Source organism: Commensalibacter sp. M0268 (genome assembly GCF_016101925.1).
In the GTDB taxonomy this organism is placed as follows: Bacteria; Pseudomonadota; Alphaproteobacteria; order Acetobacterales; family Acetobacteraceae; genus Commensalibacter; species Commensalibacter melissae.
Genome location: NZ_JACFPQ010000003.1, coordinates 115,344 through 173,014 on the forward strand (window position 1 = coordinate 115,344; position 57,671 = coordinate 173,014).

Annotated in this window: 55 protein-coding genes and 1 tRNA gene (2 of these 56 cut by a window edge); 37 read left to right on the forward strand and 19 right to left on the reverse strand. The window is 39.0% G+C overall.

Features of this window, described 5'->3' with window-relative positions; genetic code table 11:
* The 3 genes from H3R28_RS06060 to H3R28_RS09075 form a co-directional block, all read left to right on the forward strand.
* On the forward strand, window positions 1-134 hold the end of the coding sequence (locus tag H3R28_RS06060) for an alcohol dehydrogenase catalytic domain-containing protein (protein ID WP_408869245.1). It extends 583 nt beyond the left edge of the window; 134 of the gene's 717 nt are visible here — the last part of the coding sequence; its start codon lies beyond the left edge, outside the window; the stop codon is at window positions 132-134.
* 57 nt (window positions 135-191) lie between these two features.
* Window positions 192-971: an SDR family NAD(P)-dependent oxidoreductase gene (locus H3R28_RS06065; RefSeq protein ID WP_198210195.1), complete on the forward strand. Its 780-nt coding sequence runs from the start codon at window positions 192-194 to the stop codon at window positions 969-971.
* Between the two features lie 131 nt (window positions 972-1,102).
* The gene (locus H3R28_RS09075; protein WP_370552899.1) at window positions 1,103-1,273 is read left to right on the forward strand and encodes an SDR family NAD(P)-dependent oxidoreductase; all 171 of its coding nucleotides are present in this window, start codon (window positions 1,103-1,105) and stop codon (window positions 1,271-1,273) included.
* 225 nt (window positions 1,274-1,498) lie between these two features.
* Here the strand turns inward: H3R28_RS09075 and H3R28_RS06075 are convergent, their stop codons facing one another.
* From H3R28_RS06075 to H3R28_RS06085, 3 genes are all read right to left on the reverse strand, one after another.
* Window positions 1,499-2,542: an MFS transporter gene (locus tag H3R28_RS06075; protein WP_198210197.1), complete on the reverse strand. Its 1,044-nt coding sequence runs from the start codon at window positions 2,540-2,542 to the stop codon at window positions 1,499-1,501.
* Window positions 2,543-2,755: 213 nt separating this feature from the next.
* Window positions 2,756-3,028, reverse strand: coding sequence for a hypothetical protein (locus H3R28_RS06080; protein ID WP_110439221.1), 273 nt, complete (start codon window positions 3,026-3,028; stop codon window positions 2,756-2,758).
* A gap of 64 nt (window positions 3,029-3,092) precedes the next feature.
* Window positions 3,093-3,365: a hypothetical protein gene (locus tag H3R28_RS06085; protein ID WP_110439220.1), complete on the reverse strand. Its 273-nt coding sequence runs from the start codon at window positions 3,363-3,365 to the stop codon at window positions 3,093-3,095.
* Window positions 3,366-3,590: 225 nt separating this feature from the next.
* Between H3R28_RS06085 and H3R28_RS06090 the strand changes: the two genes are divergently transcribed.
* A complete protein-coding gene (locus H3R28_RS06090) occupies window positions 3,591-4,370 on the forward strand; it encodes a hypothetical protein (protein ID WP_198210199.1) in 780 nt (259 codons plus the stop codon).
* A gap of 78 nt (window positions 4,371-4,448) precedes the next feature.
* On the opposite strand, the gene hemJ is transcribed toward H3R28_RS06090, so the two are convergent.
* Genes hemJ through hemE form a run of 3 tightly spaced genes read right to left on the reverse strand, consistent with a single transcriptional unit; the run spans window position 4,449 to window position 6,714 of the window.
* Window positions 4,449-4,898, reverse strand: coding sequence for a protoporphyrinogen oxidase HemJ (gene hemJ, locus H3R28_RS06095; protein ID WP_110439218.1), 450 nt, complete (start codon window positions 4,896-4,898; stop codon window positions 4,449-4,451).
* A gap of 2 nt (window positions 4,899-4,900) precedes the next feature.
* Window positions 4,901-5,635 carry an HAD family phosphatase gene (locus H3R28_RS06100; protein ID WP_198210201.1) on the reverse strand — a complete coding sequence of 245 codons (735 nt, stop codon included), beginning with the start codon at window positions 5,633-5,635 and terminating at the stop codon, window positions 4,901-4,903.
* Window positions 5,636-5,649: 14 nt separating this feature from the next.
* Window positions 5,650-6,714 (reverse strand): uroporphyrinogen decarboxylase, encoded by a 1,065-nt coding sequence (gene hemE, locus H3R28_RS06105; protein WP_198210203.1) that lies wholly within the window; start codon window positions 6,712-6,714, stop codon window positions 5,650-5,652.
* Window positions 6,715-7,182: 468 nt separating this feature from the next.
* Between hemE and H3R28_RS06110 the strand changes: the two genes are divergently transcribed.
* Both H3R28_RS06110 and H3R28_RS06115 read left to right on the forward strand, forming a co-directional pair.
* Entirely contained in the window at window positions 7,183-7,623 is a 441-nt protein-coding gene (locus H3R28_RS06110; protein WP_198210205.1) for a carboxymuconolactone decarboxylase family protein, read from the forward strand.
* 216 nt (window positions 7,624-7,839) lie between these two features.
* Window positions 7,840-7,915, forward strand: a tRNA-Ala gene (locus tag H3R28_RS06115).
* Between the two features lie 245 nt (window positions 7,916-8,160).
* Here the strand turns inward: H3R28_RS06115 and H3R28_RS06120 are convergent.
* The gene (locus tag H3R28_RS06120) at window positions 8,161-13,140 is read right to left on the reverse strand and encodes a type ISP restriction/modification enzyme (protein WP_198210207.1); all 4,980 of its coding nucleotides are present in this window, start codon (window positions 13,138-13,140) and stop codon (window positions 8,161-8,163) included.
* Window positions 13,141-13,420: 280 nt separating this feature from the next.
* Here H3R28_RS06120 and dalD point away from each other — a divergent pair, with 280 nt between their 5' ends.
* From dalD to H3R28_RS06160, 8 genes are all read left to right on the forward strand, one after another.
* Window positions 13,421-14,797, forward strand: coding sequence for a D-arabinitol 4-dehydrogenase (gene dalD / locus H3R28_RS06125; protein WP_232351247.1), 1,377 nt, complete (start codon window positions 13,421-13,423; stop codon window positions 14,795-14,797).
* Between the two features lie 99 nt (window positions 14,798-14,896).
* A complete protein-coding gene (locus H3R28_RS06130; protein ID WP_110439213.1) occupies window positions 14,897-15,799 on the forward strand; it encodes a glycosyltransferase family 2 protein in 903 nt (300 codons plus the stop codon).
* Window positions 15,800-15,941: 142 nt separating this feature from the next.
* Entirely contained in the window at window positions 15,942-16,835 is an 894-nt protein-coding gene (locus tag H3R28_RS06135) for a BadF/BadG/BcrA/BcrD ATPase family protein (RefSeq protein ID WP_122124207.1), read from the forward strand.
* Window positions 16,835-17,623, forward strand: coding sequence for a glucosamine-6-phosphate deaminase (gene nagB, locus H3R28_RS06140; RefSeq protein WP_198197850.1), 789 nt, complete (start codon window positions 16,835-16,837; stop codon window positions 17,621-17,623). Before H3R28_RS06135 ends, nagB begins: the two co-directional genes overlap by 1 nt.
* 36 nt (window positions 17,624-17,659) lie before the next feature.
* The gene (locus tag H3R28_RS06145; protein ID WP_198210209.1) at window positions 17,660-18,961 is read left to right on the forward strand and encodes a sugar MFS transporter; all 1,302 of its coding nucleotides are present in this window, start codon (window positions 17,660-17,662) and stop codon (window positions 18,959-18,961) included.
* Between the two features lie 2 nt (window positions 18,962-18,963).
* Window positions 18,964-20,079 (forward strand): N-acetylglucosamine-6-phosphate deacetylase, encoded by a 1,116-nt coding sequence (nagA, locus tag H3R28_RS06150; protein ID WP_155579851.1) that lies wholly within the window; start codon window positions 18,964-18,966, stop codon window positions 20,077-20,079.
* Between the two features lie 159 nt (window positions 20,080-20,238).
* Window positions 20,239-20,508 carry a DUF333 domain-containing protein gene (locus H3R28_RS06155; RefSeq protein ID WP_198210211.1) on the forward strand — a complete coding sequence of 90 codons (270 nt, stop codon included), beginning with the start codon at window positions 20,239-20,241 and terminating at the stop codon, window positions 20,506-20,508.
* A gap of 74 nt (window positions 20,509-20,582) precedes the next feature.
* A complete protein-coding gene (locus H3R28_RS06160) occupies window positions 20,583-21,275 on the forward strand; it encodes a pirin family protein (protein WP_198210213.1) in 693 nt (230 codons plus the stop codon).
* A 49-nt stretch (window positions 21,276-21,324) separates the two neighbouring features.
* Here the strand turns inward: H3R28_RS06160 and H3R28_RS06165 are convergent, their stop codons facing one another.
* Entirely contained in the window at window positions 21,325-23,256 is a 1,932-nt protein-coding gene (locus H3R28_RS06165; protein ID WP_198210215.1) for a S9 family peptidase, read from the reverse strand.
* Between the two features lie 168 nt (window positions 23,257-23,424).
* On the opposite strand from H3R28_RS06165, the gene H3R28_RS06170 reads away from it, so the two are divergent.
* Entirely contained in the window at window positions 23,425-24,003 is a 579-nt protein-coding gene (locus H3R28_RS06170) for a DedA family protein (protein ID WP_198210217.1), read from the forward strand.
* Here H3R28_RS06170 and H3R28_RS06175 read toward each other — a convergent pair.
* The 6 genes from H3R28_RS06175 to H3R28_RS06200 all read right to left on the reverse strand — a co-directional run bounded on the left by H3R28_RS06175 (window position 23,998) and on the right by H3R28_RS06200 (window position 30,935).
* A complete protein-coding gene (locus tag H3R28_RS06175; protein ID WP_198210219.1) occupies window positions 23,998-24,750 on the reverse strand; it encodes a tRNA (guanosine(46)-N(7))-methyltransferase TrmB in 753 nt (250 codons plus the stop codon). The genes H3R28_RS06170 and H3R28_RS06175 overlap by 6 nt on opposite strands.
* An 11-nt stretch (window positions 24,751-24,761) precedes the next feature.
* Window positions 24,762-25,949 (reverse strand): methionine adenosyltransferase, encoded by a 1,188-nt coding sequence (gene metK / locus H3R28_RS06180; RefSeq protein ID WP_198197840.1) that lies wholly within the window; start codon window positions 25,947-25,949, stop codon window positions 24,762-24,764.
* Window positions 25,950-26,046: 97 nt separating this feature from the next.
* Window positions 26,047-26,844 (reverse strand): 4-hydroxy-tetrahydrodipicolinate reductase, encoded by a 798-nt coding sequence (gene dapB, locus H3R28_RS06185; protein WP_155564736.1) that lies wholly within the window; start codon window positions 26,842-26,844, stop codon window positions 26,047-26,049.
* A gap of 35 nt (window positions 26,845-26,879) precedes the next feature.
* The gene (gene dnaJ / locus H3R28_RS06190) at window positions 26,880-28,016 is read right to left on the reverse strand and encodes a molecular chaperone DnaJ (RefSeq protein ID WP_110439202.1); all 1,137 of its coding nucleotides are present in this window, start codon (window positions 28,014-28,016) and stop codon (window positions 26,880-26,882) included.
* Window positions 28,017-28,145: 129 nt separating this feature from the next.
* Window positions 28,146-30,083, reverse strand: coding sequence for a molecular chaperone DnaK (gene dnaK, locus H3R28_RS06195; protein ID WP_122124196.1), 1,938 nt, complete (start codon window positions 30,081-30,083; stop codon window positions 28,146-28,148).
* Between the two features lie 234 nt (window positions 30,084-30,317).
* Complete coding sequence (locus tag H3R28_RS06200; RefSeq protein ID WP_198210220.1) at window positions 30,318-30,935, reverse strand: nucleotide exchange factor GrpE; 618 nt, start codon at window positions 30,933-30,935, stop codon at window positions 30,318-30,320.
* 256 nt (window positions 30,936-31,191) lie between these two features.
* Between H3R28_RS06200 and H3R28_RS06205 the strand changes: the two genes are divergently transcribed.
* From H3R28_RS06205 to H3R28_RS06270, 15 genes are all read left to right on the forward strand, one after another.
* A complete protein-coding gene (locus H3R28_RS06205) occupies window positions 31,192-31,902 on the forward strand; it encodes a response regulator transcription factor (protein ID WP_110439199.1) in 711 nt (236 codons plus the stop codon).
* A gap of 43 nt (window positions 31,903-31,945) precedes the next feature.
* The gene (locus H3R28_RS06210; RefSeq protein ID WP_370552835.1) at window positions 31,946-33,706 is read left to right on the forward strand and encodes an ATP-binding protein; all 1,761 of its coding nucleotides are present in this window, start codon (window positions 31,946-31,948) and stop codon (window positions 33,704-33,706) included.
* A 367-nt stretch (window positions 33,707-34,073) separates the two neighbouring features.
* On the forward strand, window positions 34,074-34,940 hold the full coding sequence (locus tag H3R28_RS06215) for an OmpW family protein (protein WP_198210224.1): 867 nt from the start codon (window positions 34,074-34,076) through the stop codon (window positions 34,938-34,940).
* An 18-nt stretch (window positions 34,941-34,958) separates the two neighbouring features.
* Complete coding sequence (gene hemN, locus H3R28_RS06220; protein ID WP_198210226.1) at window positions 34,959-36,323, forward strand: oxygen-independent coproporphyrinogen III oxidase; 1,365 nt, start codon at window positions 34,959-34,961, stop codon at window positions 36,321-36,323.
* A gap of 14 nt (window positions 36,324-36,337) precedes the next feature.
* Window positions 36,338-36,994, forward strand: a complete 657-nt coding sequence (locus tag H3R28_RS06225) for a 2OG-Fe(II) oxygenase (protein WP_198210228.1) — start codon at window positions 36,338-36,340, stop codon at window positions 36,992-36,994.
* Between the two features lie 84 nt (window positions 36,995-37,078).
* On the forward strand, window positions 37,079-38,725 hold the full coding sequence (locus tag H3R28_RS06230; protein ID WP_198210230.1) for an electron transfer flavoprotein-ubiquinone oxidoreductase: 1,647 nt from the start codon (window positions 37,079-37,081) through the stop codon (window positions 38,723-38,725).
* 39 nt (window positions 38,726-38,764) lie between these two features.
* Window positions 38,765-39,514: an electron transfer flavoprotein subunit beta/FixA family protein gene (locus tag H3R28_RS06235; RefSeq protein ID WP_198210232.1), complete on the forward strand. Its 750-nt coding sequence runs from the start codon at window positions 38,765-38,767 to the stop codon at window positions 39,512-39,514.
* Between the two features lie 2 nt (window positions 39,515-39,516).
* Entirely contained in the window at window positions 39,517-40,464 is a 948-nt protein-coding gene (locus tag H3R28_RS06240; protein WP_198210233.1) for an electron transfer flavoprotein subunit alpha/FixB family protein, read from the forward strand.
* A 91-nt stretch (window positions 40,465-40,555) separates the two neighbouring features.
* Window positions 40,556-40,687 carry a hypothetical protein gene (locus H3R28_RS08995; protein ID WP_255412377.1) on the forward strand — a complete coding sequence of 44 codons (132 nt, stop codon included), beginning with the start codon at window positions 40,556-40,558 and terminating at the stop codon, window positions 40,685-40,687.
* A 48-nt stretch (window positions 40,688-40,735) separates the two neighbouring features.
* Window positions 40,736-41,638, forward strand: a complete 903-nt coding sequence (locus H3R28_RS06245; protein ID WP_198210241.1) for a metal ABC transporter solute-binding protein, Zn/Mn family — start codon at window positions 40,736-40,738, stop codon at window positions 41,636-41,638.
* Entirely contained in the window at window positions 41,638-42,396 is a 759-nt protein-coding gene (locus H3R28_RS06250; RefSeq protein ID WP_155567441.1) for a metal ABC transporter ATP-binding protein, read from the forward strand. Before H3R28_RS06245 ends, H3R28_RS06250 begins: the two co-directional genes overlap by 1 nt.
* Window positions 42,397-42,419: 23 nt before the next feature.
* Window positions 42,420-43,229: a metal ABC transporter permease gene (locus H3R28_RS06255; protein WP_232351249.1), complete on the forward strand. Its 810-nt coding sequence runs from the start codon at window positions 42,420-42,422 to the stop codon at window positions 43,227-43,229.
* A 90-nt stretch (window positions 43,230-43,319) separates the two neighbouring features.
* A complete protein-coding gene (rapZ, locus tag H3R28_RS06260; RefSeq protein ID WP_198210242.1) occupies window positions 43,320-44,246 on the forward strand; it encodes an RNase adapter RapZ in 927 nt (308 codons plus the stop codon).
* A gap of 49 nt (window positions 44,247-44,295) precedes the next feature.
* Window positions 44,296-45,870, forward strand: coding sequence for a bifunctional phosphoribosylaminoimidazolecarboxamide formyltransferase/IMP cyclohydrolase (gene purH / locus H3R28_RS06265; protein ID WP_198193584.1), 1,575 nt, complete (start codon window positions 44,296-44,298; stop codon window positions 45,868-45,870).
* A gap of 14 nt (window positions 45,871-45,884) precedes the next feature.
* Window positions 45,885-46,430 (forward strand): hypothetical protein, encoded by a 546-nt coding sequence (locus H3R28_RS06270; RefSeq protein WP_155581015.1) that lies wholly within the window; start codon window positions 45,885-45,887, stop codon window positions 46,428-46,430.
* Between the two features lie 32 nt (window positions 46,431-46,462).
* Here H3R28_RS06270 and H3R28_RS06275 read toward each other — a convergent pair whose 3' ends face one another.
* From H3R28_RS06275 to gmk, 4 genes are read right to left on the reverse strand one after another with little or no spacing between them, the layout of a single operon-like run.
* On the reverse strand, window positions 46,463-47,968 hold the full coding sequence (locus tag H3R28_RS06275; protein ID WP_347400856.1) for a replicative DNA helicase: 1,506 nt from the start codon (window positions 47,966-47,968) through the stop codon (window positions 46,463-46,465).
* A 4-nt stretch (window positions 47,969-47,972) separates the two neighbouring features.
* On the reverse strand, window positions 47,973-49,184 hold the full coding sequence (locus tag H3R28_RS06280) for an AGE family epimerase/isomerase (protein WP_198210244.1): 1,212 nt from the start codon (window positions 49,182-49,184) through the stop codon (window positions 47,973-47,975).
* Between the two features lie 35 nt (window positions 49,185-49,219).
* Window positions 49,220-50,665 carry a D-glycero-beta-D-manno-heptose-7-phosphate kinase gene (rfaE1, locus tag H3R28_RS06285; RefSeq protein WP_198210465.1) on the reverse strand — a complete coding sequence of 482 codons (1,446 nt, stop codon included), beginning with the start codon at window positions 50,663-50,665 and terminating at the stop codon, window positions 49,220-49,222.
* A 7-nt stretch (window positions 50,666-50,672) separates the two neighbouring features.
* Entirely contained in the window at window positions 50,673-51,329 is a 657-nt protein-coding gene (gene gmk / locus H3R28_RS06290) for a guanylate kinase (RefSeq protein ID WP_155567436.1), read from the reverse strand.
* Between the two features lie 67 nt (window positions 51,330-51,396).
* Between gmk and H3R28_RS06295 the strand changes: the two genes are divergently transcribed.
* Window positions 51,397-52,197, forward strand: a complete 801-nt coding sequence (locus tag H3R28_RS06295; RefSeq protein WP_232351250.1) for an SDR family oxidoreductase — start codon at window positions 51,397-51,399, stop codon at window positions 52,195-52,197.
* Between the two features lie 131 nt (window positions 52,198-52,328).
* The gene (locus tag H3R28_RS06300; protein WP_198210253.1) at window positions 52,329-53,630 is read left to right on the forward strand and encodes an MATE family efflux transporter; all 1,302 of its coding nucleotides are present in this window, start codon (window positions 52,329-52,331) and stop codon (window positions 53,628-53,630) included.
* A gap of 9 nt (window positions 53,631-53,639) precedes the next feature.
* Here H3R28_RS06300 and H3R28_RS06305 read toward each other — a convergent pair whose 3' ends face one another.
* On the reverse strand, window positions 53,640-55,133 hold the full coding sequence (locus H3R28_RS06305; RefSeq protein ID WP_198210255.1) for an oligopeptide:H+ symporter: 1,494 nt from the start codon (window positions 55,131-55,133) through the stop codon (window positions 53,640-53,642).
* Between the two features lie 145 nt (window positions 55,134-55,278).
* Between H3R28_RS06305 and H3R28_RS06310 the strand changes: the two genes are divergently transcribed.
* The 5 genes in view from H3R28_RS06310 to H3R28_RS06330 are tightly spaced (at most 45 nt apart) and all read left to right on the forward strand, a layout consistent with a single transcriptional unit that may run on beyond the window.
* The gene (locus tag H3R28_RS06310; RefSeq protein ID WP_198210257.1) at window positions 55,279-56,043 is read left to right on the forward strand and encodes a hypothetical protein; all 765 of its coding nucleotides are present in this window, start codon (window positions 55,279-55,281) and stop codon (window positions 56,041-56,043) included.
* Between the two features lie 43 nt (window positions 56,044-56,086).
* Window positions 56,087-56,431 carry an AtpZ/AtpI family protein gene (locus H3R28_RS06315; protein WP_198210258.1) on the forward strand — a complete coding sequence of 115 codons (345 nt, stop codon included), beginning with the start codon at window positions 56,087-56,089 and terminating at the stop codon, window positions 56,429-56,431.
* Window positions 56,432-56,459: 28 nt separating this feature from the next.
* Window positions 56,460-57,227: a F0F1 ATP synthase subunit A gene (locus H3R28_RS06320; protein WP_110439177.1), complete on the forward strand. Its 768-nt coding sequence runs from the start codon at window positions 56,460-56,462 to the stop codon at window positions 57,225-57,227.
* Between the two features lie 45 nt (window positions 57,228-57,272).
* Window positions 57,273-57,506, forward strand: a complete 234-nt coding sequence (locus tag H3R28_RS06325; protein WP_110439176.1) for an ATP synthase subunit C family protein — start codon at window positions 57,273-57,275, stop codon at window positions 57,504-57,506.
* A gap of 13 nt (window positions 57,507-57,519) precedes the next feature.
* Window positions 57,520-57,671: the start of a hypothetical protein gene (locus H3R28_RS06330; protein WP_198210260.1), read on the forward strand. 460 nt of this gene lie beyond the right edge of the window; the window shows 152 of its 612 coding nt (coding positions 1-152); it begins with the start codon at window positions 57,520-57,522; its stop codon lies beyond the right edge, outside the window.

Genomic DNA, 57,671 nt, shown 5'->3' on the forward strand with positions numbered 1-57,671 from the left:
AGTTTTTTGATATTGTTTCGAATAATATTGTAAAAATTCAATCACCTTTTCAGTTATCTTTGGCACACGCTGCTGAAGCCCATCAGCAACTTGAGTTACGCAAACTCACAAAAGCCACTGTACTGATTCCCTAAACAAAAGAATAAATAATAATTTTCATTAAATTGCTACTAGGAAAAAGGAATTAAAAAATGACTATAAATCAAAATAAACGTTTTACTGATAAAGTTGCCTTTATTACAGGTGCAGCAAGAGGTATTGGTAAGGCCACAGCCCTTGCTTTTGCAAGAGAAGGAGCAAATATAATTTTAGTGGATCTGGACGAAATTAGGTTGGAGGAAACCGTAAACCTTATTGAAAAAATTGGGCAACATGCCTTGGCTATTACTGCTGATGTAAGAAATAGCCAACAGATAAAAAATACTGTCGATCGTGCAGTTGCCACGTTTGGTCATATTGATCTAGCATTTAATAATGCTGGTGTTGAACAACCTGTTGGACCGATTGGTGAAGTTACAGAAGACGATTGGTACCATTATATTAATATAAACCTAAATGGTGTTTTCTTATGTATGAAATATCTTATTCCTGTTATGCTTAGGAATGATGGGGGATCAATCGTTAATACTTCTTCCAGTGCAGGCATTATTGGTATTAAAGGGCAAGCTGCTTATGCCGCGACTAAATTTGGTATTATCGGTCTTACCAAATGTGCCGCACTTGATTATGCAAAATCAAACATTCGGATCAATGCCATTTGTCCTGGTATTATTGACACGCCAATGATTGAGCGATTCAGTGGTGGTACGCCTGAAGGAAAAGCTCGTGTAATTGCTCAAGAACCTATTGGCCGTCTTGGTAGACCTGAGGAAATCGCTGCTGCTGTATTATGGCTTAGTTCCAAAGAAGCTGCCTTTACTACTGGTCATGCCATGATTGTGGATGGTGGTCAGACTATTGGTATCAATTAAATATAATTGATTTTGTAAATCCTTATTTATAAAATCAAATAAAAATAAACTAAAACACTATTATATTACCTATAAATAAAATATTTATTTCAAAAAAAGGTAGTTTTACGAAACTCAAAGGCAAAACGGTTATTGTTACGGGAGCAGATAGCGGTATAAGTAAAGCAATCGCACTTAAATATTTAGAAGAAGATATCAAGTGTGTTCTTGTCGATTTAAAAAACCTTCATGAATTGCACTTATTACTTGAAGATCAATTTATTACTCTCACTGCTGATATCAGTAAAAAAGAGGATATATAACAAATTCTGTCAACCACTCTCCAAAACTTTAATAAAGTTGACATTTTATTTAATAGCGCAGGAATTTTTGACATGCAACCTTTATGGGAGCGGCCTTGTTTCTGGCATTTTCTGACTCAAATTATATATCTGGCCAGACATTAAATATTGATAACGAGAATTATATAAATTAATTACAAAAAACTGTCAGAATAAATATTACTGACAGTTTTGTTTTATCATAATCTAATTTTCCAAAATAATCTGATCGTATTCTGGTTCAATACCATTTTCTCGAAATTTGATCCTGTCCTCTTTTGAAGGCTGTTTCACTTTAATCAATAACGTTAATAAGGCGGCAAAAACACCACCAATACAACCAACCCAGCGTACTTGCCGTAACCAACCAATATAATCTGCCAAAATACCCCATAAAATATTTGTAAAAATCGTAACAAACAAAAATAGTGTCCAGATATTTTGCCATTCAGTTTTAGAAAATCCCAATCCATGATCCTGGGATGTTTTTCCAACTAAAAACCAAGGCATTACAACAGCAAATCCAAATAAAGGTGTCGTATTAATGATACGAACCAGCGCAGCCATAAATATATTCTTGTTTCTGAATAAGATGGTAATTGCCTGACCTAATTCAGCTGTTTTCTCTTTAAAAGTCAGATTGGCTTTTTCCCTGTTGGTCCTTGCATTATGCAACGTAATTAATGCAATCAGTCCACCGACAATAACCCAACCCAGAGACATCCATAAAGTATTGTATTCCCCAATCACCGGATTTATAAATCCTGGCAAAAAACCACCTATAACACCAAACCCAACAGAATATGCCGCCCAAAACCATCCCATTGCATTAGAAATTTGCAATTTATCAACATTGTAAATAACAAGCACAACAAAAGAATATAAAAACAAAGGATAACCAAGTCCTCGAATGCCATAAAAAATCACCATCATCCAATAATTGTGATAGGTGAGGCCAAATATCATGAAGAATATATGCATGACTGCCCAAATGGCAAATCCTGCAAACATCGCTTTTTGTGGAGTAATAATTTCCGCAACAACCCCAGAACACCATGCGGACAAGGCAACCATTAACCCATAGACAGTAAAGACAAAACCTGACTGTGCTTCAGAAAATCCTATATCAGTTATATATTTCGATAAAAAAGCGGCCTCAAATCCATCACCGGCCATAAATATCGCAATTGCAATATATCCCCAAATCAAAGGAACCGTCATAAAACCAAATAAAGGCTTTTCTGTATTCATAAAAATAATCCTTTATCCATAAAGTTAAAGAATTATTATCTTTAATATTTATAATTATTATCAATTCAATTTATTGTTATTATATATTTACTTTCTTAATTTTCCACATATATTTGCCAATACTTTTTTATAATAATTTTATTATTTAAACGTTATATTGCTTTGCTGTTTAATAGATATACAAAGCAATATAATCAAGAATTCATGTGATAATCAGAATTGTATTGCAGTTATACAAGCAATCGCACCAAAAACAATACCTGGAGCGTTTGAGATTGCCACGGGCCAGTCTTTGATTTTAACAGCGTACCAAACCCATAATGCACCATTTACAGCAGCCACAGCCGGTTGATAGGGAGGTGTAATTTGACCATGAAGATTATCAATAATCTGAAAAACATATGAAACATACATACAACATGCTGTTATGGTGGCTATCCAACCCACAATATGAATGTATTTGGGAATTTGATCTTTTTCTAACATTTTTGTTCTTTACCTTAGAATTATTGCAAGTTTTCTATTACGAAAATTAGTTCGAAAAATTATTTTATTGATAAAACAATGCAGTAATCGCAGCGATAATTCCAAATAAAATTCCAGGAGCATTCGCGATCGCTACGGGCCAGTTTTTGACACGTACAGCATACCATACCCACAGTATACAGTTTACGGCAGCCACAGCGGGCTGATAAGGTGGAGTTGGATGACCATTAAGATTATTGATAATTTGAGGAATATAAGATACATACATAAAACATGCCGTAAGAATTCCGATTGTGCTTACAATATGTAAATATGTGGGAATTCGTGTATTGGTCATTTTGCAACTTTCTCAATAATAAGTTTAGAATTGTATCGTAGTATTCACCTTTATATATTTACGAAGGAAAGAAAAAACAATTAATAACATTAATTTATATTACAATAATAACTTTAATTAACAAATATTTTTTAAAATATAAAGATTAATTACTCTATATTTTTTTTAATATTATTAAAATCCTGATATATTTCATTCTTTTTGTTATTTTTTAAAGGAAATTCTATGTTAAAAAAATTTTTATACATTTTTATATTTCTTATGATTATTTGCAATAGCTTCATTGCAAAAACCAATGCAAAAGATCCTTTTTTTATTCAAGAAGATCATTATGAAAACTGGTCGCTAACCAAAAATTACACTCGAACCTGGTTAACTTATACCGGACAGAATAATGATCTTGCAATAAAATTGCATCCTTACAGCTATTCATTAAGAATTTCCATTACCCTTAACAAATTACAGAGCAATCAACCCGTTATTGAACTAGATGTTGGTGATTTTACCTGTGAACTAAAGAAAGAGGAAACAGGCACTTACAAAACTGTCCTGGAACCTATTAGTACCGTTCAATTTATCAATAATCTGAAACAACAAAAAATATTCACATTAATTGTTGATGAACAAAAAAATTACACTATTCCCCTGGCGGGAATCAATAAGGCAATAAATGAAATGGAGAATTTCGCCAAAGATCATTACATTATTCTTCCCCCTCCATTTTCCTCAAAAATTGATGAATTCACGACAATGGATATACCCAATATCGTTCCTCCAGATCTATATCCCTTATTCAGACAACAGGCTGCACTGGCTAGAAAATGCAAAGAGGAAAAAAATAATAGGGAAACCTGCGAGAAAGAATATTCAACTGTTCTTGGTTTGCTAAAACAAAACAATATCTGTCAAAAAGAAAAAAATCAGTTCATGTTATCCTATAACAAATCCTCTCCAAAATCCTATCAATGGGTCAGTTGTAACGCTTCCCAGAAAGATAATGATTAAGGACTGATCCTGTATAAACAGCAATTGTTACAATTTATATTTGTAACAATTACTGTAATTAAAAATGTTTTTAAAATATTAAAAAGGCTGCACAATAACCATGATAACAATAATAATCATTAATATTGTAGGAATCTCATTCATCCAGCGATAAAATTTTTCAGAATGATGATTGTTATTTGCAGCAAATTGCCGACGCCAACGTGAACAAAACCCATGATATCCTGTTAAGATCAATAAAGCCACCAGCTTAACCACCCACCATTTTGCATGCCAATCAATGATCCCAGGAGTCAAGGCCAATAAAATTCCAAATAAAAAAGCCGCCATCATTGCAGGATTAATAATATAACGAAGCAATTTATACTCCATTATTTTAAATCTTTCATTTTCATCTGTTTCTTTGTTTACCTGACAATGATAGACAAATAACCGGGGCAAGTAAAACTGACCTGCCATCCAGGCAATAACTGAAATGACATGCAAAGCTTTTATCCACAGAACATAAGGCAATAGAGAGGACATCATTACTAATGTTCCCTGTTATGCTGAGATTGAACAATTTCCTTTATGATATCGGTAGCTTTCTGAAGAGAATCAACACGGATGACCCCTTTATAATTTGGTGCTGCTTTATTTAAATCCCTCAATAACATACAGGCCATCCCCGCATCATAGGCAGCTTTTAAACCTGTATCAGAATCCTCGATAACCAGACATTCATCAGGGTTAACCCCCTCTTTTTCAGCAGCATACAAATAAAGGTCAGGAAAAGGCTTTGAATTTCTAACCTCATAAGCAGAATGAATACGATCCTTGGGAAACCACTTCATCAATCCGGTTTTCTCAAATTTTGTTTTCATTTCCTCCTGTGAGGAATTCGAGCCGACACGATAAGGTATTTTCAAATCATGTAGGGTTTGCAGAATTGATTCAACGCCAGGAATTTTTTCCACATTGCCGAACATGCCCTCGACAACCTTTTTATGTGCTTCCTCAGCCCAGTTATCCGGTAAATTCCTTTTTGCATGCTTGGCTATCTTTTTTCCGATATCCACCATTTGCACCCCGGTAAATTCTTCACGGGCCTGTTTATCGGTTATGTTCCATCCATATTGACGAGCTTCATTTCCCATAATTTCTGCGACAATATGCTCACTTTCAACCAGAACACCATCGCAATCAAAAATAACCAGTTTTAAAGATCCATTAGTATGAACTGCCTGCGGTGCCTGTTGAATGACCTGTTTTATTCTATCGTCCATTCCCAATCTCCCAATTATTTCAAATTATGTACAGTGTTAACCAATTCTTCGACATGTTCAATAGGGGTTGCAGGTAATATTCCATGACCTAGATTAAAAATATGCGGCCTGTTTTTCAATTCATGACATAAGCGATGAATTTCCTTCTGAAGCATGTTCCCGCCATATAACAGACACAAGGGATCAAGATTACCCTGGAATCCAATTGTGGGGGATACCTGACGGTTTAAGAAGGATATATCGTTATATTGATCAACTCCAACCGTATTTAAACCGGTCCGTTCAATATAGGTTAGCAGTTGTGTCCCAGCCAACCGCGGGAAACCGATAATCGGGACCAGAGGATAGACCTGTCTGATTCTGTCAATGATTTGTCGGGTGGGATCAATGACATAACGCTGAAACAGGGTTGAAGGGAGCAGACCTGCCCAACTGTCAAAAAGCATAATGGTTTCGGCACCGGCCCTTACTTGATGACAAAGATAGGTTGCTGTTGTTTCTGCAAGAAGATCAATGATCTTATCAAACAAGTCGGGATTTTGATAAATCATTTTAAACACAGTTGAAAAATCTTTCGAGGATTTACCTTCAACCATGTAACAGGCAACTGTAAAAGGCGATCCTGTAAATCCCATCAGGGTTACCGATCCAGGTGAGGCTTTTCCAATCGATTCACCATTATTAAGCAATTTATTCAGATTTTGCAGGGTGATCAGGACCGGTTCAATTTTTTTATCAATCTGTTCCGGATGAAGTTTTTTAAGATCCTCCTCCGAATGAATAGGGTGTAAAATGGGGCCTTTTCCTTCAACAAACTGTAATTTTTGTCCCATCGCCCATGGCAGGATTAAAATATCTGAAAAAAGGATGGCGGTGTCAAAAGCAAAACGTCTTATGGGTTGCAATGTTATTTCAACGGCAAGATCAGGTGTCAGACAACGTGTAAGAAAATCTGCCTGTTCCCTTAATTTTCGAAATTCAGGTAAAAATCTTCCTGCCTGTCGCATCATCCATAAAGGGGGTGGCCATATTTTTTCCCCTTTCAGAACTTTCATCAATTTTTTTTCAGATTTTAACATTCATATTCTTTCTTTTTCGTCTTGATAAAACAGTATCAAATTTTTTTTTCTTTTTCATGTCCTTTAAAATAAAAAGAAAATTTAAATTTTTTGATGTTTGTTTATAAATCCTGTTAGTACTGTGGTACCCGTTATTTAAAAAATGTACCCCATTTTTCCAACAGAGTGTACAGTTTTTAATAGGTTGAATTCATTAAATAAATTTAGGTTATCCAGATATTGTTAAACCAAACCTGTGTACAACTCACTGAAAAATAAAAAAGGGTACAATCCCCGGTACTCAGTACCTGACTGTTTTTCTTGAAATTTAATCCCCATGTACCTCATTGTACCCCAATCATAAAATCAGATGAAAAATTGTCGGAATCGATTTGGAAAAACCGAGAATAAAATTTATTGTAAATACACCTTATAATAGGTATTTTTTATTATGGGAAACCAAAATTTATTTTAGAAAGGGAATTTGAGATGGTAGAAAAACGACTGAATTATTTTAAGGCCGCTCCTGAAATGATGAAGGCCATGTGGAATTTGGAAGAGGTTTCAAAAAAGTCAATCCTTCCCGTTTCATTGAGGGAATTGGTAAAGATAAGGGCTTCCCAGATTAATGGCTGCGCTTTCTGTATTGATATGCATACCAGGGATGCCCTGGCTGCGGGCGAGGATTTGAAACGGATCTTGACCCTCAGTGCCTGGCGGGAGACATCCTATTTCAATGAGCGGGAACAGGCAGCCTTATTATGGACGGAAACACTGACGCTTGTATCGGAAAAACATGCCCCTGATGAAATTTACAGTCAGGTCAGAAAACATTTTGATGATCAGGAAATTGTCGAGTTGACGGTTACCATTAATGTTATCAATGCCTGGAACCGTTTTGCGATCGCTTTTGCGACTAAACCTGAATAATTGATGAAATCCGGGATGTTTGTTGTTGGTTCAATCAATAATTGCTGTTCGGATGATAGATATTTTCGGATTTTGTTTTGAATATCTTTCCTGAAGTGGGGATTGATCAAAGAAAGCCGGAATATTGTCTGAATTTTTCATCATTTGATAAAAATTAAAAGTTACCATTTTTAACTTGCCATCTACAGGTTTAACCGTTATATATTTTTTTCAAAAGGGGCCATAGCTCAGTTGGGAGAGCGTCTGAATGGCATTCAGAAGGTCAGGGGTTCGATTCCCCTTGGCTCCACCATTTAAACGGGTTGGATATTGCCAATTCCTGACAGATACCTTGTTTTTCCTAAAAAAATCCATATTTACCTATCATATTCTTGCCAGTTCATGACAGACTATGTGATAAAAAGTGGGTACAATATTTTGAATTATTAAATTCGCTTTCTTAAGAAACAAGTTTCAACGATAACATTCTATCCGCATTACAATTGGTTTCGGAATGATATATGAGGATAGTTCCTTGAATATCATTTCTGTTGACTGTTACAGTTTCAGTTTAGGCAAGGCATTGACAATTTTGCTTGTTGCCAGACTGACAGTGATGACACGAAGAAAGAGTTCAAGCGGATATTTCGGATTATGCATGGTTTCAATGGCCCAGTCGTTGGCATCATTGGTAATGCCTGTTTTTTTGTCTGTCGTAACGGATTGGCGTTCCATAACCCATTCCAGGGCCGATTTTCCATTTACGATATAGTCATAGGCCTCTTCAGGTATGTTTCTGATGGTGAAACAGTCATTGTAAATGACTTCCGTTTTTTGGTTCTTTTGGGGAAATCTCATTTTGGTAACGTGAAATTCATGGTCTTTCCCCCCGACAATTCCTGATGGGGTAAGGGTTAACCCATCAATTTCAACCCCGGTGTAACAGTCAGCAGTTTCATAATTCAGGTGCAGGTCGGCAAGCATGCGTCCCGCCTGTGTGAAGGCGGTAAAATCATCAAACGACTTGACACGGGGAATACGGGGAAGATCCTTGGTCAGATTGTCCTCATAACGGTTGCGGTAATCTTCACTGTGAAGCAGGCCGTAAATGTAATAGAAAATATCCTCCCTGGTAATGGCCTGATCGGGATAGGCGGCCTGAAAATGTTTTAGGGCATCATTGGTGATGGCGTCCCGTCTTTTGGGTGTTTCCTTTTCCAACAAATCATTTTCACGGGGGGAAATGTCATAGAGATATAGGGGAAAACACTGGCCGTTGGCTTGTAATTGTACATCTGGAATAACATTACATATTATACAGCTGAATTTTTTTGTAACTCCCAAACCTGTAATACTGATAACTCGATTATCAGTCTGTGCAGTTGGAAAAATTCGCGGCATTTGATAAGTCATGTTATTTAAATCTTTGTTAAAATACAAGTAAGATTTCGTGAAAGGACGATATAGGGATTTATACAGGGAGGAAGAATCAAATTTATATTTTTTTCCTTTTTCTAAATCTTTTTTATTTTGACGATCCCATGAAAACCTGGTTGAATCAAAAATGACGAAATCTTCAGCCTTTATAATTTTGGTGGATTGGGGTTGGGCAAGATAACGATCAACCTCGTCATTGTAGAACTGAATGGTTTTGTGAATATTGGCAATCAATTTTTCAAGAGAGGCATTATAAACAAAGCCATATCGATTAGTAGCAACACCAAGAGAATAATTTTCAAAGATACTTATTGTTTGCCTATTATCTTTATCTCCTATGGAAATATAGGCATTGAAATCGGGATTACGCTGATTGATCCAGTCATTGAACCGGTCAGGAACAATATTGATCCAGCCATTGTGTAGGGTAATCCCATTGATATTGCCGAATTTCCGTATTGTTTCCAGTTTTTGCCGACGGGTGAGGTAATCGCCAATATCATGGAAATATATTTGTCCCCTCTGGTTTTGATCGGGGTTTTTAACCAGAATTGAAATGGCAATGGGGGCACGACTTCCTGCATCAAAAATTTTACCACCTTCCATACGGGATCGTTCACCAGAAGTTCTTTGATTGCCACGTAAATGAAAAATATAAAGGCTGGTGAATTCTTCAGCCAGACATTTTCTCAAGCCATCACAAGTGTTGCTGTCGATAAAGCTGGCATTGCTGACAAAACCGAGAACACCGCATTCCCTGATTCTATCCGATGCCCAGCGGATGGCCCTGACGTAACTATCCATAAGATTTTTTGTCAATGTTGCCGTTGAATATTTGGCATAGGTTTCACGAATTCTTTCATCCAGGACTGGATAGGAAAGATTGGCATTATTGTCATTGATGGATTTCTGCCCAGCGGAATAGGGCGGATTGCTCATGATAACCTGAATGTCAAGGGCCTGCTGACGGGAAAGCCGTTCATTGTTTTCCTTTAGCAGGATATCCTTACCGATATCCTTTTGCCTGCCTTTCGCCATTTCGAACGTGTCGGTCAGACAGATTCCGGCAAAGGATGTATATCCCCCTTCCTCCTTTTCTGTTTTGCCAGTATCGTTTTGTTGCGTCATTATACTGTGATAGGTTGATTCAATATTGATCGTGGCAATATAATAGGCCAGCAGGACAATCTCATTGGCATGGATTTCATTTTCATATTTGTGGGGTAGTTTGTCCTTTGTGATAATGCCGCTTTGCAGCATTCTTGTGATGAAGGTTCCGGTACCTGTGAATGGGTCAAGAATATGGACATTGGGTTCGGCGAGACTGCTGCCAAATTCGGTTTTCAGTACATGCTCGATGCTGTGGATGATGAAATCCACCACCTCAACCGGTGTGTAGACAATTCCCAATCTTTCGGTCATGCGTGGAAAGGCATTGCGAAAGAATTTGTCATATAGCTCGATGATGATGCGCTGTCTGCCCTGTGCGCTGTCAATGCCCGTGGCACGCATTTTTACGGATTCGTAAAAGGCCTGCAGGGTTGCACGTTCCTTGTTCAGTTTTTCCCTGTCCAGCTGTTCAAGGATTTTCTGCATTCCCTTTGAAATGGGATTGTGCTCGGTAAACCGGTAATGTCCGAACAGGGCGTCAAAGACAGGTTTTGTGACCATATGCTGGGCCAGCATTTCAATGATTTCATGATCATCGAGATTTGGGTTGATATCGTCCCGCAACTCGTTGGCAAATTCGTTGAAAAGATGAATGGCCTGATGATTTTTCGGGTTGTCCAGAATGTGCTGGATGCGATCGATATGGGTTTGGGCAATTTTGGCGACATCATTTGCCCAGTCCTCCCAGTGATGCCGGTTTCCACATTTTTTAACGATTTTGGCATAGAGAGCCCGTTCAATTTCCCCAACCTCGAAGACCAGGTCTCCCTGCCGGTTCGATGCGGGTTGGGAAGCCTGGCCAATAATATGGCTTTTTCTCGCCCTTGCCGCTATTTCCTGAGATCTGGTTTGCTTTTGTCTTTTGGGGCCGATCTTGTCGGCAACAGCGATCACCTCTATTCTTGAGGGGGCCTTTCCATTGAATTCCAGCTTGTTGATGGTTGCGTCAAAACGGTCATCATGGGAACGGAGGGCATTTAGAACCTGCCATACAACACGATAGGTCTGATTGTCATCCAGTGCCTTTTCAGGCTCAATGCCTGCCGGTATGACAATGGGCAGTATGACATATCCCAACTTTTTTCCGGGTGCCTTGCGCATAACCCGGCCAACGGATTGAACCACGTCCACCTGGGATGAACGGGCTGTCAGGAAAAGAACGGCATCCAGTGCCGGAACATCTACCCCTTCGGACAGGCACCGGACATTTGACAGTATGCGACAGGTATTTTCTGGTATTTCGGATTTCAGCCATTCCAGTTTCGTTTCCTTTTCCCCCGCGTTCATTCCCCCATCAATATGTTCTGCCTCACAAGTCATGCTCAAGGCCCTGTCCGGAAATGCGTCAGGATTTTCTTTTGAACGTTCTTCGGTTTCGTGATGTTGATATTGTTCAACAACCTTGCCAAACATCTCGGCAATTAGTTTGGAACTGACTTTGTGTGTCCTGCCTTTATATGTTGCCTCAATGACCTGGCAAAAGGCAACGGCGCGTTGCATGGGATCTGCCGAATTATCGGGATTTTCATACAGACCCTGTTTAGACAGGGCTTTCCAGCAACCAACGATTTTTGCCGCATCATCAACCTTCAAGGCATTATCCTGATCCTTCAGCAATTCTTGCAGGCGTCTGTTGATGTGGCTTTCCTCCACGGCCAGAACGATGACTTTGTAATCAACCAGCAAGTTCCGTGATACGGCCTGGGAAAATGTGATGACATATAAATCCTCACCATAGATAGCCGGATCATCCATTGAATAGACGACAATAGATTCATCCCTGGCCTTTTTCTTGCTGGCTTCGGCATAAATCCGGGGGGTTGCGGTCATGTATAAACGTTTTTTTCCAAGAATATATTCATTGTCATGAATTCTGACAAATGCGGATTCATCATCTCCCTCATAGGTTGCACCCGTCGTACGGTGCGCTTCATCACAGATGACCAGATCGAATGCCGGAATGGCGTTTTCACCCTGTTGCGCCTGGTTAAGAACCTCGATGGAATGATAGGTTGAAAAAATGACCGTCATGGCTTCGGGATTATTATCAAGGGCCACGTGAAACGCTTTTTTCAGACTTTCGGCATGGGTTGTTGCCGGATATTGCAAATCACTGATTCCCGCAATGACACGGTCATCCTCCCTGGCATGTTTCTTGCCTACATCACTGTCTGAACAGACCGCGAAACTGTTTATTTCAATGGCACTCTCTTGCGTCCATTCTGTAAGGCTCTGACTGAGCAGGGAAAGGCTTGGAACCAGAAATAATACGGTTTTCCCCTTTCCTGCCATGGTTTCGGCAATTTTTAGCGAGGTAAATGTTTTTCCTGTACCACATGCCATGATCAGTTTGCCGCGATCCGCGGTTTTCAGGCCGTGTTGCACGGCTTCCAGGGCGGACGCCTGATGATCAAGCAGCTTTTTCTTGGGTTTTAAAACCGGTTTTTCTTCATGCAAGTATTTTGACCAGTCAATAACACTCTGTTCCAAGTGATGCAGATCGATCTTGCTGACCGGGGGATTCTGGTTTTCCAGGGCATTTTCAGCATTTTCTGTCCATTTGTCAGTCGTGGATATGATATAGCGATAGGTAAAATATTTCTTGCCCGAAGCGGTAAAGAAGCTGTCTATGTCATTTTTGCTGATTGTCCTGTCCGGATCATAGTTTTTGCATTGAAAGGCATGAAGTTCATTATTCAAAGTGACCCCGACCAAATCAATACCCGTGTCCTTTTTATCCGTGATGTTCAGGACCTTTCCATAACAGGATACCCAGTCAGAATAGGGTAAAATATCCTTGTATTTATTTTTATAAGCTGGTTCAGTTTTGAAATACTTGATCATCAGGTTTTCAAAACTGGTTCCCTTATCCCGTTCCGTTTGCGTTGTATGACGGAATTGTTCCAGTAAATTCTGTAATGCCGAGGTCATTTTAAATGATGAATACTAAAAAGAAATTAACAAATAATTCAAATTATTAAATATGCTTACCTTTTTGAAATAACATTGTTGGTAAATATCGTTCCATTCCATCAAATTATTTTGATAAATCAATTAATTTATTAATAATCGGTCAATTGATTATGATTCGCATTGTCTAAAATATTTATTAATTATTTCAATTGGTTATATAATATGTTTTAATACAGAACATAATCTCATTCACAATGATCCTGCAATATTAGGTACAATCATCTCAAGGGGTTCAGTCATGACAAATATATGGATGCATATTGGTATTGGTTCTTTTCAGCGTGCCCATCAGGCATGGTATCTTCATCGTTTGTTACAGGAAAATACCAGGGAAAAATGGATTGTGGCGGCTGGGGGGATACGCAAGGATACGGCTCCGTTGTTGGACGCCCTGTCAAAACAGGATGGTCAGTATATATTGGAAACCGTCACCCCAAAAGGTGAACGGGATTATGAAAAAATCACATCTATTCAAAAAATCCTGCCCTATGATGATAAAATGCAAGGCCTTGTTGAACAGGGGATCAGGCCTGAAACAAAAATTATTGCTTTTACCGTTACAGAAGGTGGATATTATCTGGATACCAATCATCAGCTTGATAAGAGCAGCAGGGATATCCAGTCTGAACTCAAGGGTGAAATCTGCACGATTTATGGTGCCTTAAAGGCAATTCTAAAGGAAAGAATTAAAAAGGGTGGCCAACCTGTCACCCTGTTAAGTTGTGATAATTTACGTCACAATGGGGAACGTTTCAGAAACGGGTTTATCGAATTCCTGAAACTGTCTCGGGAAGACCAGTTGCTGGAATGGGTAAGGAAAAACACTTCCTCTCCAAATACTATGGTGGATCGTATCACCCCCCGTCCCTCAGCCGATTTACCGGAACGGGTATATGGGGCCACGCATTTCAGGGATGCCGCCCCCGTTATGGCGGAATCATTCATTCAATGGGTTATCGAGGATCATTTTATCGATGGTCGCCCCGAACTTGAGAAAGTCGGGGTTGAAATGGTAAAATCGGTTGATCCATGGGAAGAGGCAAAAATTCGTATCCTGAATTCAAGTCACAGTTGTGTCGCTTGGGCGGGAACCTTGGCAGGGCTCTCCTTTATTCATGAGGATGTGGCCAATGCTGAGATCAGGAAAATGGCATGGAATTATGTTACAGAGGACGTTATCCCTTGTCTGACACCAAGTCCCCTTGATTTGGCCAGATACAGGGATGTTGTATTGGATCGTTTTAGTAATCCGTATATAAAAGATACGAATCAACGCGTGGCTGCAGACAGTTTTTCCAAAATCCCGGGGTTTATTACACCCACCTTAACCGAATGTTACGATCGGGGTAAAACACCTGATGCAACTGCCGTTTTACCGGCATTATTTTTTGTTTTCCTGGAAAATTATGTAAAGGATCTAATTCCCTATCAATATCAGGATGGTATTATGGATCAGCAAGCTGTTCACGAAATGTTCAAGGCAGGGGACCCCGTTGCGGAATATGCGGGAGACAAAATGCTGTTCGGGAAATTGGCAGGCAAACCAGAATTTGTAAAATTATTACACAACAAAATTAATTATTTGAGAGGTTGGCAGAAAAAAGTTAATAATTAGTTATGAAACCCTTAACCAGCATTAAAGCCTGTTGAGTGTCAATTACACCAGAATTGAGGGTTATTTTAATGAATTTAATTTTGTGAAGTTGATAATTTTATGAAAATTGGTATTGCAATAACTACATTTAACCGGATTGAATATTTAATAGAACAAATACGCCTGATCCAAAAGTTTTCCTTGAATGAATATGAACTGATTGTATGTGACGATGGTTCAACAGATGAAACGGTTGATGTTTTAAACAGGGAAAAAATAAATTACATTACGGGAAAGAACAAGGGTATCGCCTGGAATAAAAACAGGGGGATTTACTACTTGGCCAACTATACGCAAGCCGATATGTTTATTTTACTGGATGATGATATTTTCCCAACGATGTATGGATGGGATGTGGAATGGGCAAAGGCAGCCCAAATTCATGGACATGTCACCTTTGTCGTTCCAGAATGGAAGGACAAATTGCTTTATGGTGATTGTAATGCGCAGAATCCGGGCATATCCCCACTAATTGCGGGTTCATGTATCACGGTCAGCAGGGAGGCTTTTCCCCTGGTTGGTTATATGGATAACCGTTTTGGGCGTTATGGACATGAACATACGGATTATTCAACAAGATATGTTAAATCTGGATTTGGGGGAATTGTCAGGGAAGATAATTCCATCGTTTATGCGGTTATGGATAGTGGATTAAAATTGATGCCCATTCCCTCAACAGGTTCCCCAGAAGAAGCAAGAAATAATGAAAAAACGCTAAATGACCTAAAAGAGGAGCCGCTTTTCCGGTACCCCTGGTTTTCACGAAATCAAAAACAGGAATTCCTGAATGATTTAAAAGATAAAAGTCAAATAGTTCATTTAAAAGAATGGGACATTATTCGTGAATTTGATCAGGATTTTTATCTGGAAACCTATCCTGATGTAAAAGCGGCAGGTATTAACCCTGTTCAGCATTATATTCTTTATGGATGTAAAGAAAATCGGAAAATTAAACCAGAATAATGAAACGTATTTATTATCTTCTATTGGAATTTTAAAAGTTAATAATTAATTAATAAATGAGGGGCTTATAAAGTAAATAAATTTTTTTTATTTGTTAAATTTTTTATTTGCTTAATCGACGAATAATCTAGATTGGGTGACTATGAAAAAAAAACAAGATTTATTAATCAGTATTGATGGTGGAGCCACTAAATCCATCATACAAATTTTTACAGCTGATGGAAAATTTTTATTAGAAAATAAAGGGGGGCCAGCGAATATTGCGAGTAACACGCAAGAAAGCTGGTTTTCTATTAAAGAAACTCTGGATAACAGTTTAAAACAATTGGATATTACACCAGAGGATGTTAATTTATATGGAGGTGCTGGTCTGGCCGGTGCAGAGGTTCCTGTTGCCCGTGAAAATTTTAGGAAATTATGCACAGGTTTTGAAAAATTTATTTTTGAAACAGATGCTCATACATCATGTCTAGGTGCGCATAAAGGTAAAAATGGCGCGGTTATTGCCATTGGAACAGGGACAGTGGCCTATGCCATTTTCAATGATAAACATAAAAAATTAAGCGGCTGGGGTTTTCCGCAGGATGATCAGGGAGGTGGAGCCTGGCTGGGATTGCAATTGATATCTGACATGTTGCAACGTATAGAGGGACGTAAGCCGGAAACCGATTTAAGCAGAAAATTATATAACCATTTAAAGCGGCAGGGAGAGGATCCAATGTTGTGGGCAGTAAGAGCGCAACCACAAAAATTTGGTTCTTTGGTTCCATGGCTGATTGAGCAAGCGGAAACTGGATGTTCTGACGCAAGTTTATTCTTGGATAAAGCAGCGGAAATTATATCTGATTTGGCTTTGGCATTACTAAAAGACGAATATGCGGATCTTCCTTTGTGTTTATTAGGAGGACTGGCAAATATTTTCTTATCTCGATTATCTCCAAAAGTGCGTGAACATATTATTCCTGCTCAAGGTCAATCTTTAGATGGTGCCTATTACCTGGCGCTTCAAGCATATAAAAATAAGGAAGTACATTAATGGAAGTCATTATTCGCCCAGATGCAGAGAAAACAGCACAGTTGGCGGCAACTTTTATTGCCCAGAAAATCAAAGAAAAACAAAAGATTGTTTTAGGACTGGCAACGGGTCGAACCATGGAACGGATTTATGCAATTTTGGTCCAGATGCATAAAAATGAAGGGCTGGACTTTTCCGGATGTCATTCTTTCAATCTAGATGAATATATTGGTTTGTCCGCAGAAGACCCCAATTCTTATCGTAGCTATATGGATTATCATTTATTCAGGCATGTGAATATTGATTTGAAAAATACACATGTTCCAAATGGTATGGCACAGGATGTGCATTCCGAAGGTAAACGCTATGAAGAAGAAATTCGTAAAGTGGGCGGAATAGATCTTCAATTGTTAGGTATTGGTGAAACCGGTCATATTGGTTTTAATGAACCCTTGTCCGCGTTAATGTCACGAACCAGGGATAAAAGCTTAACCCCTCATACACGTCAACAAAATGCAGAAATGTTTGGAGGAGATCCGGAAAAGGTTCCCAGTCGTGCAATGACCATGGGTGTTGGTACGATTTTGGAAGCGCGGTCAATCCTATTGGTTGCCTTAGGAGAAAGCAAAGCATCAATTTTGGCAAAGGCAGTTGAGGGACCTATCACTTCGATGATTAGTGCGTCTGCACTACAACTTCATTCTGCATGTAAGATTCTGGTTGATGAAGCGGCAGCCTCTCAATTGTCAGGTCGCCAATATTATGATTGGGTTTTCCAAAACGAACCTGAATATGCCCAATATCGTTAAAAATAACAATTCAAGGTGTGGATAAAAGGAAAATATATGTCTGATCAGATATCGCCTAATGTTCCTCAGAATACGACAAAACCTCTTATTATTGTAGGTGTTCTTTTTTTTGTTATTGGATTTTTTACTTGGATTAATAGCCCTCTAATCCCTTTTGTAAAAGTTGCTTTTTCGCTTGATGATTTCAATGCTTTTTTTGTTTTATCTGCTTTTTACATATCCTTTTTTGTTTTTTCACTTCCCGCCTCATGGGTGTTAAAAAAGACAGGCATGAAAAATGGCTTGTGTATTGCATTGATTGTCATGGCAATAGGTGCATTAATTTTTGGCCAGTTTATAAAATCTCATTGGTATACTGGGGTTTTAATAGGTTTATTTATTATTGGGGTTGGATTGTCGTGTCTACAAACCGCTGTAAATCCTTATGTTAGTATTTTGGGGCCTATTGAAAAAGGTGCCCAAAGGCAGGCAATAATGGGTATTTGCAATAAGGGTGCTGGTATTCTTGCCCCTGTAATCTTTGGAATGTTTGTTACAAATATCAGTGGCATCCAGGAACGTATTGATGCCGCCAAATCCATTAGTGAGAAAACGCAAATTATATCTGTTTTTGCTGATAAAGTTTATTATCCATATATGGGAATGGCATTGATTTTGCTTTTGGTTGCTTTTGGAATTTATCGTTCGACTTTACCAGAAATCAACAATGAAGATGATGGACAGCAAAAAGGAAATAGTGGTGGAATTCCTACCTCTCCTCGTTTATGGTTTGGTGTTTTGTGTATATTTACCTATGTAGGTATGGAAGTTTTGGCTGGAAGTGCCATCGGTACTTATGGATCAGATTTTCATATTTCTCTCGATATTACCAAGTTTTTTTCTTCTTTTACCCTTTCTGCAATGTTGGCCGGTTATTTTGCAGGAATTATTATTACCCCTAAAATTCTTTCTCAAGAAAGTTATCTGGTTGTATCCAATGTTTTAGGCATTATTTTTGCTATTGGTGCATGGTTGACCACCGGATATATTTCAATTACTTTTACCGCTCTATTGGGATTTGCCAATTCAATGATGTGGCCCGCTATTTTTCCAATTGCCATACGTGGTTTGGGTGAACGAACAGCTAGTGGTGCAGCTTTAATGGTAATGGGGATTTGTGGAGGTGCTGTTATTCCGCAAATTTACAGTTATTATACGAAATTTATTGATTTCCAAACGGTTTTTGCAAGTATAGCCATTATTTGTTACACGATTATGGGTTTATATGGCATTTATGGTTATTTTGACCTGAAAAGAAGCAAAGCATCTCGACCTGTCATTATTAATGAGGGTGCATAGGGATGACCAATTTACAAGGACGTATTGTATTACGTGATCGGGTTGTTACAGGTAATATATCTTTTGGTGAGATAATTTCTGATATAGAGGCTGGAAATTTATCCAATAAAGATCCACAATATTATATTCTGCCGGGTTTTATTGATGGTCATGTTCATGGTGGAGATGGCGCGGATACAATGGATGGTGCGGAGGCAATTGAAAGGCTTTCAAGATTTCATATGCATCATGGCACGACAACCATTCTACCAACAACCATAACACGGCCATGGAAAGAAATTCTTGATTCACTTCGGGCAGTTAAAGAGGTGCGACAAAAGGGATTAGCGGATCTTCCCGATATTCGAGGTGCCCATTTGGAAGGTCCTTTTATCAGTAGTAAAAAACTGGGTGCCCAGCCTCCATTTAATATCATGCCAAAGGCAGAAGTGCTTCAGGAAATGATAGAACTGGATATTGTCAGAGTCATTACCATTGCCCCTGAAGTTGAATATATTGAACAGGCTGTTCCTTTATTAACCAAGGCTGGAATTCGTGTCAGTTTGGGACATACGGCATGCAGCTATAGCCAAGCCCAACATGCTTTGCAAATAACTCATACGCATCATGGTGTTGTGGGGGGAACCCATTTATTTAATGCAATGGGTGGGATTGAAGGACGCGCTCCAGGTCTTGCCGGGGCCATATTAGATGATGATAAGGCATACGCTGAGATGATTTTTGATACCCATCATGTTCATCCTGTCAATTTTCGATTGGCACATCGTCAAAAACCCGATCATTTGCTGTTTGTGACAGATGCGATGCGTGGAGCTGGAATGCTTGAGGGTGAAAGTGAATTGGGTGGACAGAAAGTGATCATTAAAAATGGTTGTGTGATGGGAATGAATGGACATCTTGCAGGAAGCGTTCTAACGCTTGATCAAGCCTTTCGTAACGCTTTGGTTCATGGGGCAACACTACCGGAAGCGACACGCTTGGTAAGTACAAATGCAGCCCAATATCAGGGATTGACTGATCGTGGTGAGATCACACCTGGAAAAAGGGCAGATTTTGTTGTGATGAATGCCAATATGCAGGTTGAACAGGTTTGGATTGCAGGCAAAAGAAGAGTTTAGCTACAAATTGGGTTTAAATTCTGATATGGAGCCTAACCTTGTTTGAGGTTAGGTTTTTTTATTTGATATTTGATGAGAGAATGGAGGTAAATAATTTGTTCTGAAATTATCTGAAACATAGTATTATAAAACAGTAAATACATTCAAAAGGGGTAAAACTTGAATAAATATTTTGTTAATATTGGAATATTATTATCGGTTTTTATCCTGTCCAATTGCCAGGCGGCCAATAAAAGTAATCATAAAATCTCATTTCCCGCCCAAAAAATAGGGATGCCCAATCCCGCCTCTGTTTATTGTCTAAAGTTGAAGGGAAAGCTGATCAAAAGACAAAATAATCTTGGAGAATATAATGATTGTCTTTTACCTGGTGGACAGGTTATTGAGGAATGGACATTATTTCGCAGAGACCATTCCGTTAAGAATTAGGAAACCAATGGTATTTATGAAACATTCTTGATTAATATCGATTCCATTATCTTGAATATTTGAAAGTCTATAGAATGATTTATGTACGTGAGGCAAATGCAAGAGGGCATGCCAACCATGGCTGGCTTGAAACCTATCACAGTTTTTCGTTTGCAAATTACTATGATCCGGATTTTATGGGGTTTTCAGATTTAAGGGTAATTAATGAAGATCGGGTACAGGTGGGTAAAGGGTTTGGTCAGCACCCACACAAGAATATGGAAATTCTTTCCTATGTATTGGAAGGAACCATTGAACATCAAGATAGTATGGGTTTTAGGGAACGGGTAAAAGCCGGCGAGTTTCAGATCATGAGTGCCGGTACCGGAATTCATCATTCAGAATATAATCCCTCTGATCAGGAAACGTTACATTTTTATCAGATATGGATTAAACCAAATGAAATAAATATTAAGCCACGGTATGAAACAAGATATTTTCCTGAGGTTGAGGGTATGCAACTCATTTTATCATCAGACGCACGTGAAAATTCCCTAAAGATTTACCAAGACATGAATCTTTGGCGTTGGCGATTTAAGGCACAAGAAGATCATGAATATACAATTTTAAAAAGATACGGAAATGTATGGATTCAAGTTGTTACTGGTGAATTGAGAGTAAATGGACAATTGATTCAAACAAGTGATGGCGTTGCTGTGTTTGATGAGGAAAATATTCAGATCACAACAGTTAAAGCTGCTGAAATATTGCTTTTTGAATTATTGTAAATGTTTGTAACCCATTAAAACAAATCCAAAAAAGGATTTGCTTTTTTATCTAAGTGTGTAATGTTACCTTTTCAGAAATACTATCCGGTTTAAACCCAAGAATTTTACCAAAAAAAGCCAGCTCCAGCTCAAGAACTTTTTTTACGGTTGCCTCTTGTTTAAATCCATGTCCTTCTTCTTTAAATGTATAATATGCATGGGGAATATGGTTGTTTTTTAAAACTTTAATAATATTTTCTGCCTGTGATGGAGGGACCACCATATCTTTAAGGCCTTGAAAAAGAATAAGGGGACATGCAATTTGATGAATATGGGTCAAAGGGGAGCGTTCATGATAAAGCTCTTTTTCTTCTGGATAAGATCCGATAAGACCATTTAAATAGTTGGATTCAAATTTATGTGTTTCCTCAGCCAGGGCTGTTAAATCCCCCACACCATATAAACATGATCCTGCAGCAAAAATCTTGGATTTGACTAGGGCTGATAATACGGTAAAGCCTCCTGCGCTACTGCCTTTTATGACGATTTTTTTTGGGTCAACCTTTTGTTGCTTGATTAGATAGTTACAGGCATCAATACAATCCTGGACATCCAGGATTCCCCATTTTTTTTGTAATGCATTCCGGTAGGTTTTTCCAAAACCCGTAGATCCTCGATAATTAACATCAACAACCGCGAAACCTCGACTGGTCCAGAATTGTATCTTTGGATTGTAACTGTTAACAGTTTGACCTGTTGGTCCACCATGAGCAATGACCATCAAGGGAGGTAATTCATTTTTATTTGGTTGAAAATACCGATTGGTTGGTGGATAGAAAAAACCATAAGCATGTTGATGGTCCTGTGTTGGGAAACATATAGTATGTCCAATGGAAATGTCTTCCTTATGTATATGAACTAGACTTGATATTTGAATAACCTGTCTATTGTGATGATTATCCTGGTAAATGATTTCCGTTGGTCGGGAAGTTGAGCAATTTATCCAGGCAAATTCATTATTTTTTATGGGAACAGGACAATATTCAGGTTGATCTAGGGAGATTTTTTTGATTTTATTATGACTTATGACAAATGTTTCAGGAAATCCCTGATGAATAGCCTGGACAACAAAATTATTATTTGAAGCCGGATACCAGTTTTTTTGGCCAAAAATCCAATGTGGTTTACCAATTTCGGCATTCATCTGGGTAATGGCTCTTAAGTTATCAGCTTCGTCAGTGTGTAAATTTACATGGTAAAGATTCCACCAATTTTCACGGTCACTGCAAACATAGAGCTGATTATTTTCTGTCCAGGCTGGTTCAATCAGAGATTCAATTTGTTTATTACCGGCCAAGATTCTTTTATTTTTAATCGCTTTATCATTAATATCAAAATCGGCACAGCATAAATACGTTGATTCCCATGGCATGAAAGGATGATACCATTCAATCCAGGCGAGCTTCGCTTGATTCTTTGATAATGTTGGTGTGCTATAAAAATCAGCTTTTTCATCCAGTGTTATCATTATATTTGGATTATCCAATGAAAATAGAACAAGACTGTTTTTAACATTATTTGTTGAATGATCTTCACAAACACAGAAAACATGTTTATCAATCAAGTTAAAGCTGGCAAAACGCAAGGCTTTGTCCTGATACAGACAAGTAGCCTGCCGATCTTGTGAAACAGTCCAAATCCCACCTGTATAAAGATCGCTAAAAACAATACTGTTTTTATGAACGCTATAGGATCCTCCACCATATTCATGTACCTTATTTCCAACAGAAAATGATGGTGTGGTTATATCCTTTATACCCTTGTTTTTATTCCATTGGACAAGAACGGTTCTATTTTGTTCCTGTGGACGTCTTTCAAGCCAATATATATTTTCCTCATCTATTTGTAATTCGGAAAAAATAACGTTCTTCCCTGCAACAGTTTCCGTTGTGAAAGGGGAGGGCCAACTTCCACAAGGGCCATTTTTTTTGAATATATTCATAACAAACTCGATAAAAATTAAATCTTTCTTAATTGGTTAGAATCGGTCATAAAGATAGTAAGATTTTTAGAAATGAAACAATATGGATTTTAAACACTGTTAGATTATATTTTACAATTTGTTCATCATTATGAATCCCATGCCTATTATATTGTTGGTCTTATCATTATGTTGGAAAGTATGGGATTAATCCTACCAGCTGAAAGCTTGCTGATTACCATATCCATTTACTGTGCCTCTCATTACAGTAGCCTCAATATTAATTATATTGCCTTATCTGCGATTGTCGGTGCGATTATGGGGGATAATTTTGGATATCTTATTGGTCGTATTGTTGGATATCCAGTATTGAAAAAATATGGTCCTAAATTCAAATTGACCCCAGATCGTCTATTATTAGGACAATATTTGTTTAAGCATCATGGGGGTAAAGCTGTTTTTTTTGGACGTTTTGTTGCCATTTTAAGGTTTTTTACGGCTTTATTGGCGGGTGCAACACATATGCATTGGAAGGATTTTTTAGTCTATAACGCTTTGGGGGGTATGTGTTGGGCAGGTGCCTTTACATATACCGCATATTTCCTAGGTCAGGAATTTCTTAGACTAAAAGGGACTATAGGCCTTGTTATAGGGATTATCTTTGTTGTAGTTGCTGTTCTGGTGTTTATATTTTTACGTAATAACGAGCATAGGCTTGTCAAATGTGCAGAACAGGAACTAAAAGTTGATAATAATAAAAAATCATGATTTTTCAAATATCCAGAAAATTGGTGATCTTCCAGCCTTGTAGGCTTTTTGTTCGTAACGGGTTGATGGCCAGTTTTCAGGACGTTTGTTCGTTTGCATGATTTTCTTGAAATAGGGTTGATTCTCCATGGTTTCTTCAACCCATGCCTGATAGGTTGGATCATCACTTGCAATATACCATTGTCCTTTGGGAGTTAGAATACGATGAAGCAAAGGCAGACGTTCTGGATGGACAAACCGTCTTTTTGCATGTTTCGTTTTTGGCCAAGGGTCAGGAAAAAGCAGAAAAACCTTTTCAATTGAATTTTCCGGTAATGCACGGATCAAGATACGTGCATCTTCATTCCATATCCGAAGCATATTTGGAACAGTTGCTTCTGTTTCCTTAACATCTTTTCGAACAAGATTGGATAATAGGGAACAAATTCCGTTTTCGAATACCTCACATGCAATATAACCAATATCAGAATGTATTTGGTGCTGGGCAAGGCTGTGCTCACCTCCCCCAAATCCAATTTCCAGCCATAATGCCCTGGGTTGACTTTCAAAAGCCTCAAAGGGGTGTTTGATATTTCTGGTTGGGAATTTGATTCGGGGAAGATAGTCTGAAAGAAGCCGTTTTTGTCTGTCGCGTAAAGGATGACCACGACGACGTCCGTACAAACGGTCTTTGGGTAGGGATGAATCTGTTTTGGAAAAAGGCTCTTGAGCACTTTCTCCACAAGAACCTTTTTGAATTATGGTCATATACTTAAGTTTTAACGATTAAAAGCATTTCGCAAAGCATCAACAAGATCAGTTTTTTCCCATGTAAAATCATCTTTTACCGGGTCTGGATGGCGTCCAAAATGACCGTAGGCTGAAGTTTGTTTGTATATAGGACGATTTAATCGTAAATGTTTACGGATGCCTCTTGGAGAAAGATCCATTAATTCACGTAAAACTTTTTCAAGTTTTGCTTCATCAATGTCTTTGCCTGTTCCATGTAAATCAACATAAACAGAGAGAGGATGGGAAACTCCAATCGCATATGAAATTTGCAGGGTACAAAGATCAGCAAGACCGGAAGCTACAATATTTTTGGCAAGATAACGACAGGCATATGCTGCTGAGCGATCAACTTTGGTTGGATCCTTACCCGAGAAAGCTCCACCACCATGAGGGGCAGCCCCACCATAAGTATCGACGATGATTTTACGACCTGTCAGGCCACAATCGCCATCAGGACCTCCAATAACAAAAATTCCTGTAGGATTGACATAAAATTCTTTTTCTGGACACATCCAGCCTTCTGGCAATGTATTCGTAATCAGTTCTTTTAAAACGTCACGAATTTTTTCCTGTGGCATGGATTCCTCATGTTGGGTTGATAAAACAACAGATGTTGCGCCAACAGGTTTACCGTGAACATAACGCAAGGTTACCTGACTTTTTGCGTCCGGAAGAAATCCTTTACCCTTAGGGTCACTTGATTTACGTAGGTCATTGAGATTTTTTAGGATCTTATGAGCATAATAAATTGGGGCAGGCATTAAGGTTTCGGTTTCAGACGTTGCAAAACCGAACATGATTCCCTGATCGCCAGCGCCTTCATCTTTACTTTCATTACTATCAACCCCGACTGCGATATGGGGAGACTGTGCATGTAACAGGTTTAAAATATTTGCGGTTTTCCAAGAAAAACCGTCCTGGTCGTATCCAATTTCACGTATGGTTTCACGGGCTTTTTCATTGAGCATTTCTTTGGTAATGCTTTTTGGGCCACGCAGTTCTCCAGCCAAAATTACCTGATTGGTTGTAACAAGAGTCTCACAAGCTACGCGCGCTTCTGGATCTGCGGCAAGGTAGGTATCCAAAATGGTGTCGCTGATACGATCGGCAACTTTATCTGGATGACCCTCTGATACCGATTCAGAAGCGAACAGAAAATCGCTATTGTTTCGCATAATTTTTCTGCTATCTCACTAATAAATAAAAAAACACAAGTATTGTAAACAGACCCTTTTGTGGTCTATCCGTCAAGTATTAATTTAAAAAAAATTATTATTTGACCGGATCCAGTCCCAAAACATGGTTCATGTCATATAAACCTGCGGGTTTATTGATACACCAAAAAGCTGATCGAACGGCACCTTTTGCAAAAATGCGACGATCAAAAGCTTTATGTGTAAGAACAATTTCCTCAACATCGGAGAGAAATATGGCACTATGTTCACCAACAATTTGCCCGCCCCTTAAGGAAGCAAATCCGATGGCATCTTTTTTCCGGGCCCCTGTAAACCCTTTTCTGCCAATTTCTGCAACAGATCCTAAATCCACCTTTCTTGCCTTTGCAATGGATTCCCCGATTGCCAAAGCTGTTCCAGATGGAGCATCAATTTTTTGACGATGGTGTGTTTCCACAATCTCAGCATCATACTGATCGGCAGGCAAAGCTTTCGCCAGTTCAAAAGCCAGTCGGGTTATCAAGGTTACACCAGGTGAAAAATTAGCCGCCTGAACAACGGGAATGGTTTTTGCGGTTTCTTTGATAAGTTTTTGGACGGATTCAGATATGCCTGTTGTTCCTAAAATCCATGCTGTTTTACTATTGTTTAATGCTTTTGCATGTGTTTCCGTTGCTGTAGCATTTGTAAAATCGATAATTACATCACTTTTTTCGACCAGACTTGCAATGTCAGAGAAGATTTGAACAGAATCTGGTATATCATGAATGTCTTTTGAAAGTGATGTACCTCCAGATAAAACAGCATTATCTCTAGAGGTAATTTCTTCCATCAAAAGACGTCCAACACGTCCGGTTATGCCAGCAATACCAATACGTAAAACAGATGTATTCATTCTAAACACTTTCATTTATCAAAGATATAGATTAATCAGGATTTTCCTTCAAAGAAATCTTTGACTTTCTTAAAAAAACTTGTTGTTTCCGGATTTCCCTCATTTTCTTTATTTTGCGCTTCTGCCTCAAATTCTTCAAGCAGCTCTTTCTGGCGTTTTGTCAAATGTTGAGGAATCTCGACTTTGACTTCAATATACATATCACCACGTGATGAAGAGCGTAGAACAGAAAACCCCTTACCTCGTAAACGGAATTGTTTACCTGTTTGGGTACCGGCAGGAATTTTCACTTTTGATCTGCCACCATCTATGATAGGCACTTCAAGCTCTGTTCCCAAAGCAGCCTGCGTGATTCGAATGGGGATACGACAGAATATATTTGCCCCTTCTCTGTGAAATAGATCATGGGGTAAAACAGAAACATATACGTATAAATCCCCAGGTGGATTTCCATTGCTGCCGGCCTCCCCTTCCCCCGAAATCCTTATACGGGTTCCATCTTCAATTCCGGCAGGTATATCGATTTCCAACTCTTTATCTTGATTTTCAAGCCCGGTACCATGACATTTTTTACATGGGTTACTGATGACCTGGCCTGTTCCATGACAGGTATTACAAGGGCGTTCTACCAGAAAAAATCCCTGTTGAGCACGGATTTTTCCAGAACCATGACAGGTCGGACAGGTTTTATTTCCATTGGTTTTGTCTGTTGATCCTGATCCATCACAGCTTTGGCAAGGTTTTTTTGTTTTATATTTTACCTTTTTCTTAATGCCTGTAAAAGCTTCAGTTAACTGGATTTCGGTTTGAATTTGGATATCAGCACCAGAACGTTTGCGACTGTTACCGCCACGGTTCATACCCATCATATCGCCGAACATGTCAAAGATATCGCTGAAGCCACCAGCTCCAAAACCACCACCGAAACCATTACCGGCCCCGCCATTTTGGAAAGCATCGTGACCAAAACGGTCATAAGCGGCTTTTTTCTGTTCATCTTTTAGAACATCATAGGCCTCATTGATTTCTTTAAATTTGGCTTCCGCCTCCTGATCGCCAGGATTACGATCAGGATGGTATTGCATTGCTTTCTTGCGATAAGCTTTTTTAATTTCTTCGCTACTTGACGTGCGACTAATCTCTAGAATTTCATAATAATCTCGTTTAGACATTGATGTCCTCAAATTATCTTCAAATAGGTATCGTAACAAAAAGCAGCCCGCCTTTGTTGAAAGGACGGGCTTGACTTCTTACGACATATCAAATTAGTTAATATATCTTATTTAATAGGCATTGACCCATTAGCTAGATTTTTTGTCATTATGATTGACATCTTCAAAATCAGCATCAACAATGTCTTCTTCTGGCTTTGCAGAGGAACCCGCTTGATCTGCAGTTTCTGCTCCAGCAGCCCCTGCGGCTGCATTTGCATCATTGGTTGCTTTGTAAATGGTTTCACCGATTTTCATTAAAAGCTGGGAAAGTTTTTCAGTTGATGATTTTAGGGCTTCCAAATCATCACCTTCTTTTTTGCTTTTAACATCGGCTACGGCAGCTTCAATATCTGATTTTGTTGAAGCATCAATCTTGTCACCATGCTCTTGCAGGTTTTTCTCTACCTGGGCGACCATCATATCTGCCTGATTTCTGCTTTCAACCATTTCTTTCTTCTGCTTGTCTGCCTCAGCATTTGCTTCAGCATCTTTAACCATTTTTTCGATATCGGCATCAGACAGACCACCAGAAGCCTGAATACGAATTTGCTGCTCTTTACCGGTTGCTTTATCCTTGGCGGATACAGAAACGATACCGTTTGCATCAATATCGAATGTTACTTCAATTTGTGGGACTCCACGTGGTGCAGGTGCGATTCCTGTCAGATCAAAGTTGCCAAGCAACTTGTTGTCTGCCGCCATTTCACGTTCACCTTGGTAAACCTTGATGGTAACAGCACTTTGGTTGTCTTCTGCTGTAGAAAAGGTTTGGCTTTTCTTTGTAGGAATGGTTGTGTTTCTATCGATTAAACGTGTGAAAACACCTCCGAGTGTTTCAATTCCAAGGGATAAAGGAGTAACGTCAAGCAACAGTACGTCTTTAACATCCCCCTTAAGAACAGCACCTTGAATGGCAGCACCAATTGCAACGACTTCATCAGGGTTAACGTTACGGGCGGGTTCCTTGCCAAAGAAGCTTTTGACGACCTCGATGACTTTTGGCATACGGGTCATTCCACCTACCAAAATAACCTCATCAATATTATTTGCTGATAATCCGGCATCCTTGATCGCTGCCTTACAAGGTTCTAGGGTTTTGGTGATTAGATCATCAACCAAGCTTTCCAGTTTTGCACGACTTAATTTAATGACCAAGTGTTTTGGACCGGAAGCATCAGCGGTTATAAATGGAAGATTAATTTCCGTTTCTTTTGAAGAGGAAAGTTCGATTTTTGCTTTTTCAGCTGCCTCTTTCAAACGTTGTAAGGCGAGTTTATCACTGCGAAGGTCAATTCCTTGTTCTTTTTTGAATTCATCAGCCAAGAAATCAATGATTCGAGCATCAAAATCCTCACCACCAAGAAAAGTATCACCGTTGGTTGATTTAACTTCAATTACACCATCAGATATTTCTAGAACAGAAATATCAAAAGTACCACCACCTAGGTCATATACAGCAATGGTGCCGCTATTTTTCTTTTCCAAACCGTAGGCCAGCGCGGCGGCTGTTGGTTCGTTGATAATACGAAGAACATCAAGTCCAGCAATTTTACCGGCATCCTTGGTTGCCTGACGTTGCGCGTCATTAAAATAAGCTGGAACAGTAATGACAGCCTGTGTCACTTTTTCGCCCAGATATGCTTCTGCTGTTTCTTTCATTTTGCCTAAAATGAATGCAGAGATTTGTGAAGGGGCGTATTTTTTATCTCTGGCTTCAACCCATGCATCGCCATTTTCACCTTTGACAATAGAATAGGGAACCAACCCCTTGTCACGGCTTACAGTTGGATCGTCAAACCGACGACCAATTAACCGTTTTACGGCGTAAAATGTATTTGTTGGATTGGTGACAGCCTGTCTTTTTGCTGACTGACCAACAAGCATTTCATTGTTTTCAGTGAAAGCAACCATCGAAGGGGTAGTACGGGCCCCCTCACTATTTTCTATTACTTTGGTTTCATTACCTTCACGGATAGCAACACAGGAGTTTGTTGTACCAAGGTCAATACCAATAACTTTACTCATTAATTCATCTCCTAATAGCAACTTTCACAAGACCCGAAGCGCCTTCTAAAAGTCCTTTTCTAAAAATCATGGTCATTAAACATTAACCCCCAATAATGGCGAGGTTACAGTTATGACTTGTTACCATTATATAAGTTTCTTTAGTGAAATCTTCAAGAAACCTTTTGAACAGCTCCATTATACACATTTAATTAATGGAAGTCAGCTAATTAATTTAGTTATTTAATATCTGCATTATGTGTTTTCAGGAGATTTGGCCACGACAACCATGGCTGGTTTTAACAGACGGTCGTTTAGGGTCCATGTTGGTGTCCAGCTTTGAATAATGGTTCCCTGAGGGTGTTCATCAGATGGTTGTTCTGCCATTGCTTGATGTTTATTTGCATCAAATGGACTGCCTGTCGGATCTTCGCATTTGATACCATTTTTTTCCAGAATTTTTAAAAATGAACGTTCAGTACTTTCAAAACCTTCACGCATTTTTGTAATCATTGGATCTTCATTCTCAGCTGGTTTTGGCAAGCTATCAATGCCGCGACGCAGGTTTTCGGCTGCCTCTACGATGTCACGAGCAAATTTCTGTACAGTATACAGGCGTGTATCTTCAAGCTCTTTTTTATGGCGATTGCGCAGATTCTGATTTTCGGCTTCTGAACGCATCCATTGATCTTTCATGGCTTGCAGTTCTTTTTTCAATTTGTCAACTTCACTATTCTGGCTGGAAGAGGAATCTGAAGATTCCGTGCCGTTTTCCTCTTGTGGGAAAATAGTTTCATGACCCCGTGAATCTTGTTCCTGATCAGGAACAGAGCTATTTTCTGTATTGGCGTGTAAATTTTCTTCTTTTGTCATAATAACCAAATTTGTTTTATTCTGTTAAAAAGATTGTAAAAGATATTGGATAAGATCGGTATCCTTACAAAATTTAAGACAGATCTATTTTAATAAACTTTTTGAAAGTTACAAGAAATACGAATGAAATAGAGCAAATAAGATATAGAAATTAACCTTTGGAATTGATTTTATAATTTATTTTCTATTTAACTTTATTCTAGCATATTTATATAAGATTTTGATTTATTTTTAATGGATTAGTGGAGTGTAACAGGTGGAAGCAGGGAAACATGTCATAGCATTGGTTGATGATGACCGTAATATTTTAACCTCTGTTTTTATGATGCTGGAAGCTGACGGTTTTATTGTTCAGACCTATACGGATGGTGAAAGTGCGTTGCAAGGTCTTTTATCACGTCCTGTTGATCTGGTGGTTTTGGATATTAAGATGCCTCGGATGGATGGAATAGAATTGTTGCAGAGACTGCGTAACCGTTCCCAAATTCCCGTGATAATATTATCTTCCAAGGATGAGGAAATTGACCAGTTAATGGGGTTGCGCCTTGGGGCAGATGATTATATCACTAAACCTTTTTCCCAGCGTCTTCTTCTGGAGCGTATCCGTGCTTTGTTAAGGCGTCATGAAGTCAATAAGGCTGAAAATGATGGTGGGATTAATAACGGTTTGGTTATTCGTGGTGCTTTAACCTTGGATGATATGCGTCATCAATGTCGTTGGCATGACCAGGATATTCAATTGACAGTAACTGAATTTTTATTGACCAAAGCATTGGCAACACGGCCCGGCCTGGTAAAATCAAGGGATCAGTTGATTGATGCTGCCTATGGTGAAAATATTTATGTTGATGATAGAACAATAGATAGTCATATTAAACGTATCCGCAAGAAATTTCGTCAGATTGATCCTGAATTTAATAAAATAGAAACGTTGTATGGCATTGGATATCGTTACAAAGAAGATTAGAAAAGTCTATAAACTCTTTGGTTTTTTTTATCGTCATTACCCTTTGGAGGATAGAAGATTCAGGAAACTTTTTTTCTCTCCTCTGATGAAGAGGATATTATTGGTTAATACGCTTCCTCTTGTGGTTTTGGTTGTTACACTTCTTTATTTGAATCAATTTCAGAATAGCCTGTTGGAAACAGAAATCAATGTTTTACGGGAGCAGGCAAAAATTTATGCTGGAGCACTCAGCCAAAGTGCAATCAAGAAGATTAAGGATGATGTTTTTTTTCGATCCTTAGATTTTTATGCTCTGGTGCCAGAACATCGGAATAATCAATCTTTATCTGTTGAATTGGCCAGACCTCTTTTGTTAAGCCTAACAAACCCCAGTCCACGTGTACGTGCACGTGTTTATGCCGTTAATGGGAAACTGGTTATTGACAGTCAAAATGAAAGAAAAAAAACATATAGATCTCATAAAGATAATCGACTTGATAATTCAGTTTTTTCAAATACAGAGCAGGATACACAGAAAAAAATAACCGTATTTGGTGAGAGTAATAAAAATAAATATTTAAATTATGACGGATTTTTAGAACAGATTTATGATCATCTTTTAAGTTGGCTTCCCTATACGAATGCAAGAAGAATTGAGTTTCTTGAAATGGGTGCCGATCCAGATAGTGTACCTTATGATAATCAGACATTTAAGCTGCATGAATTATCAAATAATTATGAAGCTCCCCCTTATATTCGTAGGACGGTTGATTATCGTTTGTTGATTACCGTATCTGAACCTATCATCCATCAGAACCAGCTTGTAGGTATTATTGAACTGACAAGAGAGGCACAGGATATCGATCAGGCGCTATTTTCTGTGCGTGCATCAATTTTGATTCTATTTTTAGTTGCCTTGGCAATAACGGTCCTATTATCTTGGTATTTGTCGTTGACTATTGCAAAACCTTTACTGAGTTTGGCTAATTCCGCTTACAGGATTCATAAATCTACGGGACGAAACAGAATGATTCCTGATTCCCTTTTGATCCGAAAAGATGTTATCGGTGATCTGGCAAGGGCAATTCAGGATAGTGCAAGAGAGTTATGGGCCAAGATGGATGCAATTGAGCGTTTTGCGGCTGATGTCAGTCATGAGCTGAAAAATCCTTTGTCTTCCATTCGTTCTGCAATTGAATTGTTACCAAGAATAAAAGATGATAAACATCGTCAACAGTTATTATTCATCATTACCGATGATGTTAAACGTTTGGATCGTTTAATAACGGATATTGCCAATTCAAGCCGTATTGAATCTGAAATGTCAAGGGTGACTCCAAAAGCTGTTGCTGTAGCGCCTCTTTTTCGTTTGCTTGCTGATATCAATGCAGCCACACAGAAAGAAGATGATCCTTATATTGTTGTGGATCTGAAAAATGACGATACTAAATATCCGCTTTCTGTTTTGGCAATTGAAGATAGACTGGTACAGGTTTTAAGGAATTTGATTGGAAACGCATCTTCTTTTTCTCCATCAAAGGGAAGAATTATTTTGTCGGCTGTTGCAGTCAAAGATAACGTGGAGATCATGGTCAGTGATGAGGGGCCGGGGATTCCTGAAAACAAATTAAATAATATCTTTGAACGGTTCTATACAGAGCGACCTCAAGGAGAAAATTTTGGGCAACATTCAGGCCTTGGATTATCAATTTGTCGGCAAATTGTGGTTGCCTTGAAAGGGTCAATTCGTGCCTATAACCGGTATGATGATGCAGGAAAAGTTATTGGCGCCTCTTTTGTGGTTTCTTTACCAAGGGCAAAATAACTGATTGGATTTTGTTTTAAATTTAAAAATTTAATCAAACAAAAACCGATTCGCTCAAAGAATTTTCGAATATTTAATTACAATTAAAGATATATTACAAATATATATTTGTAATATAATATGTAAAAAAAATACTTATTAAAATAATGATTATCCTAATTTGTTAAGCTTTATCAGGAACTAATTAATTTTTTTTGCGAAAGATTACATATTTATTTGTTGTTATTTGGTCACATTATGTATTGTTTAAGTATATATTGTTAGAAACTGGTTGCCTGATCAATGGTTATGATCCTAATAAAAAAGAACATTTAACTATTTAATTTGATCATTTCATCTTTACTTTGATCAGTAAGGTTTCACCACAATGAAAAAATCATTAAGTCGTATTCTTACCTGTGCATTTTTGTTTACGCCAGTCGCAGGCTATGCACAACAACATTATGCTTCTCCTAATCTGACTCCTGCTGTCAATCCAGCATTGGCTTCAGCTTCAAGCACAACTGCCCCAGCAACGGCAATTCCTATGAGAAGAGAAGAAATCTGGGCTTCTGGCTGGAGTGGAAAAATCCAGTATCGTGAAGTTCCAATGTATGCTCCACCTAAAAAACCAAAACCTCATTGTGGTTTATTTAAAACATGTCCTGGTGTAACCAGAATTGGTTTGGGTAAAGGTGATTTTATCATCAGATTAAGTGCATTGGGTGTTATCACGAATAATACAAGTTCTAAAACATCCGTTGGAGGGCATGTCAATGCAACCAACCAGGTTATGCCTGAATTAAGTTTTGATTATTTTGTCACGGATAATTTGTCATTTGAATTAATTGCGGCAAGTACACGTCATGAAATCAAGGCACAGGGTGTCCCGGGTCTTGGTAAGGTGGATGTGGGCAGTGGATGGATTTTGCCTCCTACCTTGACAGCACAATGGCATTTCCGTCCTCATAAGGCCTTTAATCCTTATGTAGGTGTTGGCTTGACAGTAGCTTTCTGGCATAATATCTCTCCTGCAGGGGGTATTGTCAAAAAAGTGGGGTTGGAAACAGCAGTTGGTCCATCTTTCAATTTCGGGTTTGATTATCAGATTGTTGGGAACTGGTTCTATAATGCTGATGTAAAACAGATTCTTTTACAACAACGTGCCCACATTAATGACAGTCCTAACAGAATTGATGCTCGTACTTCTTTGAATCCAACCGTTGTAAGTATGGGTATTGGATATCGCTTTTAATTCATTGCGGAGATTGGCATGAAACCCGAAGTTTCCTTTGACCGTCTTGCGCGGTATGAAGGAAACGTGCCGCGTTATACAAGTTACCCAACAGCTGTACAGTTTGAAGAGCGTGTCGGGTTTAACGAGTATAAACATTGGTTGCAGGCTTTTCCTGAAGAAGAGCCTGTTTCTTTGTATATCCATGTTCCTTTTTGTGATGAATTGTGCAAATTTTGTGCCTGTAACACACAAGTCGTTCATCAAGTTAATGTGCGGGTTGCTTATGGTAATCTTCTATGTGATGAATTGAAACGACTGGCAACCCTTTTAAAATCGCGTCGTAAAGTAAGTTTTGTTCATTTTGGTGGGGGTACTCCTACAACATTACCGATTGAAGCGATGAAAAAGGTAATGTCAACAATACGATCCTTATTTTATGTTCAGCAAGATGCCGATATTTCGATAGAATTAGATCCAAGACATATCTCCGAGGATTATCTTGTATTATTACCCTCTGTTGGGTTTACACGGGTTAGCCTTGGAGTTCAGGATATTGCTCCTGAAGTGCAAAAGGCTTGCGGTCGAATCCAGAGTTTTGAAATGATTTCTGATTGTATTGATCGTGTCAGACAGAAAAATATAAAATCGGTTAATTGTGATTTGATTTATGGTCTGCCCAATCAAACAGCTGCCAGTGTTCGAGAAACGATAGAAGCTATTGTGACGTTAAGGCCTGATCGTTTGGCTGTTTTTGGTTATGCACATGTCCCATGGAAATTTAAACGCCAAACTTTGTTGGAGGGGGAAATCTTACCCAATCCGGCTGAACGTTTTGAGCAGAGACAGATTATTGATGAAGTTTTAAAAAAAGCGGGTTATCGAGTTATCGGATTTGATCATTATGCTTTGCCTCATGATTCCATGAGTAAGGCAATGGAAAAAGGTGCACTTCATCGCAACTTCCAGGGATATACCGTAGACCAAGCCAAAGCACTGTTAGGGGTTGGTGCTTCATCAATTTCAATTTTACCGCAAGGTATTTTTCAAAATCAGCCATCTTCCTATGGCTATCAAAAGGCAATGCAGCAGTCCGATATCTTGCCTGTTGTAAGGGGGGTACAGCGTAGTACAGCAGATTTGTTCCGTTGGGAAATAATTGAGCGGTTAATGTGTGACTTACATGTTGATTTAAAGAAAATGATTGGTCAATATAAACAAGATTCATCTTTGTTAGGTGAGTTTCTTACAAAGCTACGCAGTTTTGAAGAGGATGGTCTGGTTATTATTCGTAATAATGAAATTACAGTGACAGAAGAAGGTCGTCCCTTTTTACGAAATATTGCCGTGGTTTTTGATGCTTATTACCGTGCAGCTCCCCATCGCCATGCGCAGGCGATTTAGGTGAAAGAAAAATTATGCAACTTGTAGAAGAGATAAAGCAAACTAAACAAGATATCAAAAACGTAATTGATCATGCTGATTATCATTCGCTGCCATATTCCTATTGGACAATGACGAATGTTTTGCCTTCATTTATTTGTGACTCTCTGTTGAATTGGATGCCTGATTCAAGATCTATTGCCGGTGATGTGAAGGGCAAAAGGGAAAATCATAATAAAGATCGTGTATTTGTAACCCGGCAAAAACAGAGGGAGGATCCCGCCTGTGCGGTTTTGGCGCAAGTTTTTGATTCAGAGGAAATTCGTTCTGCTTTCTCTCATTTAACAGGTGGTGATCTTTCCAATACTTGGTTAAGATTGGAATTATGCCTTGATACTGATGGGTTCTGGTTGGAACCACATACAGATATTGGGGCAAAGAAATTAACCTTTTTGCTTTCTTTATCCACTGCAGAAGGGGCCGAGGGATGGGGGACCGATATCATGAATGAGGAAGGTCAGTCTTTGGGAAGAAGCTCAGGCGTTTTCAATTCAGCATTTTTATTTATTCCCGCTAAAAATACCTGGCATGGTTTTGAAAAGCGACCTATCAAGGGAGTGCGTCGTACCCTTATTTTAAATTATGTAGATTCAAGTTGGCGTGCAAAACATGAATTGGCATTTCCCTCATAATTGAATAAAGTCTTTTTAATTAAGATTAAAGATATATATAATTTGCAACTTGATAAATATCAGCAGAAGAGAGATTAAGGAATTATGGGTGAGGTTGTGCGAGAGCAAATGGAATTCGATATTTTAATCGTTGGTGGAGGACCTGCCGGTCTTTCAGCGGCAATACGATTAAAGCAATTACTTCCATCTCTTGAGATCTGTTTGATTGAAAAGGCTTCTGAAATTGGTGCCCATATTGTTTCAGGAGTAGTGATCGAACCGACAGCGCTTAATGAGTTGATCCCAGATTGGCAGCAAAAAAACGCCCCTTTAGACACGTCGGTTCAGCATGAGGCATTTTTTTATCTGCCGAATGAAGACAAGTCTATAAATATCCCCATTATTAAATCTATTATGCCTCAAATGGACAATGAGGGAAATTATGTGGGAAGTTTGGGTGATTTTTGTCGGTGGCTGGCCGCAGAAGCTGAAGCAATGGACATTCAAATTTTTCCAGGATTTGCTGGTAGTGATCTCATAATTGAAAATAATCGAGTTATGGGTGTAGTGACTGGTGATATGGGACTTGAAAAAGATGGCAGCCAGGGAGGCAATTATGTTCCAGGTATGGAGCTAAGGGCAAAATATACGTTATTTGCAGAAGGCTGTCGTGGTTCCTTATCCAAAAAGCTCATGGGCTTTTTCAATTTACGTCAAGGTGTTGACCCACAAACATACGGAATTGGAATTAAGGAATTATGGGAAATTCCACAGGAAAAATTTTCGGCTGGATATATACAGCATAGCTTTGGTTGGCCCTTGGACAATCGCACTTATGGTGGTTCATGGCTTTATCATTTTGGCAGTAATCTGGTTTCATGTGGTTTTGTTTTGGGATTGGATTACGAAAATACCTGGCTTTCTCCATTTGATGAAATGCAGCGTGTAAAAAAACATCCCATTATCCGCAAATATTTAGAGGGAGGCAGAAGAATAGGATACTCTGCCCGTGCATTATCTGAAGGTGGATACCAATCCATTCCAAAACTGACCTTTCCTGGTGGTCTATTAATCGGAGACGCAGCAGGCTTTTTGAATGTTCCAAAAATTAAGGGAACGCATACTGCAATGAAATCAGGAATGATTGCCGCTGAGTCGATTGTTGAGGCATTAAATACACAACAAGCAGAACCTATGATTTATCAATTTCGTATCCGTAAATCCTGGGTTTATGATGAATTGTATCAAGTGAGGAATATTCGTCCCGCATTTGCAAAATTTGGAGCAAGGTTTGCAACATTGTATACGGGATTTGATTCCTTGGTTCGGGGGAAAGTGCCTTGGACCTTTCGCCATCGTTTGGCTGATAACGATAAATTAAAAGCGGCTTCTTTATGTGTTAAACCTGATTATCCAAAGCCCGATGACAAATTGACATTCAGTCGTGAATCTTCCGTATTTTTGGCGAATATTGATCATCGTGATGATCAGCCTGTTCATCTGAAATTAAAAAATCCTTCAATTTGGAAAACGGTTAATTGGGATATTTTCAAGGCTCCTGAAACAAGATATTGTCCGGCTGGTGTTTACGAGGTTGTTGATGCTGATCATGAGAATCAAGAACCCAAATTACAGATTAATGCGCAAAATTGTATTCATTGTAAGACTTGTGATATCAAGGATCCAACACAGAATATCGATTGGGAAACACCTGAAGGCGGCAGTGGTCCCAATTATTCAGGGGGAATGTAGAAATCATTTAATTATGTGTAATTATAGAGAAAGGTCATTATGAAAGTAATTGTTCCGGTTAAAAGGGTTGTTGATTCCAATATAAAACCGCTGATAAAATCAGATGGATCCGATGTTGAGATTAATGGTGTAAAAATGTCCATGAATCCTTTTGATGAAACAGCTGTTGAGGAGGCTGTTCGTTTAAAGGAGAAAAAAATTGTCTCGGAAATTGTGGTTGTTTCCATAGGAGAAGCGAAATGCCAAGATACATTGCGAACAGCTATGGCAATGGGGGCGGATCGGGGAATTCTGGTGACAACGGATAAGGTTGTGGAGTCTCTGACCGTTGCAAAAATTTTGCAACACTTTGTGGACAGGGAAAAACCCGACCTTGTGTTAATGGGTAAACAGGCCTCAGATGATGATATGAATGCGACAGGGCAGATATTAGCTGCCAAACTTGGATGGGGACAGGGTACTTTTGTCAGTAAACTGGAGTTATCTAATGGACACGCAAAAATTGCCAGGGAAGTCGATGATGGACAGGAAATTCTCGAGCTAACATTGCCAGCGGTCATTACAACCGATTTACGGTTGAATGAACCTCGTTATGCATCATTACCCAATATTATGAAAGCACGTAAAAAGCCTTTGGAAACGGTCGCTTTATGTGAATTGGGAATTGAGGCAAAAAAACATTTGGAAGTTATTTCCGTAAAAGAATCCTCTTCATCTCGTGAAAGCGTCATTGTTGATTCCGTTGATGCATTACTTGATAAACTTAAAAATGAAGCAAAGGTAATTTAAGAATGACCGTTTTAGTTTTGGCAAGTTATGAAAAAGGTGATCAAATTCGTTCTATTACCCGATCAGCGATTACAGCCGCATCCAAACTAGGGGAAGTTCATGTTCTATTAGCTGGGAAAAACCTAGAAGCAATAACGAAAAAGGCTGTGGCGCTGGCTGGTGTTTCAAAGGTGCTGGTTGCTGATCATGAGGTGTATGCCCATATGTTGGCAGAGCCAACCGCAGATCTGATTGCATCTCTGGCCGATTCTTATGATACGGTTATTGTTCCTGCAAATGCTGAAGGAAAAGATATTTTGCCTCGTGTTGCTGGGTTGTTGGATATGCAGCCTGTATCTGATGTTATCGAAATTATTGATGCCTCCACCTTTGTGAGACCTATTTATGCTGGGAGCATTTTGGCAACGGTTAAGTCTCATGATTCCAAAAAGCTTTTATCTGTTCGTGGAACGGCTTTTGCTCCTGTTGCTGAAGATGGGGGGAGTGCCGAGATTGAGACTCTGGGTAATTTCCCCGGTTCAGAAAAATCATTATCCAAATTCTGTGAACTGCAAATTTCCCAATCGGACAGACCAGAATTGGAATCTGCCCGTGTTGTTATTTCAGGCGGACGGGGTATGCAAAGCGGTGAAAACTTTGTGTTAATTGAAAAGGTGGCGGATCAATTAAATGCCGCCATTGGGGCATCTCGTGCTGCAGTTGATGCCGGATTTATCAATAATGATTGTCAGGTTGGCCAAACAGGGAAAATTGTTGCTCCGGAATTATATATCGCAGTAGCCATTTCTGGTGCCATTCAGCATCTTGCGGGTATGAAAGACAGTAAGATCGTGGTTGCAATTAACAAAGATCCCGATGCTCCAATTTTCAAGGCTTCGGATTATGGTATTGTTGGCGACTTATTTGAAATTCTCCCTCAATTAGAGGAAAAACTTAAAGCATTAAGATAAAAGATATTCAATTGAGGCATGATTTTTTAACAATGTTTCAATTGAATGAATAAGGTTAAGTGGAAATATTAATAAGGTTAGGATTAGGGCGATGAAATGGGAATTACAGCAACCAAGAGATAAGTATTATGTTCCAGTTATAACCATTAAATGGTTGTTGATTCTTCATCTGGCCCTAATTGTATTGCTTAGTATTATGATTATTGGTGCCTGGGAATTATAGGAATTGGTGAGCAGTTTAATTTTAAGGTGGGGAATGGCATTCTAAATAATGAAAAATGGTGACATAATCAAGGGCAATTTTTTTTTCAGTATTTTATTAAGTATTTTTGCTTTGTTATTTTATGCTTGTCATGATGATGTAAAAGCCAAAGTTGTTCATATTGTTGCTGCTGAAAATATGTACGGGGACATAGCCCAACAAATAGGGGGTGATAACGTCAAGGTTGACGTGATTTTAAATAATCCTGATCAAGATCCGCATCTATTTGAATTGACCCCGCATATCAGCAGAATGACAAGTCAAGCTGATTTAATCATCATGAATGGTTTAGGGTATGATGACTGGATCAATCGGCTAATTTCCCGTGTTGAAATAAAAAACGGAAAGGTTATCTCCATTCAGGATTTGTTAAATCGTTCTGATGGTAGTAATCCACATTTATGGTATGATCTCCAATCAGTCAAGAAATTGGCTGGGTATTTGGAGCAAAAATTATCTGTTCAGGATCCTGAACACAAGAATTCTTTTGTGCATAATCGTGATTATTTTTTGCATGAAATCGACAGTATAGATCAGCGTATTCATAAAATTCGTGTTCAGCATCCTGATTTAAGCGTGGCTGCTACGGAACCTGTTTTTGGGTTGATGGCCAAACATATGGGTTTTAGGGTATTGGAAGAATCCTATCAATGGGTAATTATGAACGGTGGAGAACCGACTCCTCAGCAAACAGCCCAATTTATCCAGGATTTTAAAACCCATAAAATAAAAATCTTGTTTTATAATAATCAGGTCAGTAACGGCGCGACAGAGCATTTGAAAAAAATGGCGTCAATATATAAAATTCCTGTAATTGGTGTTGAAGAGATTATGCCTGTTTCTCTTTCTTATCAAACATGGATTAACCAGACATTAGATAAAATTGAGGCGGTAATACAGAGCATCCCCTGATGACAATCCTTGCTTGCAATAAGCTGCGTATCCAGTTTGGTAACCGGCTTGTTTTGTCAGATTTAACCTTTAGCATTGATGAACCCCAGTTTATAGGGGTTTTCGGTCCTAATGGAGCGGGCAAAACAAGTTTTATGAAAACAATTTTAGGTATTTTACCTGTTCAGCAAGGAACCTTAAAAATTTTTGGAAAACATCCAAGACAGGTAAGGAAGGAAATAGCCTATATCCCTCAGTATCAAAATATGGATAGCTTTCATTTGACGGGAAGATCATTTATTGCAAGTTCTGTCCATGGGAATCGTTTGGGTTTACCGTTTCTAACAAGAAAAGACCATCAGGAAATAGATCGGGTTCTGGATGATGTGGAGGCAAGGGATCTGGCTGATCTATCCTTGATGGAAATGTCGGGAGGCCAAAAACAGAGAATTTTATTGGCACAAGCCCTTTTGGGGGAGCCAAGATTTATTATACTGGACGAACCTTTTAATAACTTGGATCCCAAATGGGTAAAAGTTATTCTTGCCTTGATAAAAAATATACAGCAGGAAAGAAAAATTTCTGTCTTATTGTCAACGCATGATTTAAATCCGTTAATTCATGTTATGAATCAGGTATTATGTATTGGTAATCAATCAGCAATTCTGGGTAAGGTTCAGGATGTCATTACAGCAAAGACTTTAACGAAGCTTTATGGTTTTCCAATACAGGTGATAAAGGCAAATAATACGTGTTTTGTAACAACATCCTTTAATTAAGAAATTCGAAAGTATATTCTTGGATGCTTACCCTTGAATTTATGTATCATGCTTTTGCCGCTGCAGGGATTGTGGCTTTATTGACAGGGTTTATTGGTTATTTTCTTTTATTGAGAAGAGAGGCCTTTGCAGGACATGCATTATCGCATATAGGGTTCGCTGGGGCGACAGGGGCGGGACTGTTGGGAATATCCCCTTTTGTCGGACTGCTTGTTTTCAGTTTATTTGCTGGTGGATTGATCGGTTTTATAGGTCCACAGTTGAGGGATCGTGATATCGCTATTGGCCTGGTCCTGTCAGCATCAATGGGTTTAGGTCTGTTATTTCTTCATTTTTATACCCATTACGCGACACAAGTTACGAGCTTGTTATTCGGCAATATTTTTGCGGTTGATATAGTCATTTTATATGATCTTGTCGGTCTCGCATTATTTTGCCTGGCTGTTATGCTGTTTTTTATGCGACCTTTGTTATTTGCCACCTTGCAACCAGATTTGGCCGAGACAAGAGGGATCTCTTTACGATGGGTTTCGATAGTCTTTCTAATGCTGGTTGCCTGCATAACTGTTGCTTGTGTTCAAGTGACCGGTATTCTTTTGACCTTTTCTTTGATGATTGGACCTGCTGCTGTTGCCAGGCAATGGGGTAAGACAATATGGCGGGCACTTACGGTTTCGGTTTTCCTGGCAGTATTTGAAGCCTGGAGTGGTATAGTGGTTTCTTGGTATACAGACTTGCCAGTATCTTTTTGGATCAGCTTTTTTAGTTTTGTTATTTATTCAATAAGTTTGCTTTTTTTCAAAAGAAAAATATCATTTCGAAAGTATTTATAAATATCATATTGTATAAAGAGTAAGGATTGCTTAACATAACCCTTTATGGGGTATTTGAAAATTTTTATTTAAAAAGTTGATTTCTTCAGAATGCATGATTTCACGTCAAGTAAGAAATTGGTAATTTTTGTAACGGGATTATCAGGAGCTGGTAAAGCGTCCATTCTTCGGGTTTTTGAGGATCTTGGATATGAACTGGTTGATAATGCGCCTTTACAGCTTATTGCGGATGTTGTTGGGCGTGTTCAGGGACCCATTGCAATAGGCATTGATTCCAGAACCAACGGGTTTGAGGTGAATGCATTTCTAGAGGTTTTAAATAGTTTAAAGCAGGATTCATCCCTTAAGGTTGAACTAATTTACGCCACGGCAGAGTTGGACGTTTTGTTGCGACGTTATACAGCAACCCGTCGCCGTCATCCAATGGCTGCCAATGGTACGGTTAAGGACGGGATTAATGCTGAAATAGCCTTGATGAATCCATTACGAAATGTTGCTGATCTGGTTATTGATACATCGGATCTTCCCCCTATGGAATTAAGGTTGCTTGTGGAAACAAGGTATAACTTTAATCATCTGGATACTAAAAACCGCTTTACCCTAACCTTGATGTCTTTTGCCTTTCCTGTTGGAATTCCAAGAGAGGCGGACATGGTATTCGATGCGCGGTTTTTGCATAATCCTTATTATATATCAGAATTATCAGCACTGACGGGGCTGGATACGTCGATCCAAGATTATGTTAAAAGTGATCCTGATTATGAGAAATTTGTTGATCAGATTTATCAGATGCTAAATTTGATTTTTCCCCGTTTTGCGATAGAAGGAAAAAAATACGTCACAATTGCGGTAGGATGTTCTGGTGGACGTCATCGTTCAGTTACCGTTATAGAGGACCTTGCACGTCGTATTGTTAATTCTAAAGATAAAGAAATGCGTTTCCCTGCATTGGTTATCCATCGTGAACTGGCGCGGCAGGGAATTCAGACATGGCGATGGGTTGCCCATCCTCAATAAAAATTATAATAAGTGTAAATTGTTAGAATATTAGGTTTGGAATATTAATATGGATCAACAGATTATTCCTGTTCGTCGGGCTTTGATTTCTGTTTCTGATAAAACAGGTTTAATTGATTTGGCCAAGTTATTGGCTGAAAACAGCGTGGAAATCTTGTCAACAGGTGGGACAGCCAAAGCACTTCGGAATGCCGGAATAAAAGTGGTGGAGGTTTCGGATTTTACAGGATTTCCGGAAATTCTGGATGGTCGAGTTAAAACACTGGTGCCTCAAATTCATGGTGGGTTATTGGGACGACGTGATCTGTCCAGTCATCAGGAACAAATGAAACAGCATAATATTTTGCCGATTGATTTGTTGTGTGTCAATTTATACCCTTTTGAGGAAACAGTCGTGTCAGGCGCCGGTAAAGAAGATATTATAGAAAATATTGATATCGGTGGTCCAGCTTTAATCAGGGCTGCATCTAAAAACCATAGTCATGTCGCGGTGTTGACGGATGTTCATCAATATGCTGCTTTTAAAGAAGAGATGAAGCAGAATGGTGGAACAACAATACAGCAGCGGCGAAAATGGGCCCAGGCGGCTTATGCCCGGACCGCTGCATATGATGCTGCGATTGCCAGTTGGTTTGCAGGTCAGGCAAAAGATATATTTCCAGAACGCCTAAATTTAAGTGGCCAACGGAAACAGATTTTGCGATACGGGGAAAACCCTCATCAACAGGCTGCTTTTTATACGAATGATGAACAACGTCCGGGTGTTGCAACAGCCCAACAATTACAGGGTAAAGAGCTTTCCTATAATAATTTTAACGATACAGATGCAGCTTTTGAAGCGGTGGCTGAATTTGATAAACCATCTGTTGTTATTGTCAAACATGCAAACCCTTGTGGTGCAGCAAGCGCATCTTCTTTATCAGAAGCTTGGGATTTGGCTTTACGGTGTGATCCTGTTTCTGCTTTTGGAGGAATTATTGCGGTCAATCGTCCATTAGATAAAGAAACCGCACAAAAAATTATAACTATATTTAGTGAAGTGATTATTGCTCCAAAGGTCAATTCAGATGCATTGGAGATCCTTTCAAAGAAAAAGAATGTAAGGGTTTTAGAAACAGGGGCAATGCCTGATCCATTGGCACAAGGTATGACGGTTCGTACTTTGGCGGGTGGGTATCTTTTACAAAATCGTGATAATGGACGACCTTCCGATTTTAAGGTTGTAACTAAACGCGAACCTACTGAAAAGGAAATGGAAGATCTGATTTTTGCCTTTACGATTGGCAAGCATGTTAAATCAAATGCAATTATTTATGTTAAAGATAAAGCGACTGTAGGGATAGGTGCGGGTCAAATGAGTCGTGTCGATTCAGCCAGGATTGCCGCCCACAAAAGTGCGGAAGCAGCTCAAGCAGCCGGTTTAGAAAAACCCATGACCCGGGGAAGTGTTGTTGCTTCAGATGCCTTTTTTCCATTTGCAGACGGTTTGCAGGCTGCCGTAGCGGCAGGAGCCACTGCGGTTATTCAGCCAGGTGGTTCAATGCGTGACAATGAGGTGATTGCGGCCGCAGATGAGGCTGGAATTGCAATGGTTTTTACGGGAATGCGCCATTTCCGTCATTAAAAGGTCAAGGGAAAATGAAACGGATAGGTTTGTTCTGTATTTCTTCTTTATTTCTGTTTGTGCAGTTTGCTTATGCGAAAGAATATCGCTTGAAAAGTCAATTTGATCCAGCTTCGGTTCAATGGTCTAAAACAACAGGAAATGCAGCGGTCGCAGGTATGGGTATCTATCGATTATCCGATGGTACGATGAAAAGTTGTGCAGGACAAACCGTCTATTATTATCCCTATTCTGATTATGTAATGGAACAGTTGCAGTTTAGAATGCGAGGTATTACCAATATCAAGAATTTAAATCCACAGTCTGTTCAATACCGTTTTTCCGTAACTTGTGATCAAGAAGGTGATTTTCACATTGCCTATTTGCCGGCAGGAAAATGGATTTTTGTAATGAATATTCCTGTGGTTAAAAATGATGAAGACTATTCTTTTTACAATCAAGAATCAGATTTAAGTGGTGTCGCTGGGGAAGGGAATGGCATTATTTATCGGATTGTAACCCTTACCCCTCAAAAAGTCACGCAGGTTCCCTTGATTCAGGGGGATGTTAACAGCCATTAACATGAATGGTTTTGTTGATTTTTTTTATTGAATTAATAATCGTGAATTTCGTCAAGATCGGTAAAGCGTGTAAATTCTCCTTCAAAAAAGAGGTCAATTTTACAGGTTGGGCCGTGACGTTGCTTTTCAAGAATGAGTTCTGCTTTATTATGAACCTTATTCATATCTGCTTGCCATTTTTCCAAGGCAATTTGATATTTATCCTCATTTTCAAATGTGGTCGGTTTCGGCATGCGTTGCTGTAAGTAGTATTCATCACGATAGACAAACATGACGCTATCGGCATCCTGTTCAATTGAGCCAGATTCTCGTAAGTCTGAAAGTTGCGGACGTTTATCTTCTCGGCTTTCGACTTGTCTTGAAAGTTGTGAAAGTGCAATAACGGGAATGTTAAATTCTTTTGCCAGAGCTTTTAATCCTTGGGTAATTTGTGAAATTTCCAAGACCCGACTTTCAGGTTTACTGCCAACGGATGGACGCATCAGTTGTAAATAGTCGACGACAACCAATCGCAACCCTTTTGTTCGAGATAATCTCCGGCAGCGTGTTCGCATGACGGATAGACTGATTGCAGGTGTATCATCAATGTAGAGAGGAAGCTGTGATAATTCTCGGCTGACTTGAACAAAGCGATCAAATTCCTTTTGTCCAATTTCTCCACGACGGATGCGTTCACTTGAAACACGTGATTCCTCGGAAAGTAAACGGGTGGCCAATTGTTCAGAAGACATTTCCAAAGAAAAAATGGCAACAGTTCCTATTTTATGATGATTTGTATCCGATTGAATTTGTGATTCTTGTAAAAGATTGCGTGCCGCATTAAAAGCGATTTTAGTTGCCAGGGCAGTTTTTCCCATGGCAGGTCGACCAGCCAGAATAATTAAGTCAGAAGGATGCAATCCCCCAGTTCTTTTATCCAGGTCACGTAATCCTGTCGTGAGTCCGGCGATTCCGCTACTGTTTGTAAAAGCCTTTTCAGCAATTGTAATGGCTTCTGTTAATGCATTTTCAAAGGTGACGAAACCACCCTCTTGCCCTTTATGCGTGGCAAGCTGGAAAAGCTTTTCTTCGCCCAAAGAAATCTGATCAGTGCCATTTATTTCAGTATTTGATTGAAAAGCTTCGTTGACAATATCCTCGCCAATATCAATTAACTGTCTTCTTATCCAGGCATCATGAATAATTTTACCATAATCCTTGGCATTAATAATTCCCACCATGGATTGTAACAATTGTCCTAGATAAGCTACTCCGCCAACCTGATCCAATTTTCCCGAATGTTCAAACTCAGCTTTCAAAGTAACGGCATCCGCTATTTGACCGGCTTCAATACGCTTTACAATAGCATCGTAGATTTCTTTATTGATAGGATCTGAAAAATGTTCACCAATCAAAAAATCGGCGATTTTATCATAAGCTTTATTGTTGGTCAGTAAAGCACCAAGCAATGCCTGTTCCGCTTGAATATTGGTTGGAGGCAGTCTTTGTGACATTTCCAACAAAGATGATTTACTAGAACTGGATTCTTTATTACTCACGTTTTTATTGTATCACTTTTTGTTGATTAATAGGGTTGTTAATTGTGGGGAAATCTGTGGATAATGTGGATAAGTTGATTGTTTTATGAAGTTGTATATAGGCACTCATGATATGATAAAATGAACTGGTTGGAATTTTATCGTTTCTATAATGATAGTGATCATCTAATTGATCTTGCCATGTGCCTGACGGGCAGTGGGTAAAATAACGATATAATAAGTTATGAAGAATTTGGACAAGATGGTGGCAACTCGTTTCATCTTGATTATGAATTGTCGCCCGTAAAGCTTCTGTCTGAACCCATAATCGGGCAGATTTATGGGTTAGTGTCCCGTCTCTTCTTACTTTATCCGCAACGAGTCCGGTTTTTTGATCAATGGCATGTAAACGGTTAAAAAGAAATAGACGGTCAATTTCGTTTTTATAACTGATTCCAGTCAAGCGTTGATATTCGTAAAGTAGCCAAATCCATTCATATTGATGTCCCGGCTCGATGCTTTCCCGAGCCATGCAAGGAGCATTAAACCACCCTTCAGTATAATATTCACCTAAAACACCAGCTTGATGATCAAAAAAATGATTTTTAAATAGAGAAATAAGTTTATGGGCTAAAAGAAGATCTCGTTCATTTTGGGTAACTTCGAACAAGGCCAGCGTTGCTTCCAGGAGATGCATATGCGGGTTTTGTTGACGATATCCGGCAGTCAAGGGGAGAATATTTTTAAAACCACCATCAGGATAAGCCATAAATTGCAGGATCCATTGTATGGTCTGGCGGGCCTGTTGAATGGGTCTGGGATTATTACTCAATTTTCCATACCAGGCCAGAGAGAAAATGATAAAGGCTAGATCATATAAATCAGAAGCTTTATCAAGAATCTTTCCATTTCGTGTTAGGGATTTTGCCCAATGTCCCTCACCTTGAAGGGCATTTTGCATAAAAACATATATTCTTTCAGCAATTATGTTGCTCTTTGTCCATCCCAAAAGTCCTGCTTGACTAAAGGTATAAAGTTGACGTGCCTGAACACGCATTCGTTTGTATCCAGGAAAATCAGGTTGTCCATCAAGCTTTAGTTGTTCATGAACTCCGTAAAGAAAAGGGTTTTCTGCGGTTCCATCACATCCTATTGTTCCCCAATATGGTAAGGCCTTATCAAATAACCAGGAAGTAAAGAGGATATAGTATCGGGTTATATTTTGGGAGATAGGCATAATACTTGACTTTTTAGACTCAAATTAACATTGATTTATAAATGTTTTATTTTATCAATAATATTGGTGGTTGAAAAACCTTTCTGCAATTCTGTCAAAATAACTTTGCCGTTATATTGTTCAACGATATCCTGTCCAACAACTTCTTTTCCAATATAATCTGCCCCTTTGATTAGAATATCAGGTTTTATATGTTGAATAAGATTAAGGGGGGTATCGTCGTCAAAGGCAACAACGGCATCGACATACCGTATGGCAGAAATGAGTCTGGCGCGTTCTTTTAACGGATTAATAGGTCTTTTGGGTCCTTTTAAACGTTGAATACTTGTATCTGAATTCAGTGCAACGATAAGCCGGTCACATTGTGTGCGTGCTGATTGCAAAAGCGATATATGACCTGTATGGAGGATGTCAAAACATCCATTGGTAAAACCAATAGTAAGCCTCTGTTTTTTCCATTTATTGACTTGAAGGGTCAAATCATTCAGTGAAATCAGTTCAGGTGTAACAAGAGGAAAAGCCTCTTCTGAGGATTGTGCTTTCAGTTCATTTTTAACTTCTGCAATGGTGGCGGTGGAGGTTCCCGCTTTTCCGATTACGACACCAGCAGCTGCATTTGCAATATGCATTGATTCCCTTATGCATAATCCCGAGGCGACCCCCAATGCCAAGGTTGCAATAACTGTATCGCCCGCGCCAGAAACATCAAATACCTCCCTAGCTCGGGAGGGTATATGTTGGGTGTTTCTGTTTTTTTCAACTAATGTCATTCCCTTTTCTGATCGCGTGATCAGAATGGCTTGTCCCTGGGTGATATCTAAGAGTTTCTGTCCTGCCTTTTCAAAATCGGTATCAGTTTTCAGGGACATCTGCACGGCCTGGCTTGCTTCAGCAATATTGGGTGTGATACAGGTTGCATGTCTATAAAGGGAAAAATCCCTGGATTTAGGATCAACAAATACAGGCAGGCTGTAATGCTTGGCCCTTTGTATGATAAATTGAATGATCTCAGGGTGACAGACCCCCTTTCCGTAATCAGATATGATAACAGCCTGAACAGATGGAATATTTTTTTCAATATTTTCAATCAATAGGGTGATTTCTTCGGAATGAAGGGGAATAAGACTTTCTTCATCTGCACGAATGATTTGTTGATTTGCAGCGATAAAGCGCGATTTACAGATAGTTGGGCGATAGGGAGAGGAAATAATGGAATCTTCGGGAATATATTTCGAACGCATTATTTTTTTTATTTTCAATGCATATTCATCATTTCCGACTAATCCAACCAGAACAGCCTTACCATTTAGGGATAAAATATTATTGGCAACATTTCCAACACCGCCCAGCATTTCTTTTTGGCTGTTTAAATGAAGAACAGGTACTGGTGCCTCGGGTGAAATACGCTGGACATTTCCGTAAATAAAGCGGTCCAGCATAATATCGCCTATGCACAGGATGGTTAAGGCTGAAAAATCCATTTTAGTATTATCGCTCATGTTGAAAATTTTGAATGAAAGGGTCTAAAAATAATTGTCTGTCTGTTTTTAATCGTTCGCTGGCTAAAATAGATTCAATTTCTTCAATAGCCTTGTTTAATTGATGATTAATAATAACATAATCGAATTCATTCCAATGGGATATTTCATCCATTGCCTTGTTCATTCTATTGTTAATTTCGTCAATATGGTCTGACCCTCTCAGTTGAAGGCGATTTTTTAGTTCATTAAGTGAGGGGGGCAAGATAAAGATACCTACAACATCATGGGGTAAAGCCTTACGAATCTGTTGATGTCCTTGCCAATCTATGTCAAAGATAAGGTCTTTGCCTTCCGACAATAGTTTTTCGACCGGAGCCCTGGGTGTACCATAACCTCGACCAAAGACGGTTGCCCATTCCAGTAACTCATCATTTTCTGCTTGTTTTTCAAATTCTTCTTGACTGATAAAATGATAATGAACACCGTGTTCCTCACCGGGTCGAGGGTCACGGGTTGTTACTGAGATCGAAGGAAACAAATTGGGTTGAGTCGCCCGGAGAGCATTGGCAATTGTTGATTTTCCAGCACCAGAAGGAGCGGAAAGAACAAAACAGATTCCTCTTTTTCTTGGAGTTGATGTTGATTTGGCTTTAGATTCAGACATACCTTGATATTCCTTGATAAGCAGTAATTATTCAAGCTTATAACAGAAAAGTAAACAATATATGTATATGAAATTACGATCAGTTCTAATCACGGGGGCATCATCAGGTATTGGGTATGCCTTGGCTATTCGGCTTGCCAAACCGGGGGTCACATTGCATTTATCAGGCCGGCGTTCGGATGCTTTGGCAGGATTGGCTGAAAAATGTTGTCAATTGGGTGCCAATGTTCATATGAAAATTATTGATGTCTGCAATCATCAGGAAATGGATAAATGGATTAAATCTGTTGGACAGCTTGATCTTGTATTGGCTTGTGCAGGAATTTCTTTCGTTCCCCATGTTGAGACCCATGCGCATGTTATTCCAGAACCAATTGCACAGTGCTATAAAATCATGCAGACCAATATGAATGGTGTCCTCAATACAGTTCTTCCCGCAATTGAGGTGATGCAAAGACAGGAATGCAATTCAGAACATATACGAGGAAGAATAGCTGCTATTGCCTCAATTGCAAGCTTTTTCACTTCGGCCTGGGCTCCATCTTATTGTGCGTCAAAAGCGGCTGTGGATCGGTTTATGGTGGCGAGTGGTATGGGTTGGTGGAAAAAATGCAGAATTCAGTTAACGAGTGTTTGTTGTGGTTTTGTTGAAACACCGATGACACAAAAAAACAAATTTTATATGCCAGGGAAAATATCGGCGGATAAGGCGGCACAATTGATATTGGAAGGGATAGAAGGGCGAAAAAGGCGTGTTATTTTTCCAGTTTGGCTTGCCATTATCGCAAGAACCCTTGATTTGTTTCCTGTTTCTTTTTTGGAAAAAATCTATTTGCCTTATCTTCAGGAACAGGATCGTCATAAATAAAAGATTTATGAATCAATGATCTGTGTGTAAAAGTTTCTATTATTTCTTTAAAATTAAGACCGTGATTTATTATGATAATTTTTGCCAAAGATCCATCAATACATAAACCCCGTTTTTGTGAAGGGTCTATTATGCGGCATGTGATCGTTATGGCCGGAACCGGCACAATTGGGTTAATGGCTGTTTTTCTGGTTGATTTTCTGAATCTTTTTTATATTTCCAGATTGGGGGATACACGTTACACGGCAGCTATTGGTTTTGCTAATGTAATTAACTTTTTGCAGGTGGCGATCTGTATTGGTATGTCTATTGGAATCACGGTCGTGACTGCACGGCTGATTGGGGCCAAAAAACATGATTTGGCAGGTCAGATTATAAATTCGTTTTTATTATTGATGACGGTAATTATGATTGTAATTGGTATTGCGATCATGGTTTTCCGATATCCAATTTTATCTTTGTTAGGGGCACAGGATTTAGTGCTTGAACAAGCCGGTCAGTTTATAGCTATTACTTCCCCTTTTTTATGTTTTATAGGGTTGGGAATGGCATTGTCTGGATTGTTAAGGGCGGTGGGTGATGCAAAAGGATCCATGTATATTACAATTGCAGGAGCTCTGGTCACTGCGGTTTTGGATCCTTTGTTCATTTTATATTTGGGTTGGGGATTGGAAGGAGCGGCAGTAAGTACCGTTTTTTCACGAGCGGCTGTTGCCGTTTTTGGTTTTTATAGTTTGAGGAAGTATCAATTAATTCATAAGCCAGTTTGGAAAAAGATCTTTTCTGATTCTTATCCTGTTTTTGTAATTGCATTTCCTGCGATTTTAACCAATCTAGCGACACCAGCAGGAAACACTTTTGTTATCAAGACAATGGCATCTTTTGGAAGCGATGCAATTGCGGGACAAACCGCAATTGATCGTATCGTTCCTGTAGCATTTGCGTTTGTATTTGCTTTGACGGGTTCGGTGGGGCCGATTATTTCGCAAAACTTCGGTGCCGGGTTTAGGGATCGGATGTGTGAAACTTTGATGGTCTCACTGAAATTGGTATGTTTATGTGTTTTATGTGCATGGATCCTTTTTTTTGTTGGAGAGGAATGGATCGTCAAAATGTTTGCGTTAAAGGCGGCAGGTATTGAACTGATGCGGTTATTTTGTCACTGGGTTATTTTAAGCAATTTATTTTTGGGGATGTTATTTGTTTCCAATACGGCTTTTAACAATTTGGGATATCCCTTATTATCGACCCTGTTTAATTGGGGTAGAGCCACGTTGGGGACAATTCCCTTTGTCTGGTTTGGTGCAACCTATGGCCCAAAAGGAATATTGGTTGGTCAGGCAATTGGGGTTATGCCTTTTGGATTTTTTGCGGTTTTATGCGCTTTTTATGTCTTGCGTAATATTAAAATAAACATGGTTTCGTATCAATGAAATTTCATTTCATATTTGATTGGTTTTAAAATTACGATCCCATTTTTGAATAAGGGGATATAAAACAACCAGCAAAATCAAGACAATAATGGCAGCGATAAAAAGATTTAAAAATAAATTTTGATATAATCGAAGTGTAAGATGGTCAGTTGCTGTATTGATATTTTTTGAGGCTGCAAGATTTGCGATTTTACTGCCTATGTAAAGGGAGATACCTGAAGCCATGAAATAAGATCCGGTCATAAACCCATTCATGGATGCCGGGACATAGCGGGCAATGACTGCCAAACCGAGACCACTGGTTAAAAGTTCTCCCAGAGAAAGGAAAAAATAACCATATATCATAACCCAGGAGGATAATTGTGGAGTTGTGCTTCTAAAACAGGCAAACCACCAAATACCAAAGGCGAAGGCGACAAAACTGAAACCGGTAATGAATTTTGTGGCAATGGAAATATCATATGATTGCCTGTTTATATAGTCATATAGTTTTGCAAGAATGGGGCTGAGAATGATAATCGCAATGGGATTGAGCGCCTGAAACTGTCCCGAAGACCAATTGAAAAGATGATATGATCCGATATAAAAAGCGGGATTTATATTCCGTTGCGCGAACAAGGTCAAAGATGTTGACATTTGTTGATAGAAAATAAAGTAAAGCATTCCTTCCAGAGTTAGGATATACATTATTTTTAGACCATAACGATTTGATGAATCAATCCTGTAATACATGATGATCCATAAAAGAAAGATCAGTATAGCCGCAGCCCACATACATGCAGCAATCAAGGTTGCCGATTGAATCAGAAAGGTCATTCCGGAAATAAAGGTGACAATCCCTAGAAAAATCAGACCTTGAACCGGCCAGGATAATGGATCCTGATCTTTCTTGGGCAAATAGGGATTTAATCTTTTATGTGTGGCAAAATAATTGAGAATGCCAAGGACAAGTCCTATAAAACAGGTGATAAAGGCAGCGGACCATCCATAATAGTCTTTAAGAATTGGACAGAGAAGCATGGAAACGGTCGAGCCAATATTGACTGCCATATAATAAAGGGTAAAGGCAATGTCCAGTTGATCATCGTTTTGATCATAAATGCGTCGAACCAGCGTTGCCGCATTGGGTTTAAAAAGACCGTTTCCTGTACTGATGACAGCCATGGTAAGATATAGAATGGCTATATCATGGGTTGCCTCTGCCAATAAAAGATAGCCCATTGCAAGAATTATGCTGCCATAAAGCATCGCTCTTCTGTTTCCAATGATTTTATCGCCAATCCATCCCCCAAGTACTGGTGCGGCATAAGTCATCGCTGAAAATGCACCGATTAGAAGATTGGCATTCTGATCATTGAAATGCATTCTGTTAATGAGGAACAGCACTAAAATGCTTTGCATACCGTAATAGCCAAAGCGCTCCCATAATTCGATGAAAAGGACAACGGAGAAAGCTCTATTTTTCTCCCTGAAAGGATGGATGGTTACAGAAGAGGTATGCACATGTGTCTCGGTCTAAAAAAGGATATCATTATAAAAAAATTGATTGTTTCTCATTTTGAAGTAAACAGTATATAATTACAGAAAACCATAAATATGTGTATATTCGTATTAAATTTATTAAATTTATTTAGGTTTGTGGTCGTTTATGAAAAACAATCAATGGAAATTAGCCGGCTGTTTTTTGGTAAGTTCTGTCTTTGTTAATGCCAATCTGTCAGAAAGCCTGGCCAGGCCAGAAAATGGAAATATACATCATATACGGGAGGTTGATCCGGTTCAGAAAAATAATCGGGTTGCAAAAACTGTTTTGGATTTTTCAGTATTGCCTGTTGTTAAGGGAAATGTTGCACAATATCTTCCTACCCCTTATGGCAATTTGGGTGGATTGTTATTAACGGATGGAACACAAATCATGTTTTCCACAATGTTTGGGGAAATTGTGAAATCCTTTGTTCATCCGGGTCAGGACGTGGTGATTCGTGGGTTGAAAGCCTATTCATTACCTTTTGTCCAGGCTTTTGAGATTATCAATCAACGTGGAGAACAGATTGAGGAGGATAGTCCCGAGGCAAACTTTTCACCTGTACCTATTACTGGACCAGATTTGTCTGTAAATGGTACAATCAAGCAAGTTTTGTATAATTTGCAAGGCGATAAAATGGGTGTTGTTTTAAAGGATGGAACAGTTATTTATATTCGCTCTTCCGATATTAAAAAACTTGATTTTATTTTGAGTGTAGGTCAGAAAATTTATGTTAGCGGGATGGGAAATGCCAATTCTCTGGGTAAAGCGTTACAGGCAAGGATAATCGGTAAGACGGAAAATACCATGGTAGAATTGTCGCAATTTAATGTTCCACCAACTGGTGCTCCTGCAGGAAGTCCATCGTATGATTATATTCCGCAGTAGTTTTCTTTGAAATTGGTTTTTGAAGAAGTGTTTGGATCAGTTATTGGTTTCAGTTTGGAGGTTTGAAGCTATAACAATGAATCAGGAAAAGAATCAGTTTGATGCCTTTGATCAGAAATTGAATAGTTTTGAAGATCGATTAAATCCACGCTCTTCAAAAAAACGAGAAAAAAAAACAGAATATGGCGATAATCCTTGGTTTTTTGCCTGTCGTGCTGGTGTAGAAGTAGTATCTGCCTTTATTGTCGGTCTTGTAATAGGATATGGATTGGATTATTGGTTATCAACAAAACCAGTTTTTATTCTTATATTTTCAGTTTTAGGAATGATTGCGGGCATTTTTAATATCTGGCATCTTGTTAAACCTAATGATATAAGGTTAAAATAAATGCTATTTTTGGTAAGATTCGGTTTATATTGGGAGAAAATTAGTGGCCGGTCATAATATAGACGCGCTCGGTCAATTTGAGTTGCATCCAGTTTTTGGAACCTTGGGTGAAACAATTCGTTTCAGCCAGTCAGAATTAATGATGGTGATTGCAGCAGTAATTGTCCCGGTCGCTATTTATTTTGGCATGCGTCGTAAGGCAGTGGTTCCCGGTCGTTATCAGGCGGCAACAGAGATACTATATGAATTTGTATATAGTATGGCTGTGGGAACCATGGGTGAAAAGGGCAAAGGATTTTTCCCATTTATATTCGCATTGTTTTTCTTCATCCTGACGGGGAACTATCTTGGGCTTTTGCCTTTTTCCTTCGCTTTTACCAGTCATATCGTTGTAACGGTCAGCTTGGCCTTGATGGTATTTGTCTTGGCAATCATTGTTTCCCTTAAAAATCAGGGACTGAAATTTTTTGCCCATTTCATGCCTGCTGGAGCGCCAATTTTAATGGCCCCGTTATTGGTGCCCATTGAAATCCTGTCCTATTTGTCGAGACCTGTCAGCCTGTCTATTCGTTTGTTTGCGAATATGGTTGCTGGTCACGTCATGTTGGAAATGTTTGCTGCTTTCACGATTATGTTGGCTGCTGGATTGGGATTGGCTGTTGGCGGTTTTTTAGGTATATTTCCTATTTTGCTCAATATAGCCTTATTTGCCCTTGAACTATTGGTTGGTGCATTGCAAGCTTATGTATTTACAATCCTTACCTGTATGTATTTACAAGAAGCCGTTCATCATTAACTTTGGGTTTCGTTTACTTTATTTTTAATAACAAGGAAAAAACAAATGGATCATTCGCTTCTTTTGGCTGCAAAACAGATTGGTGCCGGCCTCGCTGTTATCGCTCTTTCCGGTGTTGGTATTGGTATTGGTAATATTTTTGCAACTCTGGTAAGCAGTATTGCTCGCAATCCAGCTTCCCGTTCCCATGTATTTGGTTTGGGAATGTTGGGCTTTGCTCTCACAGAAGCTGTTGCCCTTTACGCACTCCTGATCGCCTTTCTTATTCTGTTCATGTAAAGGGTTCTTTTATATGAGACGCTTTTCAGTCTTTTTTACCCGTCTGGCGGCGTCTCTCGTGGCGGGGGGATGTGCAAGCCTGTTGCTGGCACCTGTTTTTGCTACGAATGCCAGAGCTGCTGGCATGCCCCAGATGGACTTTAAAAACCCATTGGTAATGGGTCA

Bases quoted from the DNA above. Each gene is read 5' to 3' on its own strand.
- H3R28_RS06240 (WP_198210233.1), top strand. From the start codon at position 39,517: ATGACCGTTTTAGTTTTGGCAAGTTATGAAAAAGGTGATCAAATTCGT.
- hemN (WP_198210226.1), top strand. From the start codon at position 34,959: ATGAAACCCGAAGTTTCCTTTGACCGTCTTGCGCGGTATGAAGGAAAC.
- H3R28_RS06080 (WP_110439221.1), bottom strand. From the start codon at position 3,028: ATGTTAGAAAAAGATCAAATTCCCAAATACATTCATATTGTGGGTTGG.
- purH (WP_198193584.1), top strand. From the start codon at position 44,296: ATGGATCAACAGATTATTCCTGTTCGTCGGGCTTTGATTTCTGTTTCT.
- nagB (WP_198197850.1), top strand. From the start codon at position 16,835: ATGGAAGTCATTATTCGCCCAGATGCAGAGAAAACAGCACAGTTGGCG.
- H3R28_RS06075 (WP_198210197.1), bottom strand. From the start codon at position 2,542: ATGAATACAGAAAAGCCTTTATTTGGTTTTATGACGGTTCCTTTGATT.
- H3R28_RS06090 (WP_198210199.1), top strand. From the start codon at position 3,591: ATGTTAAAAAAATTTTTATACATTTTTATATTTCTTATGATTATTTGC.
- H3R28_RS06250 (WP_155567441.1), top strand. From the start codon at position 41,638: ATGACAATCCTTGCTTGCAATAAGCTGCGTATCCAGTTTGGTAACCGG.
- metK (WP_198197840.1), bottom strand. From the start codon at position 25,949: ATGCGAAACAATAGCGATTTTCTGTTCGCTTCTGAATCGGTATCAGAG.
- H3R28_RS06065 (WP_198210195.1), top strand. From the start codon at position 192: ATGACTATAAATCAAAATAAACGTTTTACTGATAAAGTTGCCTTTATT.
- H3R28_RS06175 (WP_198210219.1), bottom strand. From the start codon at position 24,750: ATGACCATAATTCAAAAAGGTTCTTGTGGAGAAAGTGCTCAAGAGCCT.
- H3R28_RS06280 (WP_198210244.1), bottom strand. From the start codon at position 49,184: ATGCCTATCTCCCAAAATATAACCCGATACTATATCCTCTTTACTTCC.
- H3R28_RS06215 (WP_198210224.1), top strand. From the start codon at position 34,074: ATGAAAAAATCATTAAGTCGTATTCTTACCTGTGCATTTTTGTTTACG.
- dnaJ (WP_110439202.1), bottom strand. From the start codon at position 28,016: ATGTCTAAACGAGATTATTATGAAATTCTAGAGATTAGTCGCACGTCA.
- H3R28_RS06325 (WP_110439176.1), top strand. From the start codon at position 57,273: ATGGATCATTCGCTTCTTTTGGCTGCAAAACAGATTGGTGCCGGCCTC.
- rfaE1 (WP_198210465.1), bottom strand. From the start codon at position 50,665: ATGGATTTTTCAGCCTTAACCATCCTGTGCATAGGCGATATTATGCTG.
- rapZ (WP_198210242.1), top strand. From the start codon at position 43,320: ATGCATGATTTCACGTCAAGTAAGAAATTGGTAATTTTTGTAACGGGA.
- dalD (WP_232351247.1), top strand. From the start codon at position 13,421: ATGACAAATATATGGATGCATATTGGTATTGGTTCTTTTCAGCGTGCC.
- hemE (WP_198210203.1), bottom strand. From the start codon at position 6,714: ATGTTAAAATCTGAAAAAAAATTGATGAAAGTTCTGAAAGGGGAAAAA.
- H3R28_RS06245 (WP_198210241.1), top strand. From the start codon at position 40,736: ATGAAAAATGGTGACATAATCAAGGGCAATTTTTTTTTCAGTATTTTA.
- dapB (WP_155564736.1), bottom strand. From the start codon at position 26,844: ATGAATACATCTGTTTTACGTATTGGTATTGCTGGCATAACCGGACGT.
- H3R28_RS06145 (WP_198210209.1), top strand. From the start codon at position 17,660: ATGTCTGATCAGATATCGCCTAATGTTCCTCAGAATACGACAAAACCT.
- H3R28_RS06160 (WP_198210213.1), top strand. From the start codon at position 20,583: ATGATTTATGTACGTGAGGCAAATGCAAGAGGGCATGCCAACCATGGC.
- H3R28_RS06170 (WP_198210217.1), top strand. From the start codon at position 23,425: ATGTTGGAAAGTATGGGATTAATCCTACCAGCTGAAAGCTTGCTGATT.
- H3R28_RS08995 (WP_255412377.1), top strand. From the start codon at position 40,556: ATGAAATGGGAATTACAGCAACCAAGAGATAAGTATTATGTTCCAGTT.
- gmk (WP_155567436.1), bottom strand. From the start codon at position 51,329: ATGTCTGAATCTAAAGCCAAATCAACATCAACTCCAAGAAAAAGAGGA.
- H3R28_RS06135 (WP_122124207.1), top strand. From the start codon at position 15,942: ATGAAAAAAAAACAAGATTTATTAATCAGTATTGATGGTGGAGCCACT.
- H3R28_RS06100 (WP_198210201.1), bottom strand. From the start codon at position 5,635: ATGGACGATAGAATAAAACAGGTCATTCAACAGGCACCGCAGGCAGTT.
- H3R28_RS06130 (WP_110439213.1), top strand. From the start codon at position 14,897: ATGAAAATTGGTATTGCAATAACTACATTTAACCGGATTGAATATTTA.
- H3R28_RS06270 (WP_155581015.1), top strand. From the start codon at position 45,885: ATGAAACGGATAGGTTTGTTCTGTATTTCTTCTTTATTTCTGTTTGTG.
- H3R28_RS06310 (WP_198210257.1), top strand. From the start codon at position 55,279: ATGAAAAACAATCAATGGAAATTAGCCGGCTGTTTTTTGGTAAGTTCT.
- H3R28_RS06110 (WP_198210205.1), top strand. From the start codon at position 7,183: ATGGTAGAAAAACGACTGAATTATTTTAAGGCCGCTCCTGAAATGATG.
- dnaK (WP_122124196.1), bottom strand. From the start codon at position 30,083: ATGAGTAAAGTTATTGGTATTGACCTTGGTACAACAAACTCCTGTGTT.
- H3R28_RS06165 (WP_198210215.1), bottom strand. From the start codon at position 23,256: ATGAATATATTCAAAAAAAATGGCCCTTGTGGAAGTTGGCCCTCCCCT.
- H3R28_RS06120 (WP_198210207.1), bottom strand. From the start codon at position 13,140: ATGACCTCGGCATTACAGAATTTACTGGAACAATTCCGTCATACAACG.
- nagA (WP_155579851.1), top strand. From the start codon at position 18,964: ATGACCAATTTACAAGGACGTATTGTATTACGTGATCGGGTTGTTACA.
- H3R28_RS06200 (WP_198210220.1), bottom strand. From the start codon at position 30,935: ATGACAAAAGAAGAAAATTTACACGCCAATACAGAAAATAGCTCTGTT.
- H3R28_RS06300 (WP_198210253.1), top strand. From the start codon at position 52,329: ATGCGGCATGTGATCGTTATGGCCGGAACCGGCACAATTGGGTTAATG.
- H3R28_RS06230 (WP_198210230.1), top strand. From the start codon at position 37,079: ATGGGTGAGGTTGTGCGAGAGCAAATGGAATTCGATATTTTAATCGTT.
- H3R28_RS06085 (WP_110439220.1), bottom strand. From the start codon at position 3,365: ATGACCAATACACGAATTCCCACATATTTACATATTGTAAGCACAATC.
- hemJ (WP_110439218.1), bottom strand. From the start codon at position 4,898: ATGATGTCCTCTCTATTGCCTTATGTTCTGTGGATAAAAGCTTTGCAT.
- H3R28_RS06225 (WP_198210228.1), top strand. From the start codon at position 36,338: ATGCAACTTGTAGAAGAGATAAAGCAAACTAAACAAGATATCAAAAAC.
- H3R28_RS06255 (WP_232351249.1), top strand. From the start codon at position 42,420: ATGCTTACCCTTGAATTTATGTATCATGCTTTTGCCGCTGCAGGGATT.
- H3R28_RS06295 (WP_232351250.1), top strand. From the start codon at position 51,397: ATGAAATTACGATCAGTTCTAATCACGGGGGCATCATCAGGTATTGGG.
- H3R28_RS06235 (WP_198210232.1), top strand. From the start codon at position 38,765: ATGAAAGTAATTGTTCCGGTTAAAAGGGTTGTTGATTCCAATATAAAA.